The organism is Vibrio sp. 10N.222.49.C12 (genome assembly GCF_041475025.1).
GTDB classification, from domain to species: Bacteria; Pseudomonadota; Gammaproteobacteria; order Enterobacterales; family Vibrionaceae; genus Vibrio; species Vibrio crassostreae_C.
This window is the reverse complement of sequence record NZ_JBFRVF010000058.1, coordinates 1-51,296: the sequence shown is the minus strand read 5'-3', so window position 1 is coordinate 51,296 and position 51,296 is coordinate 1. Positions and strand designations below refer to the sequence as shown.

The 51,296-nt window shown below is 44.9% G+C and carries 47 protein-coding genes and 1 pseudogene; 22 read left to right on the top strand and 26 right to left on the bottom strand.

Annotated features, from left to right (window positions below):
• The 3 genes and pseudogenes from proX to proV all read right to left on the bottom strand — a co-directional run.
• Positions 1–277: pseudogene (proX, locus tag AB4583_RS16820) on the bottom strand (proline/glycine betaine ABC transporter substrate-binding protein ProX); the annotation flags it as partial.
• Positions 270–1,364, bottom strand: coding sequence for a glycine betaine/L-proline ABC transporter permease ProW (gene proW / locus AB4583_RS16815; RefSeq protein WP_372118441.1), 1,095 nt, complete (start codon positions 1,362–1,364; stop codon positions 270–272). The gene proW and the pseudogene proX, both read right to left, overlap by 8 nt.
• Positions 1,365–1,367: 3 nt before the next feature.
• A complete protein-coding gene (gene proV / locus AB4583_RS16810; RefSeq protein ID WP_372118439.1) occupies positions 1,368–2,555 on the bottom strand; it encodes a glycine betaine/L-proline ABC transporter ATP-binding protein ProV in 1,188 nt (395 codons plus the stop codon).
• A 642-nt stretch (positions 2,556–3,197) separates the two neighbouring features.
• Between proV and AB4583_RS16805 the strand changes: the two genes are divergently transcribed.
• Positions 3,198–3,935: an HAD-IIB family hydrolase gene (locus AB4583_RS16805; RefSeq protein ID WP_372118436.1), complete on the top strand. Its 738-nt coding sequence runs from the start codon at positions 3,198–3,200 to the stop codon at positions 3,933–3,935.
• Between the two features lie 40 nt (positions 3,936–3,975).
• Here AB4583_RS16805 and AB4583_RS16800 read toward each other — a convergent pair whose 3' ends face one another.
• From AB4583_RS16800 to AB4583_RS16790, 3 genes are all read right to left on the bottom strand, one after another.
• Entirely contained in the window at positions 3,976–4,188 is a 213-nt protein-coding gene (locus tag AB4583_RS16800; protein ID WP_136979685.1) for a TIGR02450 family Trp-rich protein, read from the bottom strand.
• A gap of 142 nt (positions 4,189–4,330) precedes the next feature.
• Positions 4,331–6,778 (bottom strand): molybdopterin guanine dinucleotide-containing S/N-oxide reductase, encoded by a 2,448-nt coding sequence (locus AB4583_RS16795; protein WP_017060333.1) that lies wholly within the window; start codon positions 6,776–6,778, stop codon positions 4,331–4,333.
• A gap of 22 nt (positions 6,779–6,800) precedes the next feature.
• Positions 6,801–7,895, bottom strand: coding sequence for a NapC/NirT family cytochrome c (locus AB4583_RS16790; RefSeq protein ID WP_372051956.1), 1,095 nt, complete (start codon positions 7,893–7,895; stop codon positions 6,801–6,803).
• Positions 7,896–8,202: 307 nt separating this feature from the next.
• On the opposite strand from AB4583_RS16790, the gene AB4583_RS16785 reads away from it, so the two are divergent.
• Both AB4583_RS16785 and AB4583_RS16780 read left to right on the top strand, forming a co-directional pair.
• Positions 8,203–8,478, top strand: a complete 276-nt coding sequence (locus AB4583_RS16785; protein ID WP_017060331.1) for a nitrogenase-stabilizing/protective protein NifW — start codon at positions 8,203–8,205, stop codon at positions 8,476–8,478.
• Between the two features lie 135 nt (positions 8,479–8,613).
• Entirely contained in the window at positions 8,614–9,738 is a 1,125-nt protein-coding gene (locus tag AB4583_RS16780) for a M14-type cytosolic carboxypeptidase (RefSeq protein ID WP_372118431.1), read from the top strand.
• Positions 9,739–9,881: 143 nt separating this feature from the next.
• Here the strand turns inward: AB4583_RS16780 and AB4583_RS16775 are convergent, their stop codons facing one another.
• Positions 9,882–10,238, bottom strand: coding sequence for a hypothetical protein (locus tag AB4583_RS16775; protein ID WP_017060329.1), 357 nt, complete (start codon positions 10,236–10,238; stop codon positions 9,882–9,884).
• Between the two features lie 267 nt (positions 10,239–10,505).
• A complete protein-coding gene (locus AB4583_RS16770; RefSeq protein ID WP_372118428.1) occupies positions 10,506–11,132 on the bottom strand; it encodes a LysE family translocator in 627 nt (208 codons plus the stop codon).
• Between the two features lie 253 nt (positions 11,133–11,385).
• On the opposite strand from AB4583_RS16770, the gene AB4583_RS16765 reads away from it, so the two are divergent.
• The 3 genes from AB4583_RS16765 to AB4583_RS16755 all read left to right on the top strand — a co-directional run bounded on the left by AB4583_RS16765 (position 11,386) and on the right by AB4583_RS16755 (position 13,529).
• Positions 11,386–12,624, top strand: a complete 1,239-nt coding sequence (locus AB4583_RS16765; protein ID WP_372118425.1) for a DEAD/DEAH box helicase — start codon at positions 11,386–11,388, stop codon at positions 12,622–12,624.
• A gap of 253 nt (positions 12,625–12,877) precedes the next feature.
• A complete protein-coding gene (locus AB4583_RS16760; RefSeq protein ID WP_017057116.1) occupies positions 12,878–13,099 on the top strand; it encodes a hypothetical protein in 222 nt (73 codons plus the stop codon).
• 127 nt (positions 13,100–13,226) lie between these two features.
• Positions 13,227–13,529, top strand: coding sequence for a thiamine-binding protein (locus AB4583_RS16755; protein ID WP_017065764.1), 303 nt, complete (start codon positions 13,227–13,229; stop codon positions 13,527–13,529).
• Positions 13,530–13,586: 57 nt separating this feature from the next.
• Here AB4583_RS16755 and AB4583_RS16750 read toward each other — a convergent pair whose 3' ends face one another.
• Positions 13,587–13,754 (bottom strand): hypothetical protein, encoded by a 168-nt coding sequence (locus tag AB4583_RS16750; protein WP_017060325.1) that lies wholly within the window; start codon positions 13,752–13,754, stop codon positions 13,587–13,589.
• Between the two features lie 109 nt (positions 13,755–13,863).
• Positions 13,864–14,127, bottom strand: a complete 264-nt coding sequence (locus AB4583_RS16745; RefSeq protein WP_017079017.1) for a DUF1289 domain-containing protein — start codon at positions 14,125–14,127, stop codon at positions 13,864–13,866.
• 187 nt (positions 14,128–14,314) lie between these two features.
• Here AB4583_RS16745 and AB4583_RS16740 point away from each other — a divergent pair, with 187 nt between their 5' ends.
• From AB4583_RS16740 to AB4583_RS16720, 5 genes are all read left to right on the top strand, one after another.
• Positions 14,315–14,761: an META domain-containing protein gene (locus AB4583_RS16740; RefSeq protein WP_004734625.1), complete on the top strand. Its 447-nt coding sequence runs from the start codon at positions 14,315–14,317 to the stop codon at positions 14,759–14,761.
• Positions 14,762–15,189: 428 nt separating this feature from the next.
• A complete protein-coding gene (locus AB4583_RS16735; RefSeq protein ID WP_372118422.1) occupies positions 15,190–16,356 on the top strand; it encodes an ABC transporter substrate-binding protein in 1,167 nt (388 codons plus the stop codon).
• A gap of 5 nt (positions 16,357–16,361) precedes the next feature.
• The gene (locus AB4583_RS16730; protein WP_372118419.1) at positions 16,362–18,062 is read left to right on the top strand and encodes an ABC transporter permease; all 1,701 of its coding nucleotides are present in this window, start codon (positions 16,362–16,364) and stop codon (positions 18,060–18,062) included.
• Complete coding sequence (locus tag AB4583_RS16725; protein ID WP_017068056.1) at positions 18,028–18,678, top strand: ATP-binding cassette domain-containing protein; 651 nt, start codon at positions 18,028–18,030, stop codon at positions 18,676–18,678. The genes AB4583_RS16730 and AB4583_RS16725 overlap by 35 nt, the downstream gene beginning before the upstream one ends.
• Positions 18,668–19,285 (top strand): CDP-alcohol phosphatidyltransferase family protein, encoded by a 618-nt coding sequence (locus tag AB4583_RS16720; protein ID WP_372118416.1) that lies wholly within the window; start codon positions 18,668–18,670, stop codon positions 19,283–19,285. Before AB4583_RS16725 ends, AB4583_RS16720 begins: the two co-directional genes overlap by 11 nt.
• 93 nt (positions 19,286–19,378) lie before the next feature.
• On the opposite strand, the gene AB4583_RS16715 is transcribed toward AB4583_RS16720, so the two are convergent.
• The 4 genes from AB4583_RS16715 to AB4583_RS16700 form a co-directional block, all read right to left on the bottom strand.
• Positions 19,379–20,332, bottom strand: coding sequence for a class I SAM-dependent methyltransferase (locus AB4583_RS16715; protein ID WP_017068057.1), 954 nt, complete (start codon positions 20,330–20,332; stop codon positions 19,379–19,381).
• 8 nt (positions 20,333–20,340) lie between these two features.
• Positions 20,341–21,039: a TIGR01621 family pseudouridine synthase gene (locus AB4583_RS16710; RefSeq protein WP_017065342.1), complete on the bottom strand. Its 699-nt coding sequence runs from the start codon at positions 21,037–21,039 to the stop codon at positions 20,341–20,343.
• A gap of 177 nt (positions 21,040–21,216) precedes the next feature.
• A complete protein-coding gene (locus AB4583_RS16705; RefSeq protein ID WP_372051961.1) occupies positions 21,217–22,833 on the bottom strand; it encodes a methyl-accepting chemotaxis protein in 1,617 nt (538 codons plus the stop codon).
• Positions 22,834–23,021: 188 nt separating this feature from the next.
• The gene (locus AB4583_RS16700) at positions 23,022–24,455 is read right to left on the bottom strand and encodes a sodium-dependent transporter (RefSeq protein ID WP_050546918.1); all 1,434 of its coding nucleotides are present in this window, start codon (positions 24,453–24,455) and stop codon (positions 23,022–23,024) included.
• Between the two features lie 366 nt (positions 24,456–24,821).
• On the opposite strand from AB4583_RS16700, the gene cls reads away from it, so the two are divergent.
• Together cls and AB4583_RS16690 are read left to right on the top strand one after the other, a co-directional pair.
• Positions 24,822–26,276: a cardiolipin synthase gene (cls, locus tag AB4583_RS16695; protein ID WP_372051963.1), complete on the top strand. Its 1,455-nt coding sequence runs from the start codon at positions 24,822–24,824 to the stop codon at positions 26,274–26,276.
• A gap of 182 nt (positions 26,277–26,458) precedes the next feature.
• Positions 26,459–27,643, top strand: coding sequence for a cystathionine beta-lyase (locus tag AB4583_RS16690; RefSeq protein WP_017065338.1), 1,185 nt, complete (start codon positions 26,459–26,461; stop codon positions 27,641–27,643).
• A gap of 244 nt (positions 27,644–27,887) precedes the next feature.
• On the opposite strand, the gene AB4583_RS16685 is transcribed toward AB4583_RS16690, so the two are convergent.
• The 7 genes from AB4583_RS16685 to pspA all read right to left on the bottom strand — a co-directional run bounded on the left by AB4583_RS16685 (position 27,888) and on the right by pspA (position 35,212).
• Positions 27,888–28,454 carry a DNA-3-methyladenine glycosylase I gene (locus AB4583_RS16685; protein ID WP_017068062.1) on the bottom strand — a complete coding sequence of 189 codons (567 nt, stop codon included), beginning with the start codon at positions 28,452–28,454 and terminating at the stop codon, positions 27,888–27,890.
• A gap of 76 nt (positions 28,455–28,530) precedes the next feature.
• Positions 28,531–31,641, bottom strand: coding sequence for an efflux RND transporter permease subunit (locus AB4583_RS16680; RefSeq protein WP_017068063.1), 3,111 nt, complete (start codon positions 31,639–31,641; stop codon positions 28,531–28,533).
• On the bottom strand, positions 31,634–32,719 hold the full coding sequence (locus AB4583_RS16675) for an efflux RND transporter periplasmic adaptor subunit (RefSeq protein WP_372118409.1): 1,086 nt from the start codon (positions 32,717–32,719) through the stop codon (positions 31,634–31,636). Before AB4583_RS16675 ends, AB4583_RS16680 begins: the two co-directional genes overlap by 8 nt.
• 1 nt (position 32,720) lies before the next feature.
• On the bottom strand, positions 32,721–33,755 hold the full coding sequence (locus AB4583_RS16670) for an efflux RND transporter periplasmic adaptor subunit (protein WP_029235327.1): 1,035 nt from the start codon (positions 33,753–33,755) through the stop codon (positions 32,721–32,723).
• A 158-nt stretch (positions 33,756–33,913) separates the two neighbouring features.
• Positions 33,914–34,300 (bottom strand): envelope stress response membrane protein PspC, encoded by a 387-nt coding sequence (gene pspC, locus AB4583_RS16665; protein WP_372118406.1) that lies wholly within the window; start codon positions 34,298–34,300, stop codon positions 33,914–33,916.
• The gene (gene pspB / locus AB4583_RS16660) at positions 34,293–34,526 is read right to left on the bottom strand and encodes an envelope stress response membrane protein PspB (RefSeq protein WP_004734605.1); all 234 of its coding nucleotides are present in this window, start codon (positions 34,524–34,526) and stop codon (positions 34,293–34,295) included. The genes pspC and pspB overlap by 8 nt, the downstream gene beginning before the upstream one ends.
• 14 nt (positions 34,527–34,540) lie before the next feature.
• Positions 34,541–35,212, bottom strand: coding sequence for a phage shock protein PspA (gene pspA / locus AB4583_RS16655; protein ID WP_010440091.1), 672 nt, complete (start codon positions 35,210–35,212; stop codon positions 34,541–34,543).
• A gap of 273 nt (positions 35,213–35,485) precedes the next feature.
• Here pspA and pspF point away from each other — a divergent pair, with 273 nt between their 5' ends.
• The 7 genes from pspF (at position 35,486) to AB4583_RS16620 (ending at position 42,665) form a co-directional block, all read left to right on the top strand.
• Positions 35,486–36,508, top strand: a complete 1,023-nt coding sequence (gene pspF, locus AB4583_RS16650) for a phage shock protein operon transcriptional activator (RefSeq protein WP_017060309.1) — start codon at positions 35,486–35,488, stop codon at positions 36,506–36,508.
• A gap of 102 nt (positions 36,509–36,610) precedes the next feature.
• Positions 36,611–38,233 carry an ABC transporter substrate-binding protein SapA gene (sapA, locus tag AB4583_RS16645; RefSeq protein ID WP_017060308.1) on the top strand — a complete coding sequence of 541 codons (1,623 nt, stop codon included), beginning with the start codon at positions 36,611–36,613 and terminating at the stop codon, positions 38,231–38,233.
• Entirely contained in the window at positions 38,233–39,195 is a 963-nt protein-coding gene (locus AB4583_RS16640; RefSeq protein ID WP_017068066.1) for an ABC transporter permease subunit, read from the top strand. Before sapA ends, AB4583_RS16640 begins: the two co-directional genes overlap by 1 nt.
• Positions 39,182–40,069 carry a putrescine export ABC transporter permease SapC gene (gene sapC, locus AB4583_RS16635; RefSeq protein ID WP_017065331.1) on the top strand — a complete coding sequence of 296 codons (888 nt, stop codon included), beginning with the start codon at positions 39,182–39,184 and terminating at the stop codon, positions 40,067–40,069. The genes AB4583_RS16640 and sapC overlap by 14 nt, the downstream gene beginning before the upstream one ends.
• A complete protein-coding gene (locus tag AB4583_RS16630) occupies positions 40,069–41,070 on the top strand; it encodes an oligopeptide/dipeptide ABC transporter ATP-binding protein (RefSeq protein ID WP_017060305.1) in 1,002 nt (333 codons plus the stop codon). Before sapC ends, AB4583_RS16630 begins: the two co-directional genes overlap by 1 nt.
• On the top strand, positions 41,067–41,849 hold the full coding sequence (locus AB4583_RS16625) for an ATP-binding cassette domain-containing protein (RefSeq protein WP_017060304.1): 783 nt from the start codon (positions 41,067–41,069) through the stop codon (positions 41,847–41,849). The genes AB4583_RS16630 and AB4583_RS16625 overlap by 4 nt, the downstream gene beginning before the upstream one ends.
• Positions 41,850–41,885: 36 nt before the next feature.
• Positions 41,886–42,665 (top strand): DUF2927 domain-containing protein, encoded by a 780-nt coding sequence (locus AB4583_RS16620; RefSeq protein ID WP_029235328.1) that lies wholly within the window; start codon positions 41,886–41,888, stop codon positions 42,663–42,665.
• A 98-nt stretch (positions 42,666–42,763) separates the two neighbouring features.
• On the opposite strand, the gene AB4583_RS16615 is transcribed toward AB4583_RS16620, so the two are convergent.
• Entirely contained in the window at positions 42,764–43,153 is a 390-nt protein-coding gene (locus tag AB4583_RS16615; RefSeq protein WP_004734596.1) for a DUF2750 domain-containing protein, read from the bottom strand.
• Between the two features lie 149 nt (positions 43,154–43,302).
• Positions 43,303–44,208 carry a manganese-dependent inorganic pyrophosphatase gene (locus AB4583_RS16610; protein WP_372118404.1) on the bottom strand — a complete coding sequence of 302 codons (906 nt, stop codon included), beginning with the start codon at positions 44,206–44,208 and terminating at the stop codon, positions 43,303–43,305.
• A 200-nt stretch (positions 44,209–44,408) separates the two neighbouring features.
• Here AB4583_RS16610 and AB4583_RS16605 point away from each other — a divergent pair, with 200 nt between their 5' ends.
• Complete coding sequence (locus AB4583_RS16605; protein WP_372118401.1) at positions 44,409–45,623, top strand: putative manganese transporter; 1,215 nt, start codon at positions 44,409–44,411, stop codon at positions 45,621–45,623.
• Positions 45,624–45,917: 294 nt separating this feature from the next.
• Here the strand turns inward: AB4583_RS16605 and torA are convergent, their stop codons facing one another.
• From torA to torE, 3 genes are read right to left on the bottom strand one after another with little or no spacing between them, the layout of a single operon-like run.
• Positions 45,918–48,380 (bottom strand): trimethylamine-N-oxide reductase TorA, encoded by a 2,463-nt coding sequence (torA, locus tag AB4583_RS16600; RefSeq protein ID WP_017068070.1) that lies wholly within the window; start codon positions 48,378–48,380, stop codon positions 45,918–45,920.
• A 24-nt stretch (positions 48,381–48,404) separates the two neighbouring features.
• Complete coding sequence (gene torC / locus AB4583_RS16595) at positions 48,405–49,586, bottom strand: pentaheme c-type cytochrome TorC (protein WP_017060299.1); 1,182 nt, start codon at positions 49,584–49,586, stop codon at positions 48,405–48,407.
• A gap of 51 nt (positions 49,587–49,637) precedes the next feature.
• On the bottom strand, positions 49,638–49,820 hold the full coding sequence (gene torE / locus AB4583_RS16590) for a trimethylamine N-oxide reductase system protein TorE (RefSeq protein ID WP_017060298.1): 183 nt from the start codon (positions 49,818–49,820) through the stop codon (positions 49,638–49,640).
• 437 nt (positions 49,821–50,257) lie between these two features.
• On the opposite strand from torE, the gene AB4583_RS16585 reads away from it, so the two are divergent.
• Positions 50,258–51,052 (top strand): ABC transporter permease, encoded by a 795-nt coding sequence (locus tag AB4583_RS16585; protein ID WP_017067668.1) that lies wholly within the window; start codon positions 50,258–50,260, stop codon positions 51,050–51,052.
• The last annotated feature ends 244 nt before the right edge of the window (positions 51,053–51,296 follow it).

Genomic DNA, 51,296 nt, shown 5'->3' with positions numbered 1-51,296 from the left:
CAATTAGGAAACAAAGCCTTAGGAACGTTGCGTCACCCTTTGCAATCGAGGTGTAGCCTACGTTGTAGTCCACTTCTTGAGTTGATTTCACGTCATAACCCAGTTCTTCTAGAGCACGGTTAACGATCAATGTTTGGAATGTCTCTTCCGCTACAGAAGATTGAACAGGCTGAACTGATACGCCATCACCCGGTAGGCTTGCTGCCCACACGTTAGTCGATACCGCTAATGTAGAAACGATGCTTACTGCGAGTTTACTCTTCCATGAATTATTCATTGGTGTTTTTCCTTAATTGAAGTTCTGATTTGTTACCGCGATTAAGTACATTCAGTACAAGGGAAACAGGTCCCATGCGATACCAGCGTAATTTTGTATTACCAGCATTGACACCCAGTACTTGGGTGATTCTGTCTAATAAGATGGCTAAGATAACGATGCCTAAACCACCAACAGCGGCCAGTCCCATATCCAAACGGCCAATACCTCTCAGTACCATTTGACCTAAACCACCTACCGCAATCATTGATGCGATAACCACCATCGATAACGACAACATCAGTGTTTGGTTCACGCCCGCCATGATAGTTGGTAATGCAAGTGGCAGTTGAATTCGGTAAAGCATCTGCTTTTTGCTTGCACCGAATGAGTGACCCGCTTCGATCAATTCTTCCGGTACTTGCTGAATACCCAAGATGGTCAAACGCACAACAGGAGGAAGTGCGAATATGATGGTCACTACTACACCCGGAACGTTACCGATACCAAACAACATTACGATCGGTACTAAATAAACGAAGGCTGGTGTGGTTTGCATAGCATCCCAAATTGGGCGCACGAATTTAGCCGCCGTGTTACTTCGAGCGAGCCATATCCCCATGGGTAAGCCAATCAATAGGCAGAAGAATACGGATGTCATGACCAGTGACAATGTGGTCATTGCTTCAGACCAAGCGCCAATCAAGCCAATGAAAGTCAAAGATACGGCCGTTGCAACGCCAAGCTTCAAGTTTGAAAACTGCCATGCCACTAGAAACAAGATGATCAACATGAATGGTGCTGGCGTAGACACCAACGCCGTTTCAAATGAACTTAGAATGAAATCGATAGGTACACGAATTGCTTGAAACAATGGTCGTCCGTGTTCAACTAGCCAATTCAATCCAGACTCAACCCAAGTATCAACAGGCAAAACTGCCTCTGCAAAAGGATTAAGAGGATCAAAAGGAATGGTTTCTACGGTTTCACTGCTTAGCCAATCTGCCGATGGTGAAGTGTCAGCGGCTTGACCCCAAGGATCACTTGCAGGTTGAGCTGCAGGAGCCGATTGAGACCATGGGTCATTATTTGTTTGTTCAGACGACATGATCTACCCCTTATCCAATGTTTGTAACAGTCGTGACTTAGTCACCACGCCAAAGTAATTACCTTGCTCATCCACAACAGGCACTGAGTAAGGCACACCACCAACTAGGCCAAGCACATCATTGATTGGTAAATCAGGGTTCAGCGTTAATCCATCATCGAGCTGCGCGCTGACGAGTGATTTGTTCTCTTTGTGAGCTTTACGAAGCGAGTCAATAGAGACAATGCCGGAGTAACGGCTGCTCTTCTCAACTACGATGCAGTATTCGCGGTCGTTATCCATCAAAATTTGTAGAGCGGACGCTGGACCATCGTGTTCTGATTTTTTAAATACCGCAGCTGGCTTCTTACGCGCAATGTCTTTCACAGTAAGTACGCTTGCTACGTTCACACCGCGGAAGAAAGCTTCGACATAATCGTTGGCTGGGTTATTAAGAATATCGTCTGGAGTACCTACTTGAACCACCTCGCCATTTTGCATAATCGCAATTCGGTCACCGATACGCATCGCTTCATCCAAATCATGCGAGATAAAAACAATGGTTCTTTTATCGTCATTTTGAAGGCGAATAAGCTCATCTTGCATTTCAGTACGAATCAAAGGATCGAGCGCCGAGAACGCTTCATCCATCAACAAAATATCTGGGTCACATGCTAGTGCACGAGCCAAACCAACACGCTGCTTCATACCACCAGATAGTTCATCTGGGTAAGACTCTGAATATGCGCCAAGACCTACACGTTCTAGTGCTTCAAGTGCTGACTGCTTTCGTTGCTCAACTTCAACACCCGCAAGCTCTAGACCAAATGCGGCATTCTCGATGACCGTCATATGCGGCATCAAAGCGAAATTTTGGAAAACCATCGAGATGTTGTTGCGGCGAACTTCGCGGAGTTCATCTTCTGAGATGTGGGCAATGTCTTTGCCTCGAAGAAGCACATTGCCTTTGGTTGGTTCGATCAAGCGGTTAAGAAGGCGTACTAGGGTTGATTTGCCAGATCCTGACAGTCCCATTATGACGAAAATCTCGCCTTCTTGGATACTAAGAGAAACATCGTTAACGCCGATCGTTAGCCCTGTTTCTTCGAAAACTTTATCTTTATTTGCGCCTTCATTAATCATTGTAAAAGCACGGTCGGTGTCTTCACCAAACACCTTGTACAGTCCCTTAACTTCCAGTATGGGATCCATGTAATCTAATCCTTTCTCAGTTATTTAAACTTAATAATGGTTATTTAAACCCGAAAAACAATTAGAACTCTAAGTAATTAGCATATTTAAATCAAGGAGCTTCGTTCGGTAAAACAAGGCAGAAGACCGAAACCAGACTAGTGACAACAAGACCAAAAAAACAAGCAAGAGCAAAGCAAGTCACTGATAAATAAAGGTATAAATTAGACTGGCGCGCGACCAATATTATGTATTACTTAGCCGTAGATTATTGAATATTAATTTTACATTAGAGTAATTAATAGGCTGAATGAACCAACAAAAGCCACAATTAGTTCGTGTGCAAATAATTCGAATACGAACTATTTATTAAGCTTTCATGATGTTTCCGAGGCGAAAGTTCGCTCGGCAACAAGGATAAGATCTACTCTCAATCTCTACCTAAAAACCAAAGCTCAACCGGCTAAAGTCAGCGAGTTGAAATCAACCTTTTAGACCAAGAATTTTAATACATCACACCAACTGTGATACTTGCTGCAAACTCTCAATTGGCGATTACCTAAGCTGGAATTCAACTTGTAGAGTGCTCACTGCTGAGCCATTCTTTATAAAAGAAATAAACCTTTCCCCGCGATGAATGAGAGAAAAAGACAAGGAATTCGAATGATAAAAATGCTGGTGTGTGACTTTGACGGAACGCTGGATGGAGGCTCTTCTCATGGGGTTAACCAATTCTTCGATTACCTTACCGAGCAACCTGATATCCGCTTTATCATCGCAACAGGAAGAACGTTACCCTCTATTCAAGACGGCTTAGCATCAAACAACTACCCGGAACCACACAGTATTATCAGCGATGTTGGCACCAGGATTCATCATAACCATTCTCAAAAGCCCGACCATATCTGGCACCAACAACTCGAGGCTTCATGGAATAAGTCAAAAGTAGAGTCCGCACTCGCACCACTCGACTTTATGGGCGAGCGTATAGAGAATCATCAAGGTGATTACAAGATGACGTTTGAAGGTAAGCTGTCTGAGCCTCAACACGAACTGATTGAATCTAGCTTGGAGATGCACGGATTAGATGTTCACCTGACTTACTCTCATGATTGGTACTTAGATATCACACCAAAAGGCGTTAACAAGGCGACTGCGATTTACCACCTACTCGAACAACACGATTTGAGCGTTGCAGAAGTGTGCGTCGCAGGTGACTCAGCTAACGACACCTCAATGCTCACCATTGAAGGCGTAAACTCGATACTGGTTGCTAACCATTACCCAGAGGTTGCTCACCTATCGGATAGAGACAACGTATACACGAGTAGAGCAACACATGCTGAGGGTGTCTTAGAAGGCCTTAAATACTGGCAAGGGCGTGCAGCAGCGGGTAATTAGAAATAAGTAGAGGTGACCGACTGCTCCCTGCTTCCTATCCTTATTTCCAACCGGGAAGCCAATGATCCTTGTCGGTGAGATCCCGCCAGTTGATGTCTTCTTCTCGTTTGGTCATTACCGCCTCTATCATGCAGCGCACGACCTCCCCTTCATCAAATTCTACTTCTGTGACCATAAAGTGCTTTTCTCTCTTCACAGGATTAACGGCTGTCCATTTGCTACGAAATAACTTCTTTGGGTTGATCCGATTCATGGGCTTCTCTCTTTCTTTGATGTCATTGATTATTATGAGTTGTCTACTCGACATTCAGTAATAGTCTTTCCATCGCAAAAAAGATCATAAAAAAGCCAGCGGTTAGGCTGGCTTCATTCGATTAGCTATTTCTCGTTAAAGATTAGCCATTTTTAGGTGGATCAAATGCCGTCAGTTCTAATACTGGGCCTGTGTATTTTTCAATTTTCACAAGCGCAGAGTTCGCTGCACAACCATTTGCCAAACGAGAGGTCGGAATATCCAACGTAAGTACGTTACAGCCGCCGTTTTTACATAGGCCTGTATCTTTATCTAAATCTGGCCAACCGCCTTCATGGATACATACTGAGCCTTGTTTGATGCCATCAGTCACTAATGCACCAACCAATACTTGGCCACGACCATTGTGTGCACGAACCAAGTCACCCGTTTTAATGCCTCGAGCTTTCGCATCTTCAGGGTGAATTGAAATCGGCTCACGGTCTGCAATCGCATACTCTTCGCGGATCTTCGCGTAGTTGAACTGGCTATGCAGACGGTGCGCGGCGTGCGCTGTCATCAGTTGCAGTTCGCCATCTTTAGCGTTGCCTGTGTACTCTGTTGGTTCTAACCAAGTTGGGTGTGCAGGGCAATCATCTAGTTGGTAACCTTCAATGGTTCTTGAGAATATCTCGAACTTGCCACTTGGTGTACCTAGTGGGTTCATGATTGGGTTCTCACGAAAATCAGCGTAACGAACAAACTGTGCGTTCTTCTCGTTCCACTTCATCTCGATCAACTGATTATCTTCCCAGAACTTGCTGAAGTTAGGCATTACGATACGCTGACCACGACCACCTTGCTGTGCGGTTTTGTAGAAACCATACAGCCATTCCATCTCGGTCTTGCCTTCGGTGTACACATCACGACCACCCGGAGCAAGTAACTCAGACATGTCCGCAAATACATCGAAATCGTTACGAGCTTCACCTTGTGGCTCAACCACTTTCTTCATTGGCACTAAGTGTTGGTTACTGTAGTCACCCGTCATCGTCATATCATTACGTTCAAACGATGTAGTAATTGGCAGAACAATATCCGCGTGCTTAGCTGCTGCTGTCCAGTAAGGTTCTGAGATAACAATCAGCTCAGGCTTTTGCCAAGCTTTGATCAAGCGGTTGGTATCTTGGTGGTGAGTAAAGTTCGCACCGCCTGCCCACCAGATCATTTTGATCTCTGGGAACGTTAGGTTGTGACCATTGTGATGGTAGCTTGAACCCGGGTTTTCTAGCGCTTCAACAATACGCGCTACAGGGAATGCGTTCACAGATCCTGAAACAGCCCAATCGTTACCCGCCGAAGAACCACCGCCAAGTGACGCTGAAATCGCAGGAAGTACGCCTGCATCACGAGCAGGGTTACCACCGTTTGAGTAGTGGTAAGAAAGACCGAAACCACCACCAGGCAAGCCAACTTGACCTAGCATTGTCGCTAGCGTAACCAACATCCAGTGACGTTGTTCACCGTATTGTTGACGCTGCATACCCCAGCCAGACATCAGCATAGTACGGTTCTTACTGAAGATATCCGCAAGTAGCTCAAGCTGCTTCACTGGCACACCACAGATCTCAGACGCCCACTCAGCAGATTTTTCTACGCCGTCTTCCTTACCCATCAAGTAAGCTTCGAATACGTCGTAACCTGTTGTGTATTTACCCAAGAATTCTTTATCGTGCTTGCCCTGTTTCACTAACGTGTGTGCGATACCCATCATCATGGCTACGTCAGTCATTGGGTGAGGAGCAATCCACTCTGCGTTGTCACCAAAAAACTCGATAGTCTCAGAGCGCATTGGGTCAATCGCAATCACTGTCTTGCCCGACTTCTTCAACTGGTGGAAGAACTCAAGACCTGCACAGTCGGTTGAGCTCCAAGCGATCTTCAAGGTGTTAATTGGGTTTAGGCCCCAAAGTACCACCACATCACTGTGCTCAAGGATAACTGGGTAAGTCGTCTGCTGTTCATACACCTCAATCGAACCCACAACGTGCGGCATGATAACTTGCGCAGCACCTGTTGAGTAATCACCTAAGTGACCAGAGTAACCACCAGCCATGCTCATGTAACGTTGTAGAAGCGTTTGTGCTTTGTGCAGAACACCACTTGAACGCCAGCCATAAGAGCCTGCGAATACAGATTCCGCACCGTGCTCTTGACGAATACGTGAGTGTTGTTGGTGAATCAATTTGTACACTTCATCCCAAGAGATACGAACAAATTCATCACTACCACGTACACCTTCAGGTGCAGATGGGTTAGCCAAGTAGCCTTTACGAACCATAGGGTACTTAACACGCGCTTTGGTGTGTACTTGATCAGGGCCTGTGGTCTGCAGGCTATTTGGAACCGTTTGTGCCAGTGCATTCGTCGTCGACACTAACTTGCCATCTTTCACTTCACACAGCATTGGTCCCATACGACCTGATGTTAGAACACCAGAACCACGTTTGTCCGAAGCAATTGCGCTCATCGGCGTCAAAGATGTGAATGCCAACGCACCAGCTGTAATACCTGTGCCTTTCATAAATCCACGACGTGTCATATTAGTCATAATTTTATCCTTCTAATTCTCTTTAGTGACCAACAACGTCTTTCGCGTGGTTTTGGAAGTACTTAGTCAGCAGCTCAAGGTTTTGCTCAGAAATGTCTGTACGGTCGCCCATACTTTTCGCAACAGGTCCCCAAGCATTCACAGTGAAGTGGTTTGAAGGAATTTTCGCGTGACACGTTGCACAGTAAACGTTGTCCAACTCTTCTGCGTAAGACCAGATTGGGTCTAGTTTATCGACAACTGGAGAAGTGATATCACCCGTTAGCGCAACTGAACGCCACTCGTTACCATAAGCATCGGCTTCGTATTCACCAGTAGTCAGTGCTTCTTGACCTTTATCAGTTAGTGTCGCAACGATTGCACGTTGACCTTCACCGAAGTAAAGCACTTGCTCTGCGCCTTTCATTTGGAATGCATTCAAAGTCACAGTACGGTTGTCGCCTTCAGCTTTAACCACTTCTAGTTTTGCTGTTGGATTTAGGTTACCAAATTCGCCCATTGCGATGTCGGTTACTGGGTAAACCACTTTCGCATCAACTGGCGTATTTTGAGTAAAGGCAATCAAGGTCTCGAAGGCTTTGCTGTCTAGTTGAGCTTCTGGGGCAAAGTGCGCGACGCCTTTATGACAGTCGATACACGTTTGGTTATTTTCACGACCATAAGCATGCATTTTTGCTGCATCACGAGATTGCTCGAACTCTTCCATTGCATCGAATTCGTGACAAGAGCGACAAGTCGCTGAGTCATTCTCGCGGAATTGAGCCCAAACTGCCTCAGCCATCTCTTCACGGTGTGCTTCATATTTCTCAGGCGTGTCTATCTTACCTGAAATAAATTCGTGGTAGATGTCTTTGGACGCTCTTACTTTGGTGATCACGTAGTCAATCGGATCAGTTGGAATGTGGCAATCGGCACATTCAGCTCGAATGCCTTTTGCGTTACTGAAGTGTACAGAACCTTGGTATTCTTTGTGGGGTGCTTCCATTGTGTGGCAAGAAACACAAAACTCAGTGCTCGATGTATAGTGCATAACGGCTGCAGTTCCCCCTAAGGTTAACCAGCCAATACCTATACCAACCGCCGCTATTAGTGCGATATAACGTTTTTTTATTGTCATAATTCTTAATCATCTTCAACAATTGGTTACAATTAAGATCAGAATAGTACTTTAGGGGTAGATCAGTTTGATTTGGATCATAAATCGCATTCTGAGGAACAAAAATTGAACCTTTATGAGAACCCAAGGTCACTTCACGAAATTATTCCCCACCAAATACAATCACCCACCAAATAAGAGGCAGCGGTTAAATATTCATTATTGATTAATCCAACATCAACGAGACAAAACGGCTTTCTAAGTCAAAGAAGTAAATTGTAAATCTATTACAATATTGGCTATCTATTTTTCATAAACTCCTCACTCAATGAACCAAACAGAATTCCAACAAAAAATGGCGAGTTTCACCTCGATTGAACAAGCGCTTGATTACTTCGAAATTGGGTTTGATAGCAAGTTCATCAACCAAAATAGAGTCGAGCTTATGAAACGCTTTAATGGTTATCTGATCCTGTCAAAACCCGATGATTGGTTCTCAGGAAGAAGAGCGCTGAAAAACGCTTATTGTAAGGTTCAACGCAGCAAGTTAGATCGCCACACACGTTCAGCCTGTCGTGGGTGTACAACTTGTCAGCGTCGATAGATAGGAAGTACTGCTCAAAGTAGAGAACTAAAAAGTAGATAGTTGAAATAACATCTCATTACGATTTAGTTAGTGGTTTGCTCGAAAAAAAGTGTGCTAGTCTTACGGCAACTCAACTACGAGATAAAAATTACAATGAAAATTTTCAGCAATTTCGAAAGCGGCAACATTCACGTCGTTTCAGCAGATTCACCACAAAACATTCAACTGACTATCCCAGCAGACTACCAAACTGAAATCTCTCAGTGGTTTCACTTCCGCTTAGAAAGTGAGGCTCAACAAGCTCACCACTTTGAAATCGGTCAATTGGCAACATCTGCCTACCCTGAAGGCTGGAAAGATTACGATGTGGTTGCATCCTACGACCGTGAAGAGTGGTTCCGTATCCCATCTCAGTTCGATGGCGATACATTAAGCTTTGATATCATCCCTGAACACGATTCAATGTACTTCGCGTATTTCGCACCGTACTCATACGATCGTCACCAAGATCTTCTGCACAGTGCTCAAACGCACCCAGCTTGTAAGCTTGAAACTCTAGGTCAGACGCTAGACAACAACGACATCACTTTGCTAACTATCGGCGAGCCAAGTGAAGAGAAGAAAAATATCTGGGTTATCGGTCGCCAACATCCAGGCGAGACGATGGCTGAATGGCTAATCGAAGGTCTGCTACAACGCCTGCTTGATGAAACAGATACGGTCGGTCGCTCTCTTCTAGACAGCGTTGTGTTCCGCGTTGTACCAAACATGAACCCAGATGGCAGCATCCGCGGTCACCTGCGTACTAACGCGATTGGCGTAAACCTGAACCGCGAATGGCAATCACCTTCTATGGAACGCAGCCCAGAGGTATTCCTTGTTCGCGAGCGTATGCTGGAAACGGGCGTTGACCTGTGTCTAGATATTCACGGCGACGAAGCGATTCCATATAACTTTGTAGCAGGTAGCGAAGGCACACCTTCTTACAACGAGCGCATCGCGAAGCTAGAGAGCCACTTCAAGCAAGCACTGCTCACTATCACGCCAGAGTTCCAAGATGAATTTGGTTACGATAAAGACGAACCAGGCAAAGCAAACATGACAGTTGGCACAAACTGGATTGGTGAGCAATTCAAGTGTTTGGCTTACACCGTCGAGATGCCATTTAAAGATCACATCAGTCACGCTGACGAACTTTACGGCTGGTCTCCAGAACGAAGTGTCGCGTTTGGTCACGATATGCTAGCCGCAGTTTGGGCTACAGTAGACGAGCTATAAGGCCAACTAAGCTCATTAGCTTTACCTGTATCGCCTTTGGTTTATAAGAATCTGGGCTATAGATAGAACAAAGCCCAGCACTTGTGAAAGTGCTGGGCTTTTTAATATCGGCTTGGATGAGTGAATCTAACTTTAAAAGCTTTCTATGCCACTCTGAGGCTAGCAAAAAATACTGGGTATCTTTGCCTAATGTGGCGTTGTTCAGACACCATATCTTTGAAGCTCGGACCTTGTGATAACTGAACGATCACTTCGTCACCTTCTTGTCGCAATACAGCACCGCTAATATCGATACTGTTGTTGTCATGCAACCTCAAGGTGCCGGCCATTGAAAAGCCACGATAAACCGGAATGATGTTACGCATCATCAGGCGTACACCCTTTTCAGAAACTTCGCTGACATGAAAAAGCTCATCCTTAATTCGCATCACCGGACGAGCCTTTTGAGGGTACTTTAAGCGGTAATATTTGCGTTTCTGGGTGAATGAATCTTCACGCATTGGTGACTCCCTGTCTCTGTTATTTCGGTCAAGCAATAGGCTGTAGCTTCAATTGGTCTCAAATAAACACATTCACCAAATTGATAGCTAATAATTATATCGACTTCCCGAGCTAATGCTTTAGAGATTTATACAGAGAAACACTGATTGCTTAGCATTCAGTAAAAAATGAGAACTGAATCGGAAATGAAAACTAAGATGGAAACGAGAACTAAGCCGGAAATGAACTGAACCAATAGCTAAAAACCCAATTCTTCGCATCGCACCCTAAAGCTGAAACAATGCCAACTGAATGCTGAAGCCCACGAATAGAATCCCACACACAATGTTCACCATTTGCGAGGTGCGCTTTTGAACTAACAAGCGCTTAAAGGTATCCGCCATTAAGATCACAACTAAGAACCACATCGACACCACTGACACTTGAATTGCACCAAGTATCAAACTGTCTGTCACAATCGCATCTGTTGAAACAAATTGAGGGAATATAGAAAGATAAAACAGGACAATTTTAGGATTCAGTAGATTAGTGAGAAGCCCTTTGAAAAACTGATGATATAGCTTACTTCCCGATGCGCTCACCACAGCAAGCACGCCCTCTTGAGCTCGCAATGCCGCTCGAAAGTGATTACAACCAAGCCAGATTAAGTACAAGACGCCCAGCCACTTAAGACCTTCAAACGCCATTGGGGTCTGAGATAACAGTAAGCTCATGCCATTCGCAGAAACAAACGCATGAAAAAAGAACCCGCATGACACACCCAACACGTTAATAAACGCAAACAGCTTTCTTTGGGTTAGAGCCGTGCTCAATACCAACAGAGCATTTGGGCCTGGAATAATGGCAATAAAAAACACGATGATAATAAACAGCCAGATACTTTCCCAACTCATTTCGCTCTCATTTCCTTAAAGCTTCCTAATCATACTTGATCGTTTTAGGGCGGGTATTGTACGTCCATTCAATACCATTACAATATGCCCAACGTTTAATTAGCTTAGCTCGCTTGCCTTAGTTCAGTTGTATGGATAACGCTTAAATTTAACGTGTATAATTCACCCGTTTATCCTGTAACGCAGCAAAACTCATTCTCTAACATTTATAGCCCTGTTAGACTCCACCTCCATTTTGATACTTGGTTCATTTATGTCATTTGATAACCTCACCCTTAACGCAAAAACCGTCACAGCGATCCCTTCTCAATTCGACAAACCGACTGAGATACAACAAGCGGTAATTCCATCAATTATTGCGGGTAAAGACGTACTTGCGTTGGCTCAAACGGGTAGCGGAAAAACGTTGGCGTTCGGCTTACCCTTGCTGAACAACATCAACCATGATGTGAATGGACTGCAAGCGCTTATCATCGTCCCGACACGTGAACTCGCGTCTCAAGTGACCAAATCTTTAGAGCCGATCGCAACAGCGCTTGATATCAAATTGGTAACGCTAACGGGCGGCGTAAATACTGATGATCAACAGCAACAATTATCGACTAAACCACAATTAGCCATCGCCACACCGGGCCGCTTACTTGCTTTAATCAAAAGTGATGAACTGGATGTCGCTCAGTGTTCATCATTGGTTCTTGATGAAGCCGACCGCCTGATCGACATGGGCTTTTGGCCAGATGTTCAAGCGATTACTTCAGCACTACCGAGCAAACGTCAGTCACTGTTGTTCTCTGCGACACTTCCGCCCGAATTAGTAGGTCAGGCTGAAGAGCTTCTTTCAAATCCAGTTAAGGTCACGACACATCAAGAAAACAGCGTGGTCGCGGCTATTGAAGAAACCCTGTATTTAGTGAACAAAGGCAGTAAAGCTCAAGCGCTCATCGCACTACTCAATCAACACACATGGCCGCAAGTATTGGTATTTATTGGCGCAAAAGACAATGCCGATGCATTAACCAAACGATTGAATAAAGCCAAAATCAGTGTGAGTGCGTTACATGGAAATAAGAGCCAAGAAGAACGAGAGCAAGCATTAGAAAGTTTCAAAAATGGCGAGACTCGTGTGCTTATCGCGACAGACGTGATGGCTAGAGGCATTCATATTGATCAGTTACCTGTCGTAATTAACTTCGAATTACCTTCTCACTCAGCAACTTACGTACACCGCGTTGGTCGTACAGCAAGAGCAGGAAGTACTGGCTGCGCGGTCTCTCTGGTTAGCCACAGCGAAACTGACTACCTCAATGCGATTCGCACCTTGACCAATAAGCCGTTAGTGCTGCAACCATTAGAGGGTTTCCCGGTTACCGACAAACCTGCATCTGAAACGACCGCTCGCAAGCGTCCACCTAAAGATAAAATGGCCAATCGAAGAACAGCTAAAAAGAAAAGCATTAAGCAATTTAAAAGCAAACCAAATAGCTCTAAGTAACCAGAAATAACTCTAAGTAACCAGAAATAGAATGGTCAGCTCAGTTTGTACTGGGCTTTTTTATATGCAACAAAATACAAATTCACACCCAAAAACTTCCCTAAAGTTGCCAACTTAAATGACACTTTTGTGAATTATGATGCCAACGTATTGATTCTTGGTTGCTCAAAAAAAATACTCTTAAATCACGTTGACGCCCCTATATCTAGCAACTAGATTTTTCTATTAGTGTCTACAACAGGAGGTCATTGAAATGAAACGTGCTAGCTCTACATATCGATTACAACTGATTAAGGAAGTGGCAACTCGCCGAGATCGTCAACGTTCCAATGACCCGATGGCAAACTACATACAAACCCTAATAGATAATAAAGATGATTGTGATACTTCGGTTGAACGCAACCAGAGGTTCAGTGGCAGTCATTTTGATGAGCACATAGGTGGTTGGGTAAGTGACCACTGGGGTAACAAGTAGGACAAAGAGAGTAATCCAACCAGCATAATCGCTGTAGAATTCGTCTCCGCATTAACCTATAATCTGCAACAATTCCCTATCCTAGAGTAAGCAGAAAGTGTCTGAGTTAAAAAGAGAAAAAGAAGTGATGGTTGCCTTCCAAGTGATACCTCGCGTTAAAGAAGGCAACAACTTCGAAGTGGTTGATAAAGCCATTGAAGTTGTGAAAGCTGCCGATGTGCCTTTCCAAGTCGGTGCGATGGAAACTACGATGAAAGGTGAACTCAACCAATTACTCGATATCGTTAAAAAAGCAGAACAAGCTTGCTACGATGCAGGGGCGGTAGAAGTGATCACAAACATTAAGATTCACAGTAAAACCACCGAGGCCGATGATACATTTTGCACGTACCATCGTGGTGTAACGAAAGCGAATCACATGTTTGTTTAATCACATTTTTGTTTCTGAAAACTGAGCTTTAAGAAAGGCTCTGAAGAACCAGTGGTGTTATTGGAAAGGCATGTCTGAGAGGTGAGAAAGGATTTCCATTCGTTCTTCTTCTGACATCGAATGCCAATCACGCGGAGTCTCTTCAGGGTCATCTTTTGCCCCGATCGGTTTTCGGTCAAGTGCTTTGACTGGCTCTTTTTTGATTTTTACGTTCTTTTTATTCATACCGACACCACTCCTTCAGGTACAAAGGTACCTACTTTAATATTACACCCCAACCATTATGTAAAGTAATAGTTACTTCGGAGTTAAATAAAATCTAAATACTTCCTCTTTAGCCAAAAAGATCTCTTTGGGGACTTGTATTTCCCTCTTCGTCGACCGACTTACCAACCAAGTTTTTTTGCTTCATTATCTTTCTCCGATAGCGCTGACGACAAAGCTTAATCACGTGCAATTGTTCTGACGGAGTCATCGACATCCAATTAAAGCGCTCTTCTCTCTTGCGCATACAACCATTGCAATAGCCTTTATCATCGCTTGAGCAAACCCCAACGCAAGGGCTTGGAACCTGGAAAAACTCTAACTGCTCCACCATGCCTCCTTACACATCAAAATCGAGCTTACTAATTAAAAAATAAGCGATTAATTTGTCGCCCAGCTCGTGAAATTCATACTAAACTATGACCTTATACTGACACATATAGTGTTTTGTAAACTATACTTTGAACCCATCAAGTTACACTTATTCGGTAACTTCGTTCTTTCCTTTGGAGCCTTATAATATGAAGTTTAGTTCAAAAAAATTACTAGCAGTAGCCGCTTTACCTATGATGCTAGCAGCATGCACAACAACAGGTGACAACGCGATGCAAGTAACACCAACCGATCTACAGCACCATAATTGGGAACTTGCGCAAATTGATGGCAAGGACATTGTGAAAAGCGAAGACCAAGCAGCTCCTCGTCTAGAGATCGGCGAAAAGATGACTGCAAACGGCATGGCTGGTTGTAACAACTTCTTCGGTCAAGGCGAGCTGAAAGACGGTCAATTCCGTATCAAGCAAATGGGCATGACAATGAAAATGTGTCACGGCTCTGCGATGGAAATCGAACAATCGGTTTCTGCTACTCTCAGCGAGTGGAGCGACGTAACGCTAACAAACGATACGCTAGTACTGAAAAACGATGTACACACGCTAACGTACACAATTCGTGACTGGGTAAACTAATCCGTCATCGAAACCAAATACTGATTAAAGGAGCCTGATGGCTCCTTTTTTATTGTCAGCTTGCCCTCACTACTTCTTCAAAATTGACACTCATCGCCGACTTTTCGTACCAGCCTCCAATAAACCTCAAAAATCTCTCATTTAGATGCAATAAATTCAACGGTTCAGCGGTCTGTTGCTAGGATGGCAAAAGCCTAGAGTCTGTCGAGTTTTCGAGGTGATTACAGATCGAACAAAACTGAACCGAGAACTCCCTGCTTGTTCTCAAGTAATTGATTGAATTTACTGTTGAATTAGAATTTATTTCAGAAACAGATAGAATAACTATTAGGGCATGTTGATCTTTCGTTAACCACGAAGGGTCAACACGCCCTAGGTCGTTTGAAAATACAATGCTCTTGCCCGTTCACTACCAAATGGAAAAGTTTATGAACAATATAGTAAGTACGTTAGGAATCATGGCAACCGTTGCATACAGCGCAACCATTTATGCTGATGAAGCAACATCCATCGACAGCTGGAACCAAATAGAACAGCAGGCAGAGGGAGAAACTGTCTACTTTCACGCTTGGGGCGGAAGCCAAGAGATCAATCGTTACCTACAGTGGGCAGGCAAGAAATTACAAAGTTACTACGGTGTCACGTTAAAGCATGTGAAAGTGACCGATATTGCGGAAACCACCACTCGACTGCTTGCTGAAAAAGCGGCAGGAAAGAACAGTGAAGGCAGCGTCGATATCGTCTGGATTAATGGCGAGAACTTCCGTTCGATGAAAGACAACGCGCTATTGTTTGGGCCATTTACAGAGTCACTTCCAAATTGGCAGTATGTCGATAAGTCTCTGCCGATTGATGTTGATTTCTCAGAGCCGACAGAAGGCTTGGAAGCACCGTGGGGCGTGGGACAACTTGTGTTCATTCACGATCAAGAGACACTACACAACCCGCCACAATCGTTTTCAGAGATGTTGAGCTACGCTCAAGCTTTCCCAAATCGCTTAAGCTACCCTCGCCCACCAGAATTTCATGGCACGAGCTTCATTAAGTCTCTATTGATTGAACTAACAAACAATAACCCTGCACTGGCTCAGCCGGTTTCAGAAGACAACTTCCAAGAAGTAACGGCACCACTGTGGGCTTACTTAGATAAATTCCATAAAGTGGCGTGGCGCGGTGGCAAACAATTCCCAGCAGGCACATCGGAAAGCATCCAACTTCTGGATGACGGACAGATCGATCTCGCGATTACGTTTAATCCAAACTCTGTTTATTCAGCACAAGCCAGTGGTCGCTTAGCCGAAACCACTAAGGCTTATGCTCTAGAAAGCGGCGCTCTATCTAACATTCACTTCCTGGCGATTCCTTGGAATGCCAATACAATCGCAGGTGCTCAAGTGACCATTAACTTCTTATTGAGCCCGGAAGCACAGTCTCGCAAGGGTGACCTCAATGTTTGGGGCGATCCTTCGGTTCTGAGCAGCAAATACCTGACTGGCAGCGCTAAAAACACCCAGCAATTTAAATCGGTTGATGAACCACACCCTAGCTGGCAAAACGCGCTCGAGAAAGAGTGGCTTAAGCGATACGGTAACTAGTCTTCATGCTACGCGCTCTATATTTTGTTGTTATAGCTGTATGCATTATCCCGACCATTCCTGGGGTAGCGGGAGTCGTGGCTTCGTCACTGAGTTTCATCCCGCCCCTTGGTTTAGAGGAGCCGACACTCAACGGTTTTAGCCAAGTCTTTCAATGGGAAGGGGCTTGGCACTCTATTGGCTTAAGCCTAGGTTCAGCAATTGCAAGCAGCTATATAGCCTGCTTCCTGACCTTTTGTATTCTTCAAGCCTCTTGGGGAAACAAGTTTTGGAGAAAGATTGAGTTTACGCTATCGCCAATGCTTGCCATTCCACATGTAGCTTTCGCTATCGGCTTTGCTTTTCTGTTTAGTCCAACGGGGCTTGGCGCAAGAGCGGTACATCACTTGCTCGGCGAATCGGCTACCAGCTCTGAATTGGCGTTATTGGTGAAAGACCCATACGCGTTCGGCTTAATTATTATGCTCGCACTCAAAGAAGTCCCCTTCTTATTGCTGATGAGCATTTCGATACTTCAGCAAATTGATGTAGAGCGTATCACCAAGGTCAGTGCATCGCTCGGTTACAGCCGCGCTCAGATCTGGTGGAAATGTATTTTCCCACAATGGTTTACTAAGCTTCGTTTCCCAATGCTGGCGGTACTCGCTTACAGTGTCTCGGTTGTCGATATTGCTTTGATCATAGGCCCAACCAACCCGCCGACCTTTGCCGTTTTAGTATGGCAATGGTTCAACGATCCGGATCTTAACCTACTTCCGCGAGCTGCTGCTGGTGCCATCGTTTTGTTTGGTTTAGCTTCGTTGATCATCGCCTTGGCGCGTTTAGTTGAATGGGCGGTTCTTAAGTACTTTCGAACTTGGCAGTATTCCGGAAGAACAGGGGCAAACCTTCCGGGGAAAACGGTATTCACTGTCCTTGCTAGCCTTTCACTGCTGATCATTCCTTTAATGGTAATTTGGAGCGTTGCTCAGCGTTGGCGCTTCCCTGATTTACTGCCGAGCCGCTACAGCATGCGCTTCTGGGAATTCGAGTGGGATACCATCATGAGTACTGTGGGTCAAAGCTTATGGATTGGTCTGATTGCCGCTTCAGTCGCTTTGTTGCTTGCGCTGGTGGCTCACGAATACAGAATCAAATACAAGTGGCAAGTTCCGGGCTTCATTATCGCTATTCCAATGCTAATACCACAGCTTTCAGTGTTGTTTGGTATGCAAGTCACGACCCTCTACATCGGCAGTAGTGCCTATGAGTTCTGGGTGATTTGGGCGCATGTTTTCTTTGCTTTCCCGTTCGTGTATCTGTCTTTGGATGGCCCGTGGAAAAGCTTCAATGATGGGTTGATTAAAGCCTCGCTGAGCCTAGGTAAATCGCCATTTCAGAGTTGGTATTCGATCAAACTACCAATCTTGCTTCCTGCGATTGCCTTTGCTTGGGCGGTCGGGATCAGCGTGAGTTTGGCCCAATACCTTCCAACATTAATGCTCGGCGCGGGCCGTATTAGCACGATCACCACAGAAGCCGTTGCACTTACCAGTGGTTTCGACCGCAGGGTGACAGCAATCTATGCCATTTGGCAGGCCCTATTGCCTCTGTTCTTTTTCTCTTTAGCGATATTAGTCAGCCGACTTCAACTGAGATATCGCCGTCTTACTTTTAAAGGTTTCCTAAGTAATGAGTCTGTACCTCAACGACCTCGCCATCCGTAAAACCGATGGAGATTCGCTGTTCTCAGCGCTAAACGTCACATTAGAATCTGGCCAAATACTGGCTTTGATGGGGCCGAGTGGCTGCGGAAAGTCGACCTTACTGGATGCGATTGCTGGTCACTTAAGTGAAGATTTTTCGTACTCTGGCACCGTTGTGTTGAACAATATTCAGCTCGACGAGCTTCCATCACATCAGCGTGAAGTCGGTATTTTGTTTCAAGATGACTTGTTGTTTCCGCACCTCAAAGTATGGGAAAACTTGGCCTTTTCGTTACCGAACTCTGTTAAAGGTTCCGCTCGCCAAAAACAAGCAATGGCTGCACTAAAAGACATAGAGCTAACTCACTTAGCTGAATCTTTCCCGGATCAAATATCCGGCGGTCAACGCGCAAGAATAAGCTTGACTCGTATGTTGTTAGCCAAGCCTAAACTCGCCCTGCTTGACGAACCGTTCAGTAAGTTAGACCAAGAGCTCAGAGCACAATTTCGCGATTGGGTCTTCGAACAGCTGACCAAAGCGAATATCCCTACATTAATGGTCACGCACGACGAAGCCGATGTACCTCAAGGGGCAGAAGTACTGTCTTGGCCATGGAGAAGTAACCATGCTGGATAAGTACTCCATTAAGGTCATTAAGTGGCCATTAAATCAGTCTGCTAAGTTACTGAACCAATTGGGTATCACGGCCAATCAAACCACGTTATTCGGATTTCTGGTTGGGTGTTTAGCATTTCCAGCGTTAGCATTTCAGCAATACGAGTGGGCGTTAGGCTTCATTGTTTTTAATAGAGTATGTGATGGGCTTGATGGGGCCTTGGCTCGAATCCAAGGTATTAGTGATGCAGGCGGGTTCCTCGATATCAGCCTAGATTTCCTATTCTACTCGCTGATCCCTTTTGGTTTTGTCATTGCCAACCCAGAACATAACGCCATTGCCGGTGCATTTTTGATCTTCTCCTTTATCGGCACAGGCAGCAGCTTTTTAGCGTTTGCGGTTATGGCAGGCAAGCGAGGCATCGAAAACCCAGTCTATAAGCATAAGTCTCTGTACTACATGTCGGGGTTAACCGAGGGAACAGAAACCATCGCTTGTTTCATCGCGTTCTGTATTTGGCCTCAACACTTTGCGGTTATCGCTTACACCTTTGGTGCAGCTTGTTGGCTAACCACGTTCATGCGTATTTATTTTGGTTTTCAGACACTAAAAAACCAAGCTAGTTAATAAATGAGTTAGTTTCTTGCACCTATAAAAACGCCGCTCATTGTGAGCGGCGTTTTCTATATTAATATGGATAATGCCCGCTAAATCATGACATCAAGCTTCAGCTGAAGCCGTGATTTTAAACCTCAATACCTTCAGGCTTGAATCAAGGTCGACATCGACAAACTCAGGCGGGTTGTCCAGACGCTCAATGAACTCAACGCTTGGTGCTTCTTCTGCCATCGTCTCAATCAGGAAGTTTGGTGATACTGCTGGTGAGTTCACACACGCAATCACTTCACCGCCTTCAGTTAGAAGTTCAGGCAAACGACGTAAGATTTTTTTGTAATCTTTGGTTAGAGCAAAGCTGCCTTTTTGGAACGAAGGTGGATCGATGATAACGAGCTCGTAAGGACCGCCCTTCTTGATTTTCCCCCACGACTTAAAGATATCGTAGCCAAGGAAGTTAACCGAGCGCATATCGTGTTCATTCAGACGGTGGTTATCGCGACCTTTGTTTAGCGAGCCACGTGACATGTCCACGTTCATGCATTGACGAGCGCCACCAGCGATAGCCGCGACAGAGAAACCACAAGTGTATGCAAACAGGTTAAGAACGTTCTTATCCTTGGCATTATCTTGTACCCACTGACGACCATTACGCATGTCTAGGAACAAACCGAAGTTCTGATTACGGCCAATGTCTAATTGGTACTTAAGGCCATGCTCAACCACAACCGGAGAGTCATTCAACTCACCCCATAGAACCTCTGAAGGCGCACCATCGGCATAACGGTGTTGCAGAACAATGCTTGTGCCCTGCTTTGATTGCCAGATATCTTTGTTGGTGAGTTCAACCAATCCAGCTTTAAGAGATGACAAGAATTCATCGTCGACTTCTTTAAACACGTTAACCAGTAGCTGTCCATCAACCCAGTCACATGTCAGTTGCTCTAGACCAGGCCAAAACTTACCGCGCCCGTGGAAAATACGGCGTAGTTCGTTTGGTACTTCATTAAGTTGCTGTTCAATATGACTAAAAAACAGAGGTAAAGCTGATGCTTCCATTATTTCACTCACTTAGTGTTTAGCTTTGGCCAAGTTAATGACCAAGGTTCAAGCCAACTGTCCAAACCGTTCGACACGGTTTCTTGATGCCACTTCTCACCCAAGGAGTTTAGGCTTCTTGGATCGCAGACATATTCGTAGGCTTGTGATTGATAGGCAAATCGAATCGCGAAGGCATGCAGATAACCTCTGTCAGCCTCACTCGATGGATTATAAATAGGGTCACCAACAATGGCTGAGCCGATCGACTTCATCGCGACACGGATCTGGTGAGTTCGCCCCGTATAGGGTTTGCATAACAGCAGACGCTCACCGGGTTCAGCCGTTGCTGATAAAAACTGAGTAATCGCAGGGTTCTCTTTGGATGTCAGAAGTTTCCAACTTGAGCGTCGTGAGCGCTCCATGTCTCCTGAGATCAAACCTTGCTTTTTCTTTGGCTTCTTAGAACCGATCGCAAGGTAGTATTTCTCTACTTCACGCTTTGCAAATAGCTGTGAAAGCTCGCTCGCCGCCGACGCATTTTTTGCCAGCAGCAGAATGCCCGAAGTCATTTTATCTAGTCGATGAACGAGATACAGCTTAGGCTCATCAATTGCCTTAGCAACTTCTTGAAGCAACATGGTATCGCCATCGTCTTTGTGGACGCTGACTCCAGGGTGCTTATTGATAAGTAAAAAATCAGAGTGGTTCAGAAGAATATCGAACATTAAAGGCTAGCTCCATTGTAGAACGTGGAGTATACCTCGTCTGAACCCAGATTCCAGCTACGAAAAAGCCCAACTCACTCAATAAATATTGAATCGTTGGGCTTCTTTTCAGCAACTAGCGATCAGTGCGTGGTCTTTACTCGATTACCAATAGGTAAATAGAACCAAGCTACCGCTTTACGCCAGTTTAAACTTACCAACTAATGCTTCTAGCTCAGCAACCTTAGCGTTCAAGCCTGATGTGTTTTCAGAGCTTCGAGTCGCCAGTTGCAAAGATTGCTCAGAGATATCACTGATTGCCGTAATGTCCGCTGCAATTTCTTTGGTTACAGCTGTCTGCTCTTCTGCTGCAGTCGCAATAGAGTTAACCATGCTTTGTACATTGCCCGCTCCGCTAACAATCGCTTCCAATGCTGAAACCGCACCTGAACTTTGCTCAACACCAATCTCAACTAAACGACAGTTATCTTGAGTGTAAGTCACCGCTTCTTGAGTGCCCGATTGAATCGATTGAATGATGCCCGAGACTTCTCGTGTCGCTTTGGTTGTTCTTTCTGCTAGCGCTCGCACTTCATCGGCTACCACAGCAAAACCACGACCAAACTCGCCTGCACGCGCAGCCTCAATCGCAGCGTTAAGAGCTAACAGGTTAGTTTGCTCAGCAATGTCTTCGATTACCTTGATAACGCTACCAATCTGCTCACCGTGAGAACCTAGAGTATTCATTTGCAACGACATATCGCTCATTTGAGTCGACACTTGTTGAATACTCACCACCATCTCAACAATCACGTTGCGGCCATCTTCTGCAGAGGTTTCTGAGCGACGTGCTTCTTCATAAGTTGAAGTACCTTGCTGCGCCACTTCTGAAATGGTCAAGCTTAACTCTTCAGCAGCCGTTGCAATTAAGTTGGCCTTATCAGCTTGAGCAGAAGCGCCCGTTACGATGTCTTGACTAATAGAAGATAGTTCGCCCGTAACAGATTGAACTTCATGGGTCACAGAAGAGATAGAACCTAATAAGTCCACTAACGACTTCTGCATCTGGTTAATCGAACTAGCAAGATCAGCCAGTTCATCACCAGACTCATCGGTAATGTCACCTGCGGTTAAATCACCATTTGCCACGCGGCGTGCTACTTGTTCAACACGAGTCAGGCGATTAATAATAGAACTCGACAACATATATGCAATCACACAACCGAAGACGATAGCAATCGCAGACAACACCATGATAGTGCGCTCGATGGTAGTAAACGTGTCGGTTAGTGTCAGTAGTGACTGTTCTGTATCTGCGCGCTCACTTGCTGACGCTTGATCCAGTAAGTTCTCAATAGGGATAAGATTGCTCTCATACAAAGATCGTAGCTGTTGAATATTGGCTAGTAGCGCAGCTTCATCATTGATCTTCGGCACAAGCTTTGATTCAAACTCTTGAGTGAAACGCCCTATCAGGTCTTCAATTCGCTGAATACGGCGGTGGTCTTCCGAACCTCTACTCTCCAAACGCTTAGCCTGCTCGATAGCTTGAGCAAATTCGTTCTTGTTGGTTCGATAATCATTGAGTGCATTATCGACCAGAGTGATTGCACCCAGAGCATCTCGATAGACATCTCCAGCTTCATCTATCAGAACAAGATAGGTAACAGTGCCCGGTACATCGTCCATTCTGATCTCATCAGCACTTCTATGAGCGCCAATAACTTCTATCCATACAATACTGACTAACGTGACAAGCACCGCCAATATAGAGCCAAAACCGGCATACAGTTTCTTTCTCACTGACAATTTCACACAACACCTACCTAAATTAAATACCGATCAAAAATTCTTGATATTCAATATATCGGCTAGGTGACGGATAACTTTAGTGAATGTAATGTTTTATTTTTTGATAAGAATTAAGTATTTGAATAAAAAAACGGGAGCCATTGGCTCCCGTTTCTTAACTTACTTTAGCTCGCGATTGTAGCTTCTTAAAACTATAGCTTCTTAGAGATAAGCGCAGAGCCAGCAATAATACCAATACCTAGTAGCATGATTGCACCTTTACCGCTATCGAAGCCAGAAGAGATACCCATGAACGCAACGATTGCGATAGCTACAGGGATGATGTACTTAACTAGTGTGTACCATAGACCAAATAGTGGGAAAGAGACTTCACCGTCGTTAGTGATTTCTTTCTCTAGGTCTGCACGGTTTAGTCTCCAACCAGCGAAGATACATACCAACATACCGCCAACCGCTAGGAAAATCTTATCCGTTAGTAGGTCGAAAATGTCAAACGCGCCAGTATCAAACAGTGTTGGACCGAAGCCGCCAAGTGATAGAGAAGCGAAGATACATAGAATCGCCATTACAACACTTGCAGACAGTACCGCTGTTACACGCTTCATGCCTTTCTCATCGATTAGGTAAGAAACCACAACTTCAAGTAGAGATACTGAAGATGTTAGTGCCGCAACACTCAAACCAACGAAGAACATAAGAGCAAATAGAAGACCAACTACGCCGCCCATTTCAGCGAATAGCTGAGGAACAACAACGAATACTAAACCAGGGCCCGCTGCAGGTTCCATACCGAACGCGAACATTGCAGGGAACATTGCAACACCAGCTAGAATAGCAACACCAGTATCCATTGCGGTTACCATTGCTGTTGTCTGAACTAGGTTCTCTTTCTTCTTAAGGTAAGAACCGTATGTCATCATACAACCCATACCAAGACTTAGAGAGAAGAATGCTTGACCTAGAGCGGCTAGGATTACATTGCTGTCTACTTTAGAGAAGTCAGGGCTGAATAGGAATTCTAGACCAGCCATCGCGCCCGGAAGCATGATGCCTTTGATAGATACCACGATAAGGATGATGAAAAGAAGTGGCATCAAAATCTTACCCGCTTTCTCAATACCACCAGAAATACCCTTCATAACGATAACAACGTTAAGTAGTAGGTATAAGCCCATCCACATTAGTGGTTGAACTGGGTTTGAGATAAAGCCACCAAAGCTATCACCAATTGCTTCTGGTGCGTCTAGAAGACCACCTGCAATTTTACCGATGTATGCGATTGACCAACCGCCTACTACTGGGTAGAAACCCATGATAAGTAGACCACTGAATACGCCGATAACGCCAGCGAACGTCCAACGACGGTCAGTTGTTTTAAATGCACCTACTGCTGATTTTTGCGTATGACGGCCAATCGCAAATTCAGTCAGCATGACACTGAAACCAATAAAAATTACAAAAAACAGGTAAATGGCAACGAATGCACCACCGCCACTTTCGCCTGCTGTGTATGGGAATTTCCAAATGTTACCTAAGCCAACAGCAGAACCCGCTGCAGCCATTACGAATCCTAACTTCGAACCCCAGGTATCGCGGGGTGTTGTGGTTGTATTACTAGTAGCCACGTGTACTCCAAACTTTTGTGTTATGTGATGTTGTGTTTTGCTTTGGGTGGCGTCTTTAAAAGGAAGGTGTATAAATAAATTTACACACCTAAAAGATTTGATTGACGCTCGTTGTCTAGCAAGTAAACCAGTTTAAGAATAAAATTGGAAGAGCATACCGTACAAATTTCGTTAAAGATGTAAATTTTTATGGTTAAATGCCGACTTTTCATACAAAACAATCGTTTTCTTCTTAAGTTGACCAAAACTTAACAACTTTAACCTATTTACATCTTTTGCTCTATTTTGTAAATAGTTGAATCCTTAAATTCCCATATCCGTTAAATAGCATTACTATCTAAGTGTCTCTTTTTTCGAGTATTCAATGTGGATAAGCTTTATCATTTTTTAACTTTAGCTTCTGTCGCTTTGTACTGGGTACTGGTTGCCGGTGTGACGTTTCGTGTTGTACTAAAACGACGCTCTGTCAGCGTTTCTCTTGCTTGGCTAATGGTTATCTACATTATCCCGATTGTTGGTGTAGCTTGTTACTTCCTTTTTGGTGAGCTAAACCTAGGCAGAAAAAGGGCTGAACGCGCTCATCGTATGTTTACCCCTTTCGGCGACTGGTTCCGTCAATTGAATGATTGCCAACTTCACCAACCAGGGAAAGTCGGCTCCCCTATCCATAAGATTGACGAGCTTTGTAACAATCGAATGGGCATCCCTGCACTCAGTGGAAACACTCTATCGCTGCAATCTTCACCAAACGAGATCCTACACGCAATTATCGAAGATATAGAAAATGCACAAACCAGTATCAAGATGGTTTTCTATATTTGGCATCCAGGTGGCCTGACCGATTCGGTTGCCTCTGCGCTGATTCGCGCTGCAAAACGTGGCGTAGATGTTAAAGTTTTGCTCGATTCAGCAGGTAGCCCACGCTTTTTCAAAAGCCATTGGCTCGCAATGATGAAAGACTCGGGTGTACAGGTTGTACAAGCATTGGAGGTGAGCCCTTGGCGTATATTCTTAAGACGCCTCGATTTAAGGCAGCACCGCAAGATTATCGTGATTGATGAAACCATCGCCTATACGGGTTCAATGAACATGGTTGACCCGGCTCACTTCAAACAAAACTCAGGCGTTGGTCAGTGGATTGATGTAATGGTCAGAGTGACTGGGCCAACCGTTAATGTGTTATCCGCTATTCATGGCTGGGATTGGGAAGTTGAGACTGGTGAACGCATTCTCCCTGATATACCTGAATGCCCAGTTGAAGAAATCATGACACATCATCCGGTTCAAGTAGTGCCGTCTGGCCCTGGCATGCCGGAATATTTGATCTTACAAGTACTGACCATCGCCATCAATCAAGCGAATCATTCTGTACGTATTACTACACCTTATTTTGTGCCAAGTGCTGACTTACTCGAAACACTTAAGATGACAGCTCAACGCGGCGTAACTGTAGAACTGATCATTCCACACAATAACGATTCACTAATGGTTAAATGGGCTTCTCGTGCGTTTTATACCGAGTTGCTTGAAGCTGGCGTGAAGATCTATGAATTTTACGGTGGCCTTCTTCATACCAAATCGGTAGTGATCGATGAAGAGTTTTGCTTGATCGGAACCGTCAATATCGACATGCGCAGTTTGTGGCTCAACTTTGAAGTGACTCTGGCTGTGGATGATGTGCATTTCACGCAAAAACTGTCTGAGCTGCAGAAATCTTATATCGCTTCATCCCACTCTGTAGAGTTAGAACAGTGGGAGCAAAGAAACCTTAGTAATCGCTTCTTTGAGAGGCTGTTCTACTTGTTCAACCCACTCCTATAATTCCAGCAATGAGTCGATTATGGCTCGTTGTTTCCCCATCGATCATTTTTAACCTTTCACTGTTAACTGAGTGAAAGGTTAAAAATCGTAAGAAAAGCGCAAAAATCCCCGCTCCGCTCTTGCTTTGAACACTCTTGGCATGTTTTAAATAGGACATAACCGATTGATAAGGAATTCACAGCATGTCCGAGAACAAAACCACTAAACTTATCACTGCCGGTCGTGATAAGAAGTGGACCAATGGTGTTGTTAACCCACCAGTACAACGCGCTTCAACTGTCGTATTTAACTCAGTAGAAGAGAAACGTAAAGCTACGATTAACCGCGCTAACAAGACCCTTTTTTACGGACGTCGTGGAACCAACACTCATTTTGCCTTCCAAGATGCGATGGTTGAAGTAGAAGGCGGCGCGGGTTGTGCACTGTACCCGTGTGGTACGGCCGCCATTTCTAATGCCATTCTCTCTTTTGTAGAAACAGGTGATCATATTTTAATGGTTGACACCTGCTACGAACCTACTCGTGATTTCTGTGACACCATCATGAAAAAGATGGGGGTAGAGACAACTTACTACGAGCCAACGATTGGTGAAGGTATCCAAGACCTTATCAAGCCAAACACTAAGGTGCTGTTTACTGAGTCTCCAGGCTCTGTCACCATGGAAGTGCAGGATATTCCAACACTAGCGCGTATCGCTCATGAACATGACATCATCGTTATGCTAGACAATACTTGGGCGGCTGGCGTGAACTTCTCACCGTTTGATTTTGGTGTTGATATCTCGATTCAAGCAGCGACCAAATACATCGTGGGTCACTCTGATGTGATGCTAGGTACGGCAGTCGCCAATGAGAAATGCTGGGATCAACTAAGAGAGCAAAGTTACTTGATGGGGCAATGTGTCTCACCTGATGATGCTTATTTAGGGCTTCGCGGCATTCGTACTCTTGATGTGCGTCTACGCCAACACGCAGAAAGCAGCTTGAAGGTCGCAAAATGGTTAGAGACTCGTCCTGAAGTTAACCACGTTCGTCACCCTGCTCTTGAGTCTTGCCCAGGCCATGAATTCTTCAAACGAGATTTTACTGGCGGTAATGGCTTGTTCTCTTTTGTACTAAACAACTCTAATATCAAAGCGACGACAGCGTTACTTGATGGAATGACACATTTTAGTATGGGTTACTCTTGGGGTGGATTTGAAAGTTTGATTCTAGCTAACGAACCAAGCAGTTTTGACAGCTTGAGAACTGTTGCCAATCCTAATTTCGAAGGTACCTTGATACGTGTTCATATTGGGTTAGAAGATGTTGATGACCTGATTGCTGATCTAGAGGCGGGATTAGAACGTTATAGCGCTCTGATTTAATCTGAGACGATAGGTCTAATATGCAAAAAAGGCAGGATATTCCTGCCTTTTTCTGTTTAAAGCATAACTCAAAATACTCATATTCAGATACTTCAGCTCATAATACAAACCGCTCATAGTCCAGAAGCTTTCAAAGCCAATATTGAACCTTAAAGCACATCCACTTAAAGATCTCAGAGCGATGAAAAAATGGCTATGAATTTTTCAATTTCTAAGTGATTGTTCCGCTGAAATAAATAACACTTTATTTGTGTGGGCAACCGACTAAATGATCATTGACCATACCTGTTGCTTGCATAAATGCGTAACAGATTGTTTCTCCTACAAACTTAAAGCCTCTCTTCTTCAAAAACTTACTCATCGCTTTAGATTGCTCGGTAGAAGCGGGAACTTGAGACATCTCGGTCCATTGATTCACGATCACCTCATTATCAACAAATTGCCATAAGGCATTAGAAAGAGAGCCGAACTCTTTCTGTAATTCAAGCGTTGCTCGTGCATTGTTGTATACCGAAGCAATCTTACCCTTGTGCTTAACCACATCGAAGTTTTCAATGATGTGCGGCACGTTGTCTTCATTCAACTCAGCTAGCTTGTTTAGATCGTAATCATCGAACGCGGCACGATACCCTTCTCGCTTTTTCAGGATCGTAATCCAACTCAGACCTGCTTGAGCACCTTCTAAAGTAATGAACTCAAACAGAACTTGGTCATCATAAACAGGCACGCCCCACTCTGCATCGTGGTACTCCCTTTCAAGCTCATGTTTAAGCGCCCATGCACACGTTCTATCCACTGTATTAGCTTCCATTTCGATGGTCTCTTTTAGTAATCGTACATAAAAATAATGCCCCAATTAGGGGCATTATTTCAAAGGTCAGTTGACGTTAAGCCACTTCAATTTTATGGAACAAACGATACAGCACAGGCACTACGATTAGCGTGAGTACAGTCGCAAAGCCTAAACCAAACATGATGGTTACTGCCATTGGTTTGAAGAAGATATCCGGTAGTAGAGGGATCATACCTAGAATGGTGGTAATCGCCGCCATACATACCGGGCGAACACGACTCAGAGCCGCATCAACAACCGCTACATACGGATCTTTACCAGATTTCATCTCAATCTCAATTTGATCAAGTAGTACGATACCGTTCTTCAGAAGCATCCCAGATAGACTCAAGAAGCCCAACAGCGCCATAAAGCCGAATGGTGTATTCAAGGCTAGCAAGCCTGTCGTCACCCCTATCAACGCCAATGGAACCGTTAACCAAACGATCAGAGGCTCTTTCACCGAGTTAAACAAGAACACAGTGATTAAGAACATGAACAAGTAACCCAGAGGCATGGTTGTGAACAGTGACGCCTGTGCATCTGCTGACGACTCATATTCCCCCCCCCATTCCAATGAGTAACCCGGAGGCATCTCAATCGCTTCAATCTGTGGTTGTAAGCGTTTCTGTAGAGTTGAGGCCGTCTCTTCACCCAATAGATCAGGATCCGCCATTACCGTTAGCATACGCTTACGGTTCTTACGGATGATCAGTGGATCTTCCCATTCTAGCTCGTAACCTAACGTTACTTGTTGAAGTGGGATGTACTCACTTAATGCTGGGCTCCAGATTTTCATGCCTTCGATGTTACGAATATCGACACGCTCGTCTTCAGGCAAACGAGCCACAATCGGCATTAACGTTGTACCATCACGATACACACCAATCGACTTACCAGAGAAAGACATTGCTAGGAAATCATCAACGTCAGATTTAGTAATACCATAACGACGCGCTTGGCTTTCATTGAACTGAGGCTCTAATACCTTAGTTCTTTCACGCCAATCGTGACGAACGTTAAATGCGCCTTCATCAGCACGCATGATGTCCATCACTTGTGCAGCGATTGAACGTAAAACCGTTGGATCAGAACCCACAATTCGCGCTTCAATTTTCGCACCGCCACCAGGACCTAATTCGATCTGTTTAAGCTTGTAGTCAATCTCTGGGAACTGACCATTTACATGTTCACGGAAGCGTTTCATTAGCCCTTCAAGTACTTCATAACTTTTCACACGAACCGTTATCTCGCCGTAAGCGCTATAACTTTTCTCTGGCGCATAAGTCAGCATGAAACGTTGCAGGCCTTTACCCGCGGTTGTCGTGATATGTTCAACTTCGTCCTGCTCAGCTAGCCAACTCTCAAGCACTTTAAGCTTGGTATTGGTCGCTCGAATATCGGTACCTTCTGGCATCCACACATCCACTTGGAACATAGGTGTGGTTGAAGACGGGAAGAAGGCTTGCTTAACGAAACCAAAACCGTACACACTCGCGCCTAAACCAATAATCAGAACAAACATGGTTAACCAAGCACGCTTCATACAGAACTCAAGGAAGTTTTTGTAGATAACAAAAACCATCCCGTTGTATGGGTCCTTACCTTCGTTATCTGGATCGACCTTCTGACCTTTAAAGAACATGTCGGCAAAGAACGGCGTGAGCGAGATGGCAGTAAACCAACTCAGCATCAAGGAGATCAGTAGCACCGTGAACAAGGTGCCACAGTATTCGCCTGTTGAGTCTTCAGATAAACCAATTGGAGCAAACGCAGTCACCGCAATAACCGTCGCACCAAGCAGCGGCCATTTGGTTTGGGTTACGATATCGGTGGCGGCCTGCATCCGGGTTCGCCCCTTCTGCGTGCCGATCAATATCCCTTCCACCACCACAATGGCATTATCCACCAGCATCCCCAAGGCGATAACCAACGCGCCCAGTGAAATACGTTGTAGGTCGATCTTGAAGTACTGCATGAAAATGAATGTACCGAATACGGTCAATAGCAGTATCAAACCAATCAATAGGCCCGATCTTAGTCCCATGAAGAACAGTAACACCACGATTACGATCGCAACCGCCTGCCCTAAACTCACCACAAATCCGCTTACCGACTTGTCTACCTCTTTAGGTTGGTTATAAACCTCGGAGATGTCGATGCCGACGGGTTGTTGATACTTTAGCTCGGCCAATCTTCTATCAAACGCTTCACCAACCGCTACTACGTTCACGCCTTGCGCAAAAGAGACACCAAGGTTAAGTGCGAGCTTGCCGTTATAGCCAATGATGTTACTTGGCACTTCAACATAACCACGAGTTACATTCGCCACATCTTTTAAATAGATGAGACCTTGAGCACCACCTTCTGTCAGAATTAAATCGCCAAGCTGCTCAACATTCTGGAACTCACCCGTTGGATGAATTCGAATGTATTCGTCGCCAATTCTTACCGCACCCGCACTTGATACAATATTTTGAGTCGATAAAAGATTAAATACCGTGCTTGGAGACAGACCTAAGGAGCTTATCCGCTTCATCGATATCTCAATGAATACTTGCTCTTGTTGTTGACCAGAAACAGAGACCTTACTGACCCCATCAACCAACTCCAGCTCTCGCCTTAGATAATCAATGTAATCCAGCAGCTCTTTGTAGCTATAACCATCACCCGTCACCGCAAGCAAGATCCCGTAAACGTCACCGAAGTCATCAATGACTTGAGGATCATTGACCCCAGGTGGCAGTTCAACCTTAAGATCATTCACTTTTCGGCGAAGTTCATCCCAAATTTGCGGAAGATCATCAGGGCCATAGTTATTCTTCATCGTTACCGTTACCTGAGACAGGCCACGGCTTGAAATAGAGTTCACTTCGTCCACATAGGTAAGTTGTTGAATCGCTTTTTCTAGTGGGTAAGTAACTTCTTCTTCAACTTGTTGAGGTGTGGCCCCTGGGTAAGAGGTCACAACCATCGCATCTTTGATAGTAAAGGCAGGATCTTCTAAACGACCCAAGCCGAAAAAGGCAGAGACACCACCAATAAGAAAGATCAGAGATAGCATCCAGCTAATGACTTTATTGCGAATAAAGTAAGCCGCTACACCCGTGATCTGGTCATCCCCCTGCTGAGCGTCATTCTGGGGCTTGTTATTTGCTTCACTCATTGTTCGTCTCCTGAGACAATACTTCCACTGTCATCCCATCTCGCAATCGCGATACGCCTGCAACAATGACATGCTGCCCCATTTCCAATCCTTTCACTACCTGCAATGTTTCCTGGTTTGCTTTTCCTAACACGACTTGTTGTTTCGAGACTGTCTTGTCGTCGTTAAGAACCCACACATAAGAGTTTTTACGATCCAGTTCATCACCGTCTGCATTGAATACCGCTTCGATCGGAATAAGTACACCAGCTTTTAGCTCCAAACCGATATCCCGCCCGTTTGAAGTCACATCAACGGCCATACCATCAAGAATCAAATCGTCTTCTGGCATCGGCAAAGCTAATGTAACCGTGAAGGTACCCGTACTTGGATCGGGTTCAGTGGTGAACTCTTTAATACCTGCGGTGTATTCATTACCGCTTGGCACTCTCACCACAGCTTCCACGTTCGAGAGGAGCGTTTCATTGGGTTGATTCACATAAATTTGGTCAGGGAGCTGAATCACAACTTCGACATCCTCAACACTGTGAATGTTCACAATCTGTTGGCCTACCTGAATATTTTCATATTGGTCGACACTGACTCGAGAAATAATCCCATCAACAGGCGCACGAAGCATAGTGAACGATAAGCGCAGTTTCGCCAGTTCCAACTCGGCATAAGCAATCTGGCGTTGAGCGGCAATTTCATCGAATTGCGACTTAGCCAATAAGCCTTTCTTCATTAGCGGACTCGAACGTCGGTATTGACTATTGATTACCGTGTAACGAGCTTGAGCATTGTCCACATCCAATTGATAATCGGTTGGGTCAAGCTCGGCAATGATGTCCCCTTTGGCAACTCGTTCACCTTCCTTCACATCTAGCTTGAAGATTTCACCCGCCACACGAAAACTCAGATGTGCTTTTTCCGCCGCATTGGCAACGGCAGGGAAATACAATTTGTCGTTAAAATCTAATACTGAAATCTCAATCGCTTTCACTAATGGCGTATTATCGACTTCGACTTGTGGTTTTTCTCCACACGCGGTCAGCAAAGCTAAACATGACAATCCTGTCGCTAGTTTAAATGCACTCATGTTATAGCCCCCTTTCCTTGATCCACTCTCGAACTTTAATGCCGGATTCAAGGCCATTAACACCAGAGGTTACGATGCGGTCTCCATCGTTTAAGCCAGAGACAATGTGACGCTTTTCATCAATCACGATCGCGACTTTCTCTACAATTCCGTCACTGTTTACACGCCACACCGAAACATCATCGCCATCGGTCATCATTGCAGCAGTCGGAATTTTGGTTGCAGCAGCTTGTGCCGACACCAAATTCACCGTACCAGACATACCTGGTAAAATGCCCACATCTGTCGGCCTTTCCATCACCATGGTCACCTTGTACGAACCCGTTTTAGGGTCGGCTTCCGTATCGACTTCTTGGAATGTCAGTACATAGGAATTTTCAGGAAACGCATCAAATACCATGGTTGCATCGGTTTCAAACCCAGAAGAAAAGCGCGTAATAAGTTGATCGGGTAATAAGAAAACGACTTTAAGAATTTGATTGGTCTGAATATTCATGACGCCCACTTTGGCGGCAATATATTCATGGTTTTCTGCAGGGATAATGGAAATAGTGCCATCATACGGCGCAACCAAAGTGGTGTAGCGAAGATTCGCGTTAGCTTGATTAAGCACCGCGCGAGCTGAATTGTGGTTCGCTTTCGCTTGGTCGAAATCTTGCTCTGATACCACACGATCTTTACGAAGTTTGATCGCACGTTGATATTGAACATCGGCTAGCTGAAAATTCGCTTTTGCTTGCTTCTCGAGTAGTTGATATTCATCGGGATTTAACTTAGCAAGCTCGTCGCCTTTAGACACGTGCTGCCCAGCGGTCACATCGATGCTCTGCAATAACCCAGGAACACGGAATGCGAGTACCGCTCTGTCACCAGCTTCTGTGGTAGCAGGGAAATTACGCTCAAAGGCATTATTACCGACGGAGACAGTGAAGAGTTTGGCGGGTCTGGACTCAGGTTCAGGCACGGGAGGAAGCTCCTTACCACACCCAGACAACCCAGCTAAGGCAGTCAATAGGACAAGGGAGGCTCTATACATTGGTGATCATCCATATCTATAAATATTTTTATAACATAGATTAATCACATGTAACTTACCAGTCAGCGTAAGATTTATTTAGAGAAAATTATTAAAAAAAATAACGGCTTGGAATAAATTTTCCTAAACCGTTATCTAATCCTTTTTAGGTTTTACCACTACATGTTCTTAAATTCACGATTCACTTTAAACGCGTCTGAGGTGACATAAGCTTCCATGTTGCGGACACTGGTCTCTAACTTCTGGAAATCACCCTCTAAAGTGTTCAATAGCGACTCTGCAGTTTGCCCTTTTTCCCAAGGCTTTTGCTTCAGCGTATGCTCTTGTTTCGCCTTCATTTGGTCGACATACTGAGGTGGTTGTTTTTCAAGCATAAATGTCAAAGCTAAATACGCTAATAACACCAGAAAACTACCACCAAGCAGTGCTGCTGAGATAACTAAGATGCGAACCAACCACACTTCAAGGCCAAAATAGTTCGCTAACCCTGCACACACACCAGACAATTTGCCGTTAATCGTGTCGCGATACAGTTCTCTACTCATAGTTTCGTCTCCAGTTAGGCGACTCCGCATCCAGTATTTTTTCTAGCGTTTTCACTCGGTCTTGCATGGATTCGGCTTGCGCAGAAAGCTTATGCAGACGTTGAAGATCCGTTTCAGAAAGACCATTGCTGGATTTCTTCTTGCTGCGGTAATGTAAGAATAACCATAGCGGTGCCACGAAGATTAAAAAGACAATCAGTGGACCTGCAATTAGAAATGTTGACATAGACAACTCCTAGATTATTTATCGCGGTTTTCAACTTGTTGCTTCAGTTTCGCTAGCTCTTTTTCGATTTCATCTTGAGCTTGTAGCTCGGCAAACTCTTGGTCTAAAGATTTTGCGTTGCCAGTCTTAGCGTAAACGTCCGCTTCAGCTTCTAATTCATCCACTTTACGCGAGAATTGCTCAAACTTCGCCATTGCTTCGTTGGTTTTGCTTGAGTGCAGGTGTTTTTGAACATCACGACGGTTGCTTGCCGCATTGTTACGAATCATTAATGCTTGTTGCTTTGCACGAGTTTCTGCGATCTTTGTTTCAAGTTTACCAATTTCACTCGTCAATTTTTCGATGGTTTCATGAACCAAGGTTTGTTCGGTGTGAAGGCTCTTGATGATGTCTTCCAGTTTTTGCTTTTCGATTAGCGCCGCTCTCGCCAAATCTTCGCGTTGTTTGGTCAGGGCAAGTGTCGCTTTATTTTGCCAATCTAGAATCTGTGTTTCGATAGCTTCTACTTTACGCGCTAGCTCTTTCTTGTCAGCAATTGCTTTTGCTGAGTTGGTACGAACTTCAACTAAGGTGTCTTCCATTTCTTGGATAATAAGACGAATCATCTTTTCTGGATCTTCAGCCTTATCTAATAGTGCACTGATGTTTGAATTTACAATGTCTGCAAAGCGAGAAAAAATACCCATGAGGAACTCCTTAATTACAATGATGGCAAATGCGTTTCAAATCGTTGTGCGACTCTATCAATCCACTTGCTCAAAAATTTACGTTTGTTGTTAAACCTACCATAAATAATCCAAGTAGCGTGCCAACTTTTAAGCCATTTATTATCAGTTACTTACAATAAAATGGTGATTAACTCGAACCATGCTATGATGAATTTAGCCAAGTATTGGTATTTTTCACCACTATGGCTCTTACATGACCTCTCCAGCGATTAATTCATACAAGGACCCGCTATGCAGCAGAACCTCATTGGTGAATCACCTAGCTTTCTCTCTGTTTTAGATAAAGTTTCTCAGCTGGCTCCAATCGAAAGACCTATTCTGATCATTGGCGAACGTGGCACAGGTAAAGAGTTGATCGCACAAAGACTGCATTACCTTTCAAGACGTTGGGATCAACCTTTGATCTCATTGAACTGCTCAACCTTAAGTGAAGGTTTGATTGATTCAGAACTGTTTGGTCATGAATCGGGATCCTTTACGGGTTCGAAAGGGCGTCATCAAGGTCGTTTTGAAAGAGCAGAAGGCGGAACGCTGTTTCTGGATGAGCTGGCGACCACTCCCCTTGCGGTTCAAGAGAAACTACTGCGCGTTATTGAATACGGGCAATATGAACGTGTCGGTGGGCAAAAGGCGCTAAGTGCCAATGTCAGACTGGTGTGTGCAACCAATGCCGACTTACCAGACATGGCATTAAAGGGCGAATTCCGAGCAGACCTATTAGATAGACTGGCGTTTGACGTCATTACTATCCCTCCTTTGCGTGAGCGAAAAGAAGACATCATGCTACTGGCAGAATATTACGCCATTAAGATGTGTCGTGAATTGGAATTGGAGTTGTTTGTTGGCTTTGCCCCCTCTGCCGTTGAATCGCTTTTGGATTATTCTTGGCCAGGGAATGTACGAGAACTCAAAAACGTCATTGAGCGAGCTATCTATCAGCACGGAAAAGATCCATATCCTATTGAATATTTGGTGTTTAACCCATTTAAACCCGCATGGAAAACAGAGCAAGATTCCTCTCCGGAAACTGGCAATGAGCCGTCTAACAGCCATACTTCATCAGAGAGCTTGTTTTCTTTGCCGCTTGATTACAAAGCATGGCAAGAACAACAAGACATCAAGCTACTCAACCAAGCCCTCAAACAGAGCAAATATAACCAGAAACAAGCCGCAGAATTACTTGGGTTAACCTACAACCAATTACGTGGAATGGTGAGGAAGTACGCGATTGTCGGACAAGCTAACGATAAATAGCTGTCCACGCTTGATTATTATTTGGAGCCGAATAAATAAAATGTTAAATTGTCCGGATCTTGAGGCTCCTCTAACGCCTCGTTTCGAAAAGTATTTCTTTTTATGAAAGCACTAATAAGACTATCACTGAGCATCTGTACGCTGAGCTTTCTCGCTGGATGTGGTGAGAGTGTGAATCACGAGCAAATCCGTGAAAAAGGCTTCATTTATTGCGGCCAAGGTAATCCTAGTACCTTCAACCCACAGCTGGTTGATAGTGGCATTACCGCAGAATCGCTGAGTCCTCAAATTTTCGATACACTGCTCACTCTTGATCCGATGACGTACCGACCAAAACAGAACTTGGCGACAAGTTGGTCTGTTGATAAATCAGGTACAGAGTACACGTTCAAACTGCGCCCAAATGTTGCGTTCCAAACGACAGACTGGTTCACCCCTACTCGTAGCATGAATGCACAAGATGTGGTGTTTAGCTTTGAACGTGTCATTGATAGTTCAAACCCATTTCATTATGTGGGTGGCGGCCTATACCCGTGGTTTGCCGGAATCGACTTCAAGACCCTGATTGTCGATATCACCGCGGTTGACGACCTAACAGTGAAATTCCAATTAAGTCGCCCAGACAATTCATTTCTCAATAACATCGCCACCAGCTATGCGGTCATTCACTCTAAAGAGTATGCCAATCAGCTCATTGCAGCGGATGAGAAAAATCGAATCGATTCCAATCCAGTCGGCACTGGCCCTTTCTACTTGGATGAATACCAAATCAACGACCTAGTGCGCTTGAAAAAGAACAAGCACTACTGGAAAGGTGAAGTACAAATGGACCAAGTTGTGTTCGATACTTCGCAACGTGGAACAGGCACACTTGCCAAGCTTCTGCGTAGTGAGTGTGACGTGCTCAACTCACCAATTTCTAGCCAAATCCCTATTATTCAGGCTCATGAAGAGTTGAAGATTTCTGCTACTCCGGCGGTTAATGTCTCTTTCATCGCGCTGAATACTGAGCACCCTGCACTGCGTGACTCTCGAGTTCGTAAAGCGCTCAACTTAGCCATCAATCGTCAGAACATTCTTGATTCTGTGTATTACGGTACAGGAACCAAAGCCTACACCTTGCTTCCTCCGACTTCTTGGGCTCACCAAAAAGACAGCGTTCAAGTTCGCTACGACCGAAACTATGCGGTTGCGCTTCTCAAAGAAGCTGGCGTTGAACCTGGGTTAGAGCTTTCAATGTGGGTACCACTAGAGCCACGCGCATACAATCCAAGTCCAAGAAAAACGGCAGAACTTATCCAAGCAAACTTAGCCGATATTGGTATTGAATTGAAACTCTATACCGACGACCGATTTGACCGCACACAGTTGTCATCTATTTCCTCAACAGACTTGTTGCTTACAGGCTGGATAGGCAATACCGGTGACCCGGACAACTTCTTACGTCCGCTGCTCTCATGCAGCTCTGAGCGTGCAGGGTTAAACGTCTCGATGTGGTGTAATTCAGACTTTGATTTCCTTCTCGACTTAGCATTAGAGATCAATCAACAAAGGCACCGTGTGAACTTGTACCGACAAGCCCAAAACATTCTCAATGAAGAAGTTCCTGTGATTCCTTTAGCTCATGGCGTGCAATTTCGCGTGCACGATCGTTCGCTAACAGGCTTTAAAGCAAGTCCTTTCAATGCCCAACCTTTTGATCAAGTCAGAAGAGAGGTGCAGTAATGTTTTGGTATACATTAAGACGTGTAAACTTATTCGTTATTACGCTAGGAATTCTGACCTTGGTAGGTTTTTCCCTGCTTCGATTAGACCAAACCTCACCTTGGGCAATTCAAGATTTTTGGCCCGGTTGGATTAGCTATATCACTGAATTATCGACGCTAAACTTTGGCCTAAGCAAACACGGTGTGCCTATCATCGATGAGTTGGTCCTGGTGTTCCCTGCAACGCTAGAGCTGTGCTTCTTTGCCTTTGTGTTGGCACTCATCATCGGTATCCCTTTCGGCACCATTGCTGGTATGAGACAAGGTAAATTTATTGATACCACCATATCGTTCACCTCAATGGCCGGTTACTCTGCGCCTATATTTTGGGTCGCGTTGCTGATGATCATGGTGTTTTCACTGCACTTTGAAATGTTCCCAGTTGGTGGCCGATACGACCTACTTTACGAGATTGAACACGTGACTGGATTCGCGATGATTGACGCCTTTTTTGCCGAGGGTCGCTACCGTGCGAACGCACTACAAAGTGTTATCGAGCACATGGCGTTGCCTTGTCTTGTTTTAGCACTGGCGCCAACGACTCAGGTCATCCGATTGATGAGAGCGTCAGTGGCTGAAGTAATGACGCAAAACTACATCCGCGCTGCGCGAATTAAAGGTCTTTCCACTAGAGAGATCATCACGCAGCACGTGCTAAGAAACGCGATACCTCCGATTATTCCTAAGGTCGGTGTTCAGCTATCGAGTATGTTAACGCTTGCTATTGTTACCGAGTCTATCTTTAACTGGCCGGGCATTGGCCGCTGGTTATTGGATGCCTTATCGAATCAAGATTACGTTTCAATTCAAGCTGGTGTAATTGTGGTGGCTACCTTAGTTTTGACCGCTAATATTCTGTCCGATCTACTGGGCGCGATGATCAATCCACTGGTAAGGAAGGAATGGTATGCTAACAAATAACGTCTACCAAGAAGAACAGATTCCAACCCAGTTCGAACGTTTCTGGCGCAGCTTCCGCAGCAATAATCTAGCTATGTTTGGCTTGTGGTGTTTGGTGCTTATCATTCTGGTCACCGTCACTTCACCGTGGCTAGCCCCGCATGATGCACAAGAACAAACCGGTCACCTATTAACGCCGCCCTCTTGGGATCCTGCGGGAACGGTAGAATACTTTTTGGGTACGGATGACTTAGGCAGAGATATTCTCTCTCGCCTAATAATTGGCTCTCAGTTAACCTTCGGCGCCGCGGTGGTGATTACCTTTATCGCAGCCGTCATTGGTTGTCTGATTGGCGTACTTGCTGGTATGACGCGCGGTTTACTATCAAGCACGCTAAACCACCTGCTTGATACTGTTATGTCGATTCCATCTCTTCTGCTGGCGATTATCTTCGTGGCATTCCTTGGCTTTGGGGAGTTTAATATCTTGCTCGCCTTGTGCTTGGCACTGATCCCGCGCTTTATACGCTCGGTGTACATTGCCGTGCATGCTGAAGTAGAAAAAGACTATATTCTGGCTTCTCGCCTTGATGGTGCGAACGATTTTTACCTGCTATGGAACTCAATCCTTCCGAACATCCTTACCGTGATCGCTCTTGAAGTTACGCTGGCACTGTCAGTCGCAATTCTTGATATCACGGCTTTAGGTTTCCTAGGGCTTGGCGCTCAAGCACCGAGTACCGAATGGGGCTCCATCTTGGGTGATTCGGTCGAGTTGATTTACCTTGCGCCATGGACAGTTACCCTACCCGGCTTAGCTATTATGTTTACAGTTATCGTGATTAACCTCGTCGGTGAAGGTGTTCGCCAAGCGCTAAATGCAGGAATCGAATAATGCCGTTACTTGATATTCGACATCTAACCATCGAGATTGAGACCCCTCAAGGGATGGTTAAAGCCGTAGATCGAATGAGTATTACCCTCAATGAAGGGGAAATTCGTGGCTTAGTAGGTGAATCAGGCTCAGGTAAGAGTTTGGTTGCAAAAGCGATCGTCGGAGTATGTAAAGAAAACTGGAAGGTTTCTGCAGACCGAATGCGCTTAGGTAATATCGACCTACTGCAACTGACGCCGAAAGAAAGACGCCGAGTGATCGCCCGCGATATCGCAATGATCTTCCAAGAGCCATCAACGTGTCTTGACCCTTCTGAAAAAGTAGGTAACCAGCTCGTTGAAGCGATCCCTTCCCATTCGTTTGAAGGTCGTTGGTGGCAACGATTTAAGTGGCGTAAGAAGCAAGCGATCGCATTACTACACAAAGTCGGCATCAAAGACCACTCTCGCCTAATGGACAGTTACTCTTATGAGCTGACAGATGGTGAGTGTCAAAAAGTCATGATCGCAATGGCGATCGCTGCCAAGCCAAAAGTCTTGATTGCTGACGAGCCAACCAACGATTTAGACCCAATTACACAGTCTCAAATATTGCGTCTTTTGAGTCGTATGAACCAGATCAATAACACCACCATCGTGTTGATCGGCCATGACTTAACCACCATTACCCAATGGGCGACTCGCATTACCGTGATGTACTGTGGTCAATCGGTAGAATCCGCTGATACACCGAAGCTGTTGGATGCACCAAAGCACCCGTACACCGTTGCTTTGTTAAAAGCGATGCCAGACTTTAACGACTGGATTCCCCACAAGGAGAAGCTCCAGTCTTTGCCGGGGTCAATTCCACCGCTGCAACATCTTCCTATTGGTTGTCGATTAGGGCCTCGCTGCCCATACGCACAAAGGCAGTGTGTCGAGATCCCACATACGAAACGTATCAAGAACCATAAGTTCAACTGTCACTTCCCTCTGAATATGGAGAAGAAAAAGAAATCATGAGTGCATTATTAGAAGTCAGTGATCTATCTAAAGACTTTACGACTCGCTCTGGTCTTTTCCGTAAGAAGATTCATCAGGCGGTGAAGCCGGTAAGCTTTTCCCTTGAAGCAGGCCAGACGATTGGTTTTATCGGTCAGAATGGCTCTGGGAAATCAACATTAGCGAGAATGCTCGCAGGCATGGTTGAACCGACTGCGGGCGAGATCCGCGTGAACGGCGAAAAGCTAGAACACAAAGACTATTCAACTCGTTGCAAGCTGATTCGAATGATCTTCCAAGATCCGAATACATCACTTAATCCACGCATTCAGATTGGTCGAATTCTTGAAGGCCCATTGAAGCGAAATACCAACATGCCACCAGAAGCCCGTATGCGCCGCGTGAAAGACACGTTATTACGCGTTGGTCTCCTTCCGGAACATGCTTACTTCTACCCTCAGATGCTTGCTGCGGGCCAGAAACAGAGGGTTTGTTTGGCTCGTGCCTTGATACTTCAGCCATCCATCATTGTCGCTGATGAAGCGTTAAATGGTTTGGACATGGCAATGCGCTCTCAAATTATTAACTTGTTCTTAGAGCTGCAAGAAGAGATGGGCGTGTCGTTCGTTTACGTATCTCAACACCTAGGTATTGTTAAGCACATCACCGACAAGATCATCGTGATGCACGAAGGCAATGTGGTTGAGAGCGGTGAAACGGATCAAGTGCTGACCAATCCAACTCACCAAATCACCCAAAGATTGGTTGAGAGCCATTTCTCCAAAGCGCCGAACCACTAACCTGGAATCACGCTACATTTAGCAGAGGGGAAAAGTATGTATCGAACAGCTTCAATGCTTCCCCTCTTGTTGGTGCTGTTGTCCTTTAACGCGACAAGCACACCGCTCACATGGCTAGATAGAAGCTTCGTCGAAACTGCCTTTTATAACGTCGCGCTTCAACACGAATACTCCCAAGGCAACAAACCGCTCGCCAAGTGGAAACAACCGATCAAGATTTGGATCGATCATCGAGTGGGCGATGAGGAACTGCATCAAGAGATCACAGAGCTTCATATCAAACACTTATCTGAAGTCACCCAACATCCAATAACAATCGTCAGTAAAGAGTCCGAAGCGAACGTTAAATGGATATACACAAGGCAGAGCCAGTGGGTATCTGAGGCGAAATCGGTGCTCAAGCTCAAATCAACTCAACATTTAAATAGCGCCATCTGCACGGCGGGCTATAGAACCAATTCTAAAGGCGAGATTGTATACGCTGGGATTGTAATCCCGGTTGATCAGGCAAGATCGCGAGGTAAGCTGGTCGCCTGTATCGTGGAAGAGATCACACAAGTTCTAGGCCTGCCGAATGATTCAGATAAAGCCTACCCTTCTATTTTCAACGACCACACGCCAGAAGACTTATTATCGCCGTTAGACGTAGTGCTACTGCAATTGCTGTATGAACCAGAATTGAAAGCTGGAATGACAAAATCTGAAGTAAAACCTATCGTCCGAAAGATACTCAAGAGATACAGCAAAACAGGTGTGCTTCAGCAAGCTTCTAAAGCCGCACAGCAAGCGCCTTTGTATCAGTTGATTGGGTATTGACGAATATACGTTGGAAGTAACTTAGATGGGATAATTGAATGATAGCGCTGCCTAAGAAAGGCAACGCTGACTTACGATGTTACTGTATTACGAAAGAACTAGCGCTTAGCTGCCTGCTTTTTCAATTCGAAGTCGAACTCATCCGGGAACAAGATAACGCCTTCTTCTTGCTCGTTCGGGAATACTACAACAGCAAGTTCGTCGTCTTCTAGACCGTTCGTCCAGCGACTGTGCCATTTGTTCAACGAAATAGACTCAGCTTTACACTCAGACCAATCACCCGTTGCCCATGATTCTGCGAACTCTTGGTTTGGCCATACTGGAACACAATCTTCATCTTCTGTGTTCAGCATTACACAACCGTGTTCATCGGTTAAGATCCATACTTCACGGTTTGCTACGATTTCTTTCACACAGTATTTCAGGCGTTGCTCGCCCGTATACTTGTTGATTTCAGCGATTTTTTTATCGTCTAGCTGTGTAGTCATCTTAATTTCCTACTTTAGTCAGTAACTTTGCTCTTAAAGCTATTTTATGCCGAGTGTTGTTAACTTCAAACATTATCGATGAAGAAGAAAGTCTACTTCAAAGAAAAACGCCTGCTAAATAAGCAGGCGTTTAATATTAAGCGACTTGATTAAACAAGCTCACCTTGTAGCCAAGGCCAGCCTTGCTTCTTACGGCTTAGTGTATTTTCCATCATTAATACGCCGCCTTTCTCGTGCTTAACCAATTTCTCAGCCCACTCACCTTTGTATAGAAGACGAGTTTGAGCAGTAGTGATATCTGTTAGCATTACCGCAGCGAACGCTAGACCGTCTTTCTCACAACGCTCTTCAAGATCAGCTTCTAGCGCCTCGATCATGCCGTCTACTTGCTCAAGAGTCGCAAGTTCAACTTGACCAACAACAACATCACGACCGTTGAATGGGTAGCCTTTAAGGTCTTTTTCTACTAGCTGTGCAGCAGATAGGCCTTCGATGTTTGTTTTTGCGATTAGAAGCGCTTTGATGAATGCATCAACGTCAGTTACGCCAGCAATTTCAGCAAGCTCAGCAACCGCGTCTTTGTCTTTTTGAGTACATGTTGGAGAAGCGAAACCAACTGTGTCTGAAAGAATTGCAGACATCATTAGTTTAGCGATTTGTTGAGAGATTGCGTGACCTTCAATCTTGAACATGTTGAAAAGTACAGTGTTTGTACAACCAACAGGCCAGATCCAAGCTTCCATTGGGTTTACTGTCATCACGTCGCCTAGACGGTGGTGATCAACAATACCTACGATCTCTGCATCAGCAACATCATCTGGTGCTTGTGCTAGATCTGAGTAGTCTACTAGCCAGATTTTCTCACCAGCAACAGAAGTACGAAGCTCTGGCTGTTCAGCACCAGCGACTTCTAGAATGTGTTGAGTTTCGCGGTTGATCTCGCCTTGGCGAATTGGTGTCGCTTCCTCGCCACGAGCCTTAAGAAGCTCAGTTGCAACTAACGCACTACAAATACTGTCACTATCAGGGTTTTTGTGACCAACAACTAAAATCATGTTTCTTCCTATTACACTAACAATTATGACTCTACCTTTAGAGCCTCTCTTTATTAGCCATACTTTACCTCATTTTTTTAGATTGGTCATGTTTCGTGGGTTTAGCCAATAGTAACAATAGATAAAAAACAACAAATGCAATTGATAATTATTATCATTCGTATATATTTATCTTAAGCCACTAATTTTGAGTAACACCTATGGATCGACTAATCTCTTTTTTGCCAAGCAGTAGTGCTGCGAAAACAACTCAGTTTTCACTGTCATTTAAGCGCCTGCTTTTGCCTGTCTCACTTGCAGCTTTGGTTGCAGCCCCAGCTACACGAGAGCTGACGGTGACTACTTTGTCAGACGCCTTTTGGGCAGTGTCTTGTTATGTTGCTTTGACCTTAGCGATTTACCACGGGTTAAGCCTGTATATCAACAAAGATAACGTCTTCAACAAGCTCGTCCATCAATCCCGTTCAAACCAAGTGGTATTCGCTGCACTTATGGGGGCGCTACCCGGCTGTGGCGGTGCGATCGTGGTGACCACACAATTTATCTCAGGAAAACTCGGATTTGGTGCGGTAGTTGCTGTGCTCGTCTCCACCATGGGTGACGCCGCCTTCTTGTTGATAGCAAGCGAGCCCAAGACTGGTTTAGCCATGATGGCGATGGGCGTGATTGTCGGAACTGCGTCAGGTCGAATCATTAACTTGTTTCACGCAGACGACTTCTTACGCCCAAAAAAAGCAGAGAAAAATGAAGCGGTGAGCAGCTGTGCTTCTCAATCTCAAAACAAAGAATCGGTCTCTAAAAAAGCGATAAACCTGCAAGGTTACCTGTGGTCTGTACTGATTATTCCGGGTGCTGCCGTTGCCCTACTTGGCTCTTTTCAAGTCGATGTGAACGAGCTGCTCGCTTTGCCTGAAATGTCGATGGAATGGGCGGGGACAGTTTTGCTGATCAGCTCGATGTTTCTGTGGGGGCTAACCCGTGAAATTGAGGATTACAAATCAGCCATGAGTGAGGACGAAAAGTGTATAGGCTCTCACCCATTGCAAAAGACCGCTCAAGATACAAACTTTGTCACCGCTTGGGTGGTGGTTGCCTTTCTTTTCTTTGAATTTGGCTCTGTGATAGCAAATGTTGATTTTGCGACGCTATTCTCAAGCTGGGGCATCATGCTCCCCCTGGCTGGCGTGTTGATGGGTTTGCTACCGGGCTGTGGACCGCAATTATTGGTCACTAGCTTATACCTTTCAGACGCCCTGCCACTTTCGGCTCAGGTAGGTAACGCAATTTCAAATGATGGTGACGCGCTATTCCCTGCGATTGCGATGGCTCCCAAAGCGGCACTGGTCGCGACCTTATACTCTAGTGTGCCCGCACTAATCTGTGCTTATAGCTACTGGTTTATATTTGAGATCTAACTTGAGTAGAGTTAACTCCATAGGCTTCTGTAAGGTCGGTACTTTGTATCGGCCTTTTTGTTTCCGCCTGCTTAAGTCTTTCCACAGGTTCTTTTTACATTCCCTTCCTGCTTCACTGCTTATACCACCTCTCTCAAACAGCGCCTTACAGCCTGTCTCAAAAACGCCCTCTATTAGCCCTGTATAATGCTTATTTAGAAACACCAACACTGATATCAAAAATACAAAAAGCCCCTGTAAGAGTGCTTACAGGGGCTTTAATTCAAGCTTTAATCTTGGTTCTTAAGACAAGACTTAAGAAACTTCGATTGGACCACCGAATGAAGTTACTGGAGGCAGTTTGCCTTGGAACTTCTCGAAATCAACCAAACATGTGTTTGCTGACGTTGCTTGAGCAAGTTCAGACGTACCGATATCTTGAGTCAGTGTGTTTGGATCGCCGTATGTATCTAGCGCGCCCACTTTCTCGTTGATCGGACCGTACCAAGCACCTTCTTCGATACGAACAACACCAGGAGCGTAGCTATCCATTAGAACAGCACCTGCTAGTAGTTGACCACGGTCGTTAAACACACGTACTACATCGCCATCTTTGATGCCTTTCTTCTTAGCATCTACTGGGTTGATGTAGATTGGCTCACGGCCTTGTACCGCGTAAGTCGCACGCCACTCTTCAGATTCACACATCTGAGAGTGAAGACGCTTGTCTGGGTGACAAGATTGTAGCCAGTACGGGTGCTTGTCAGAGCCTGGACCACCGTGTGAACGTTCAGATTTCTCGAACCACATTGGGTGTTCTTGACAGTGCTCGTAACCCATGTTGCCAACAGTACGGCTTGTGATTTCGATGAAACCAGAAGGCGTGCCTAGTGCGTTGATCTCTGGATCTTCACGGAATGAAGCGTGACGAGTCCATGGCTTACCTTTACCGAAGTCTAGGAAACCTTTTTCCCAGAACTCAGCGAACTCAGGCATTTCGAAGCTGCCTTCGTTTGCTGCGCGACATTCGTCGTACAGAGATTTAACCCACTGCATTTCGTCCATACCACGCGTGTAATCGTCGTAACGACCCCAACGTTTAGTTAGGCTAGACATGATCTCGAAGTCAGTCTTAGACTGGAACAGAGGATCCACTAGTTTATGCATCGCGATCAAACCACGACCAGAGTATGCGCCGTAACCATCGATATCGTTACGTTCCCACTGAGTACATGCAGGAAGCACGATGTCAGAGTGACGACAAGTTGCAGTCCAAGCAAAATCAACAGCAACTACAGTTTGTAGGCTCTTGAATGCTTTACGCATCTTGTTGCGATCTTGGTGGTGGTGCCACGGGTTGTTACCACTGAATACCATCATCTTGATGTCAGGCAGTGTCACTGTTGCGCCGTTTGCTTTGATCTTCTTACCTGGCTCTAACAGGCTATCTACCCAACGAGCAACAGGGATTACGCGGCTGTAGCCGTTGTAATCTGTGTTGGTGTACTTAGGTGATTGACCTTGGTCGATGTTCAGCGGGAAAGAACCCGGAGCAGCGAAGCCAGTTGAAGATACACCGATACCAGAGTAGTGGTGACCGTAAGAGATACCACCGCCCGGTAGACCAATTTGGCCAACCATTGCTGCGATAACTGCACACATCCAGTAAGGCTGTTCACCGTGCTCTTGACGTTGGATACTCCAACCAACAAGAATCTGTGTACGACCGTTAACCAGCATCTTAGCGAAGTCACGAATAGAGTCCGCGCTTGCGCCACAGATAGCAGAAGCCCATTCTGGCGTCTTCTCAACTCTGTCTTTCGTTTCACCTTGAACGTACTTGATGAAATCTTCAAAACCTAGACAGTAAGTTTCGATGAACTTCTTGTCGTATAGGCCTTCGTTGTAAAGAACGTGAGCAACACCAAGCATGAACGCCACATCAGTTTGTGGGTTGATGTACATTTGCTCATTTTCTAGGTAACGACCTGTTTTGTTTTTAACAGGGTCAACAGAAACAACGTTGATCTCTTTCTTAGCAACTTTTTCTTTCAGCTGTTCTAGGTATGCGAACGACTCGTGAGTCTCACATGTCCAACCTACTTGAAGGTTTTTAACTGGATCGTTACCCCAAAGAACAATGTTGTCACTGTTTTCTAGGATAAGTTCCCAAGATGTACCTTGTGCGTAAACTTCAGTAGAACCTAGCACGTAAGGCATGATCGTTTGACCAGCACCTGTTGAGTAGTCACCGATTTTCTTCACAGAGTAACCGTGAAGTGCCATTGCACGTTGCATGTGGTTAGTACAGCTGTGGAACTGACCCGTTTGTCTCCAACCAGTTTGACCTGTGTGAAGCGCCCATGGACCGTAATCTTTCTGTACGCGCTCTAGCTCGCGGTAAACAAGGTCTAGTGCCTCATCCCAAGTCACACGAATAAAACGGTTGTTACCACGCGTGTCTGCGCTGTATTTATGCTTCTTCAACCAATCTAGGCGAACCATTGGGTAACGCACACGTGATGGGCTGTAGATAATACCTTTAATACCTTTCAACATCTCAGTTGGGTGTTGATCGATTTCTAGAGGTTTAATTTCTTGTACTTTACCCGCATAAACACGAGCTCGGAATGCACCCCAGTGAGAACCAGAGACTTTCCACGCACCGTCTGTTTCTGCAGCAGACGCTGATGCCGACGCCAATAAGCTTGGACCGATAACCGATGCCGCACTTGTAGTAGCGACACCTTTCAGAAAACTTCTTCTTGTAATTGCCATTGTGTTACTCCAATTGACGTCTTATTAGTGATGGCCTTCAGAAAAATCTGATGAATGCTTCTGTAGATACTTAAGAACAAGTGCTTCTGTATCTGTATCGAAGTTAACGAACGCAATCATACCATCTAGCATGCCTACCCAACCGTTAGCGCTGAAGTGAGCTTCATCTGGCTGTGAGTGACACGTTGAACAGTTAGATTGGTACGCTTGACCCGCTGCGTTCCAGATTGGATCGAAGTTATCAACCATAGACTCTTTCTTCATCCAAAGTGCTAGGTTAACTTCTTCCCATGGAAGGCCAGTAAGCTCATCTTCTTTCTTCTCACCAACAGTGATAACGTCACTTTGAGATACTTCTTTCGTCAAGATTGCAGTTGAGATGTTCATACCGAAGTCTTCTTGGATTACACGTCCGAAGCCTTTCGCTTTACGCCAACCGTCGATTTGAATCTTGATCATATCGCCTTTTTCGTCGATAACCGCAACTTTACTTGCAGGGCTTAATAGACCCGCTTCAACTTCAGCTGTTTCATCTGTGTACATTGGTAGGTGACGAATAGAGATCACGTCTGAACCATTTGCGTAAGATGTGCTGCTTGCTACGTTTTCTAGCTCGCCAACAATACCGCTCGCTGATGCCATATCTAATGGAAGGTTGTGAGCAATACCTTTGTGACAGTCAACACAGCTTTGATCACGCTCTGCCGCGTTCTTCATCTGGATACGCGCTGTTGGGCGCATGTTTTCGAAATCCATTGAATCGTAGTTGTGGCAGTTTTTACACTCTAGAGATTTGTTCGAAGAGAAGCGATCCCATTCGTGTTTAGCCAGTTCGATACGACGAGCTTCGAATTTCTCAGGCGTATCTAGGTCACCAAATACTTGAGCGAATACTTCTTTAGAAGCTTGCATCTTACGAGCGATTTTTGCTGTCCATTCATGTGGAACGTGACAGTCAGGACAAGTAGCACGTACACCAGAAGTGTTTTTCCAGTGAACCGTTTCTTGTAGTTCTACGTATACGTTGTCACGCATGGTGTGACAGCTTACACAGAATTCTTCTGTATTTGTGTGCTCTAGAGCTGTGTTAAAACCGCCCCAGAAAATAACACCGGCGATAAAGCCACCCATAGTTAGTACACCAAGACTGATGTGTACTGCTGGGCGAGTCATTGTGCGCCATAATTTAACTAAAAATGATTTCATGTTTAGCTCTCTTAAATATTGATTTTAAAAAATGTTGTTACTTAGAGGGCATTACATGCCGCCGTGAGCACCTGGAGGTCCGAATACAAACACTTGCAGTGCCCAAACTAGGAAGCCGTAACCGCCTACAAAAGCCACACTTAATATTGGGAAGAGAACCACCGCGATGAAGAGGAAAGACTTCCACTCCAGCGAATGTTTTTCGCTAGTTTCAATTTTATTAACATCACTCATACATTTTGCCTATTTTGTATTTAGTAATTTCGAGTAACCCATTCTATGGGGCTAAAGTTCTTAAGTATCTAACGACAAATTTTAGACCATACTCAAAGTAGGGTTCAATCAAATCTCCCGTTATAACCCTTGCTAATCAATACTTTTTTGAGCTCATCCAAAGTTGTTTTTAGTTAAACAAAGTTATTAAAAAGTATTAACAAATGTGAAGAATTAAGTATATTTCACAAATGTTAAATTCCAACACCTACGCAACCGTATTGTAACCAATTTTAACGTTTTACCTACTAAGTAGTAGCCAAAAATGCCTCAAAAAACCAATATTCTGTGGTTTGATTGTTAAATTATTGAGTATTTTTTAAAGCAACGGCTGAGAAGCTGAAATGCATCATTTGGCACTTTCAGATATGATGGGGACCTACTTAAAAGGAAACATTATGCAAGACGTTATTGATATATCTTGGTGGCAGTTATTGTTCTTCAGCTCACTTCTCTTGCTACCCATTACCATCAACCACAAGTTAAAACTCGGCCTTGGCAAAGAGGCTTCTATCAGCATCATTCGTATGGTTATTCAGCTATTTCTGGTGGGACTTTACCTAGAATACTTGTTCACTTTGAATAGTTTGTGGGTCAATTTGCTGTGGTTATTTACTATGATTATCGTCGGTGCAAGCTCGATTGTTGAAAAATCTAGACTGCCAAGAAACCTACTTTTGGCTCCTGTCGCCGTTAGCCTTGCGGTAACTTGTGTACCTATTGTCTTGTTCATCTGCTTTTTCATCATTAAGCCGACACCGGTTTTTAACGCGCAGTACCTTATCCCAATCGCAGGGATGTTATTGGGTAATAGCTTAAGCAGTAATATCGTGGCATTGCAGAACCTGTTTGGTGCCTTTGAAACACAGAAATCAGAATATGAAGCAGCAATCGCGTTAGGCGCGTCTCCTACTTATGCTGCTGCGCCTTTTGTACGTAATGCAATACAGAAAGCGATGTCCCCTATCATGGCCTCTATGGCAACCACAGGCTTAGTAACGCTGCCGGGAATGATGACTGGACAGATCTTAGGTGGTGCTTCACCGATGATCGCGATTAAGTATCAACTGATGATCATGCTGGCGATTTTCGTGATGATGAGCTGCTCTCTAGCCCTTGTACTTCACCTCTCATTGAAGACATCTCTGACCAAAGAAGGGCGAGTTCTCGCTCAAATACAGCCTTCGAAATAACCTCCCTACTCCACTTAGATCTGGTTACTCACTGAATTTGAGACAGGTTATCCACAGAAACTGTGGATAACCAAATCAATATAGATCCTTTTTTGTCCATTTCGACCCAAGGAAAGATCATCGCCTTCGATCTTTGGGTGATTTCAAAGACATATACACACATGGTAATCAGCGCTGTTGAATTTTCAGATGATCATTAGAGAGATGAAGAAGTAGGTTTTCCACAATCGAGTAGGAGGAGGCC

Coding starts and splice junctions, on each gene's coding strand:
- proW (WP_372118441.1), bottom strand. CDS start 1,364: ATGTCGTCTGAACAAACAAATAATGACCCATGGTCTCAATCGGCTCCT.
- proV (WP_372118439.1), bottom strand. CDS start 2,555: ATGGATCCCATACTGGAAGTTAAGGGACTGTACAAGGTGTTTGGTGAA.
- AB4583_RS16805 (WP_372118436.1), top strand. CDS start 3,198: ATGATAAAAATGCTGGTGTGTGACTTTGACGGAACGCTGGATGGAGGC.
- AB4583_RS16800 (WP_136979685.1), bottom strand. CDS start 4,188: ATGAATCGGATCAACCCAAAGAAGTTATTTCGTAGCAAATGGACAGCC.
- AB4583_RS16795 (WP_017060333.1), bottom strand. CDS start 6,778: ATGACTAATATGACACGTCGTGGATTTATGAAAGGCACAGGTATTACA.
- AB4583_RS16790 (WP_372051956.1), bottom strand. CDS start 7,895: ATGACAATAAAAAAACGTTATATCGCACTAATAGCGGCGGTTGGTATA.
- AB4583_RS16785 (WP_017060331.1), top strand. CDS start 8,203: ATGAACCAAACAGAATTCCAACAAAAAATGGCGAGTTTCACCTCGATT.
- AB4583_RS16780 (WP_372118431.1), top strand. CDS start 8,614: ATGAAAATTTTCAGCAATTTCGAAAGCGGCAACATTCACGTCGTTTCA.
- AB4583_RS16775 (WP_017060329.1), bottom strand. CDS start 10,238: ATGCGTGAAGATTCATTCACCCAGAAACGCAAATATTACCGCTTAAAG.
- AB4583_RS16770 (WP_372118428.1), bottom strand. CDS start 11,132: ATGAGTTGGGAAAGTATCTGGCTGTTTATTATCATCGTGTTTTTTATT.
- AB4583_RS16765 (WP_372118425.1), top strand. CDS start 11,386: ATGTCATTTGATAACCTCACCCTTAACGCAAAAACCGTCACAGCGATC.
- AB4583_RS16760 (WP_017057116.1), top strand. CDS start 12,878: ATGAAACGTGCTAGCTCTACATATCGATTACAACTGATTAAGGAAGTG.
- AB4583_RS16755 (WP_017065764.1), top strand. CDS start 13,227: ATGGTTGCCTTCCAAGTGATACCTCGCGTTAAAGAAGGCAACAACTTC.
- AB4583_RS16750 (WP_017060325.1), bottom strand. CDS start 13,754: ATGAATAAAAAGAACGTAAAAATCAAAAAAGAGCCAGTCAAAGCACTT.
- AB4583_RS16745 (WP_017079017.1), bottom strand. CDS start 14,127: ATGGTGGAGCAGTTAGAGTTTTTCCAGGTTCCAAGCCCTTGCGTTGGG.
- AB4583_RS16740 (WP_004734625.1), top strand. CDS start 14,315: ATGAAGTTTAGTTCAAAAAAATTACTAGCAGTAGCCGCTTTACCTATG.
- AB4583_RS16735 (WP_372118422.1), top strand. CDS start 15,190: ATGAACAATATAGTAAGTACGTTAGGAATCATGGCAACCGTTGCATAC.
- AB4583_RS16730 (WP_372118419.1), top strand. CDS start 16,362: ATGCTACGCGCTCTATATTTTGTTGTTATAGCTGTATGCATTATCCCG.
- AB4583_RS16725 (WP_017068056.1), top strand. CDS start 18,028: ATGAGTCTGTACCTCAACGACCTCGCCATCCGTAAAACCGATGGAGAT.
- AB4583_RS16720 (WP_372118416.1), top strand. CDS start 18,668: ATGCTGGATAAGTACTCCATTAAGGTCATTAAGTGGCCATTAAATCAG.
- AB4583_RS16715 (WP_017068057.1), bottom strand. CDS start 20,332: ATGGAAGCATCAGCTTTACCTCTGTTTTTTAGTCATATTGAACAGCAA.
- AB4583_RS16710 (WP_017065342.1), bottom strand. CDS start 21,039: ATGTTCGATATTCTTCTGAACCACTCTGATTTTTTACTTATCAATAAG.
- AB4583_RS16690 (WP_017065338.1), top strand. CDS start 26,459: ATGTCCGAGAACAAAACCACTAAACTTATCACTGCCGGTCGTGATAAG.
- AB4583_RS16685 (WP_017068062.1), bottom strand. CDS start 28,454: ATGGAAGCTAATACAGTGGATAGAACGTGTGCATGGGCGCTTAAACAT.
- AB4583_RS16680 (WP_017068063.1), bottom strand. CDS start 31,641: ATGAGTGAAGCAAATAACAAGCCCCAGAATGACGCTCAGCAGGGGGAT.
- AB4583_RS16675 (WP_372118409.1), bottom strand. CDS start 32,719: ATGAGTGCATTTAAACTAGCGACAGGATTGTCATGTTTAGCTTTGCTG.
- AB4583_RS16670 (WP_029235327.1), bottom strand. CDS start 33,755: ATGTATAGAGCCTCCCTTGTCCTATTGACTGCCTTAGCTGGGTTGTCT.
- pspC (WP_372118406.1), bottom strand. CDS start 34,300: ATGAGTAGAGAACTGTATCGCGACACGATTAACGGCAAATTGTCTGGT.
- pspB (WP_004734605.1), bottom strand. CDS start 34,526: ATGTCAACATTTCTAATTGCAGGTCCACTGATTGTCTTTTTAATCTTC.
- pspA (WP_010440091.1), bottom strand. CDS start 35,212: ATGGGTATTTTTTCTCGCTTTGCAGACATTGTAAATTCAAACATCAGT.
- pspF (WP_017060309.1), top strand. CDS start 35,486: ATGCAGCAGAACCTCATTGGTGAATCACCTAGCTTTCTCTCTGTTTTA.
- sapA (WP_017060308.1), top strand. CDS start 36,611: ATGAAAGCACTAATAAGACTATCACTGAGCATCTGTACGCTGAGCTTT.
- AB4583_RS16640 (WP_017068066.1), top strand. CDS start 38,233: ATGTTTTGGTATACATTAAGACGTGTAAACTTATTCGTTATTACGCTA.
- sapC (WP_017065331.1), top strand. CDS start 39,182: ATGCTAACAAATAACGTCTACCAAGAAGAACAGATTCCAACCCAGTTC.
- AB4583_RS16630 (WP_017060305.1), top strand. CDS start 40,069: ATGCCGTTACTTGATATTCGACATCTAACCATCGAGATTGAGACCCCT.
- AB4583_RS16625 (WP_017060304.1), top strand. CDS start 41,067: ATGAGTGCATTATTAGAAGTCAGTGATCTATCTAAAGACTTTACGACT.
- AB4583_RS16620 (WP_029235328.1), top strand. CDS start 41,886: ATGTATCGAACAGCTTCAATGCTTCCCCTCTTGTTGGTGCTGTTGTCC.
- AB4583_RS16615 (WP_004734596.1), bottom strand. CDS start 43,153: ATGACTACACAGCTAGACGATAAAAAAATCGCTGAAATCAACAAGTAT.
- AB4583_RS16610 (WP_372118404.1), bottom strand. CDS start 44,208: ATGATTTTAGTTGTTGGTCACAAAAACCCTGATAGTGACAGTATTTGT.
- AB4583_RS16605 (WP_372118401.1), top strand. CDS start 44,409: ATGGATCGACTAATCTCTTTTTTGCCAAGCAGTAGTGCTGCGAAAACA.
- torA (WP_017068070.1), bottom strand. CDS start 48,380: ATGGCAATTACAAGAAGAAGTTTTCTGAAAGGTGTCGCTACTACAAGT.
- torC (WP_017060299.1), bottom strand. CDS start 49,586: ATGAAATCATTTTTAGTTAAATTATGGCGCACAATGACTCGCCCAGCA.
- torE (WP_017060298.1), bottom strand. CDS start 49,820: ATGAGTGATGTTAATAAAATTGAAACTAGCGAAAAACATTCGCTGGAG.
- AB4583_RS16585 (WP_017067668.1), top strand. CDS start 50,258: ATGCAAGACGTTATTGATATATCTTGGTGGCAGTTATTGTTCTTCAGC.